Source organism: Pseudomonas sp. 37 R 15 (genome assembly GCF_900004865.1).
GTDB classification, from domain to species: domain Bacteria; phylum Pseudomonadota; class Gammaproteobacteria; order Pseudomonadales; family Pseudomonadaceae; genus Aquipseudomonas; species Aquipseudomonas fluorescens_AM.
Genome location: NZ_CVTV01000037.1, coordinates 56,687 through 100,349, shown reverse-complemented (window position 1 = coordinate 100,349; position 43,663 = coordinate 56,687). Strand labels below are relative to the sequence as shown.

Genomic DNA, 43,663 nt, shown 5'->3' with positions numbered 1-43,663 from the left:
CTTGCTGCGCACCATCGGCACCGGGTTCGAAACCAGATGCTCGCCAGCCTGCAACGGCGCCACCGGCACCGCCTTGACCGGCGTCGCCGCACTGCCCAGCAGCAACGGCTTTGCCGTCTCCACATGCGGCCCCAACCCAGGCCCAGGCACCTGCCTGGCCAGCAACTCCAGTAACGCCCGCGCCCGGCCGGATTTAATAGAACTCAACACCTGAGCCCCCAACCGAAGCTGCACCCCCATCCCCCGCGTAGCCCATAGCAGCAGCAGGTTGATCAAGACTTCGCCGGTGATCTCACCCAACAGTTCGTACATCTCGGGCGGCGGCAGCAGGCGTATCCAGCTGACCATCGCCGACAAATAGATAAACAACAGCGGCTCATCACTGAGCACCAGCAAGCCCTGGGCGAGTGTGTCCTTGCCCAGTTTCAGCAGTTCATCGAGTTCGGCTTGGGAGAGGTACTGCAGCAGCTTCTCGCTGTTGGACTTGAGGTTCGCCAACAGGTCGTACAGCTCGGTGATGTTGTCCCACAGGTTGTAAAACGCCTGGCCAATCCCGCTTGCAAAGGCCGCGCCCTGTTTCGCGCTGCGCTTGAAGGGTAGGGCTTTGGCAAAGTCTGCCCATTGAGGCTCGAAGCGCTCGTGCCATTGCTTGCGCAGGTCCGCTTCCAGCCCGGCAATCACCGACTGGTAGGACGCATACAGCGCCTTGACGTGATCTTTGGAGACATTGGGGTAGAAAGTGACTCGGTACTGCTGGTCGCGAGTACATTCGGGCACTTCAAGCATGCCGCTGGGGCCGATGGTGCGGTGCAGCGGCGCGCCAATGGGCGTGCCGTCCTGGGCGATGGCTTGCAGCGTCACCGGCGTGTTGCCGATGGGGACGAAGCGGGTGCTCTCGAACAGGTGCACCAGGGTCAGCCCACCCTGGGCCTTGCATTGAGCGACTGTGCGACTGGGCGTGTCGGAAGAGATCGGCGCCACCAGTGCGACGTCATCCCCGACCTTGAACACCTGCTCGACTTCCAGTGCCGAGCCACTGAAAAAGCTGTCGGCCCACGCGTCGAAGGTGTTCAGGCAATTGCGCAAATCCCCAAGCACGCGTTCAACATCCGGCGCTTCGGGGTCCATGGGCGCCAGGACGAAGCTGGCCAGCGCCGGAATCAAAACACAGCCCCGACAACCGGGGCCCTAACGAAAAGAACCATCTGCACTCCCTCGCACTGACTAATCAGGCGAGGGACTTTGCAGCGGTTCTCGGGGCAGGGGAGTAGAGCTTATCCGGCAGTTACGTAGGAAGTTTCAACAACCCTGTCGCGCAGCACCAGACTGCACAGCGCCGGCAGGAACAGCAGCGTCAACACCGTGCCCACCAGCACGCCGCCGATCAGCACATAGGCCAGGGACGACCAGAACACCGACAGCGTCAGCGGAATAAAGGCCAGCGCCGCCGCCAGGGCGGTGAGGATCACCGGCCGCGCGCGACGCACGGTGGCTTCGACAATGGCTTCGCGTATCGGCATGCCGTGGTCCTGGTTCTGGCGAATCTGGTCGGTGAAGATCAGTGTGTTGCGCATCAGAATCCCGCCGATGCCGATCAGCCCGAGAATCGCGTTGAACCCGAACGGCTGGTTGAACAGCAGTAAGGTCGGCACCGCGCCGATCAGCCCCAGCGGCGCGGTGGCGAAGACCATCAACATCACGCCGAAGGAGCGCACCTGGAACATGATCACGGTGAGGGTCAGCAGGATCATGATCGGGAACAGCGCCGCCAGGGCGACGTTGGCCTTGGCGCTTTCTTCCACCGGGCCGCCGATATCGATGTGGTAACCGGCAGGCAACTTGGCGATCAGCGGCTGCAGGTCCTTGTACACGGCCATTTCCACATCGGGCGGTTGTACGCCGTCGACGATGTCGGCGCGCACTTCCACCGTGGTGGCGCGGTTGCGGCGCTTGAGGATCGGTTCTTCCATCACCGCCTGGAAATGCCCGACCTGGGCCAGCGGTACCGAAGTGCCGGCGCTGTTGGTCAGGGTCATGTTGTTGAGGTTGCCCAGGTCCTCGCGTTGACTGCCCTGGGCGCGTGCCACCACCGACACCGTGCGGTTGCCTTCACGCACTTCGGTGATCGGGTTGCCGCTGAGCAGGGCGTTGAGCTGGGACTTGACCTCGTCGGGCGTGAAGCCGAGCAGGCGCAGGCGATCCTGATCCAGCACCAGGCGGTAGCCGCTGGCGCGCTCGCCCCACTCGAGGAAGGCGTCGCGGGTCAGCCTGTTGGCGGCCACCACTTGACGCACTTGCTCGGACAGCCCGCGCAGCACGTCCAGGTCCGGTCCGGACACACGGAACACCACCGGGAACGGCACCGGGGGGCCGAACACCAATTGTGTGACGCGCACCCGTGCCGCTGGAAACTCACCGGCGGCGATGCGCTCGCGCATGCGCACTTTCAACGCATCGCGTGCGTGGGAGTCCGGGGTTTGCACGATCAACTTGGCGAACGCCGGGTCCGGCATCTCAGGGTTCAACGACAGGAAAAAACGCGGAGCGCCGCCGCCCACATAGGTGTCGACCATGCTCGTCTGCGGTTCCTGCAGCAAGGCTTTCTCTACTTGCGCCGCCACCGCTTCAGTGCTTTTGAAGGCGCTGCCAGGGGGCATGTACACCTCCAGGATCAGCTCCGAACGGTCGGAGTCGGGGAAGAACTGTTTCTTCACCACTGCCATGCCCAGGCCGCACAGCACAAACGCCGCCACCACCATCCCGGTCACCAGCCAGCGCCCGCGCACACAGGTTTCCACCAGGCTGCGCAGTTTCTGGTAATAGCGCCCGGCGTAAATCGCATCGTGCCCGCCGGGCACCGGCTTGATCTGCGGCAACAGCTTCACGCCCAGATAGGGCGTAAACACCACCGCCACCAACCAGGATGAAATCAACGCAAAGCCGACGATCCAGAAGATATTCCCGGCGTACTCGCCGGCACCGGAGCGCGCGAACCCCACGGGTAGAAAACCGATGATCGTTACCAGCGTGCCGGTCAGCATGGGCGCCGCCGTGGAGCTCCAGGCGTAGGTGGCCGCATGGATGCGGTCGAAGCCTTCTTCGAGTTTCACCACCATCATTTCAATGGCGATGATCGCGTCGTCCACCAGCAGGCCCAGGGAAATGATCAGGGCGCCGAGGGTCACGCGGTCGAATTCACGCCCGGTGACCAGCATGATCACGAACACGATCGACAGTGTCAGCGGCACTGCCGCCGCCACCACCAGCCCTACACGAAAGCCCAGGGCCAGCAGGCTGATCAGCATCACCACGGCCAGGGCGACGAAGAACTTGAGCATGAACTCGTTCACCGCCAGGCTGATGTTTTTTGCCTGATCGGAGACCTTGGCGAAATTTACGCCCAGGGGCAGGTCGGCCTGGATCCGGGCTTCCTGGGCCTGCAGGCGCTTGTCCAGTTCCAGGCCGTTCCAGTGCTTCTGCATGATCACCCCGAGCATCAGCGCCGGGTCGCCCTGGTGGCGGATGCGGTAGCTGGGCGGGTCTTCATAGCCACGCCGGACCGTCGCCACATCGGCGATGCGCAGCACGCGGCCATTGACTTGCAAGGGCACGTTCTCGATCAGCGCCAGGCTGTCGAAGGCGCCATCGATACGGATATAGGCGCGGGCGCCGGCGGTTTCGACGAAGCCTGAGGGCGCCACGGCGTTTTGCGCGGCGAGGGCGGCGAAGATCTGTTCGGGTTTGATGCCCAGGGTCGCCAGGCGCTCATAGGAGAACTCGACAAATACACGCTGGGCCTGTTCGCCGAGGATATTGACCTTCTTCACCCCCGGCAGGTTGAGCAGGCCCTGACGCAGCGCTTCGGCCATTTGCACTTGCTGGCGATGGGGCAGGTGTTCGGCCTCCAGGGCGTACAGCGCAAAGTACACATCCGAATACTCATCGTTGAAAAACGGCCCGATCACGCCCTTGGGCAGGTTCGCGGCTTCGTCGCTGAGTTTTTTACGGGTCTGGTAGAACAGGTCCTGTATCTCGCTCGGCCGGGTGGATTCGAGGAAGGTCATGCGCATCGAAACGAAACCCGGCTGGGCGATGGTCTCGACGCGGTCGTAGTAATCGAGTTCCTGCAGGCGCTTTTCCAGGCGGTCGGCCACCTGTTCCTGCATTTCCTCGGCGGTGGCGCCGGGCCAGGCGGCGGTGATGGTCATGACCTTGACCGTAAACGACGGGTCTTCGGCGCGCCCCAGCTTGCCGAACGCGAAGATCCCGGCGGCGATGATCGCGATGATCAGGAACAGCGTGACGGCGCGGTGCTTGACCGCCAGTTCCGAGAGGTTGATTCCACGCATGCTCATTGGTCCTGTTTACGGTTGAGGGCCAGCGCCTGGGCGGGCAGCAGGCGTACCCGGTCACCGCTGTGCAGCAGGTGCGCACCGAGGGCGACGATGGTTTGGCCAGGCGTGACGCCGCTGTCGAGCAGGGCTTCTTCCTGGCCGAGACTGGCGACTTTCACCGGGGCGAAGCTGATCGTGTTGTCGTCACCGATCAGCCACACGCCGGTGCCTTGTCCCGCGTCCTGCAACGCACCGATGGGCACACGGGTTTGCCGGGCCTGGCCGTCACCTTGCAAGCGCACGGTGATGGTGGAGCCGAGGGCGAAACGCTCGACCGCGCCGTGCAGCACGTAGCGCGCGCGGTAGGTGCGGGTGGTGGGGTCGGCGCTGGCGGACAGCTCGCGCAGAGACGCGGTAACGGCCTGGTCCGGCGCACCGAACGGGAAGGCCAGGGCGTTTTGCGCGGCCCGGGCGCGTTGCTGTTCCGGCAGGTTGACGATGGCTTCGCGGGCGCCGTCATGGGCCAGGCGCGCCACGATCTGCCCTTCGGCGACCACCTGGCCGCGATCGGCCAGCACGTCGGTGATGATGCCGTCGCCATCGGCCTTGAGCACCGAATAGGTGCGACGGTTCTCGATCTGGCTGGCATCCGATTGCGCCGCCGCCAGTTCCGCTTCGGCGACGCGCAGGTTGGTCGCCGACTGGTCGAATATCTGCCGCGATACCGCGCCGGTACTGGCCAGGCGCTGGTAGCGGTTTTCGTCGTCACGGCGCTGGCGCAATTGTGCCTGGGCCGCGTTGACGCGGTTTTTCGCCGAGCGCAACGCCAGTTCGAAGTCGCCGATATCCAGCACCAGTAGCGTGTCGCCACGAGAGACATGCTGGCCGGGATCGACCTTGCGTTCGATCACTTTGCCGCTGACCCGAAAGCCCAGGTTGCTTTCAGTGCGGGCCGCCACCACGCCGGTATACGCGCTTTGCTGGGTGCCGCCAGCCTCGACCTTGGCGGCCAGCACCGGACGCGGCGGCGAGACCTGGGTGGCGTTGTCGGCCTGGCTGTTGCAGCCACTGAGGATCATCAACACAGCCAGGGGCGTGAAAAGGCGCAGGTGCAGAGGGGGCATGACGAACTCCTGGGGGACCATGGGAAAAAATTATGGACATAATTTTTTACTCATATTATGGTCGAAATATAAATTAATCCAGCCCCCGGATATTCCCCATGGCAAACGCCCCGGCACCTTCACGCAGCTTGTTGTTCTTGCTGGTCGCCCTCACCGCATTGGGTGAAGTGTCAACGCAATTGATCATCCCCGGTCTGGGTGCCATCGAGCAGGCGCTGGCGGCGCCGCAAGGTTCGGCACTGATGGCGCTGTCGGCGTTTGTTGCTGCGTTTGGCCTGGGGCAACTTGTGTTCGGGCCGCTGTCGGACCGTATCGGCCGCCGTCCGGTATTGATCGCCGGCCTGACGCTGTACGTGCTGGCGACGCTGTCGATGCTGCTGGTCACTGACATCCAGCAATTTATCGCTGCCCGCGTGCTGCAAGGCCTGGGCGCGTGCGCCGCGCTGGTGCTGGCGCGCACCGTGGTGCGTGACGTATGGAATGCCGAGGCGGGCCCGGCCCTGGCGCTGACCATGATCGGCATGCTCTATGCCATCGTCGTGGCGCCGATGGCGGGCGGCTTGCTGATCAAGCTGTTCGGCTGGCATGCGCCGATCATTCTCGCCCTGCTGATCGGCAGCGTTGTGTGGCTGCTGGCGGTGCTGTTCTTTCGCGAGAGCAACCATTACCTCGATCCCGGGGCCGCGCATTGGCGCACCCTTGGCGGGCAGTACCTGGATTTGCTCAAGGGCCGCCCATACCGCGCCTATGCTGTGGCCCTGGCCTGTACCTACGGCGCCATGTTTGCGGTGATTGCCGGTTCGTCGGCGGTGTTTATCAACCTGCTGGGCCTGAGTAGCCTGGAGTACGGCATCAATTTCGGCCTGATCGTGTCGATGCTGATCGTCGGTTCCACCTATACCCGGCGCAACATCCTGCGCCTCGGGCCGCAGCGGATTGTGACCATGGGCGTGACGCTGGTGGCCGCAGGTGGGGTGTTGGCACTGCTGATTTATGCGCTGTTCGGGCTTTCCGTGGTGGGCCTGGATATTCCCATAGCCCTGGCCACGCTCGGCGGCGGGCTGGTATTGCCCGGCGCGGTCACGGGCGGGGTGATGCCCAACGCCCATCGTGCGGGACTGGCGGCCGGGTTGATGGGCTTCGCGCAGATGTTCGGCGCCACCTGCAGCGGCGTGCTGTTGAGCCAACTACGCGATGGCAGCGCGACGCCGATGATCGTCATCCAGGCCGCCTTTGCCGTCACGGCCTTCGTCGCGTTTCACCTGTTGCGTCAGCGCGCGCCCAAGGAACTGTCCTATACATAGGACGATCAAGGCCGCTTTTGCCGGCTAGTGCTCTGCGGCCTGGGGACTTATGGTGTAGGCACTTTGGAGGTACACCATGAAAAAACTGATCGGTCTCTACACCAGCCCTCGCGCTCACTGGGTCGGCGACGGCTTTCCGGTGCGCACGCTGTTTTCCTACGACACCATGGGCAAACACATCAGCCCATTCCTGTTGCTGGACCACGCCGGCCCGGCCGATTTCACCCCCACCGAAACCCGTCGCGGCGTGGGCCAGCACCCGCATTGCGGCTTCGAAACGGTGACCATCGTCTATGACGGCGAAGTCGAGCACCGCGATTCCACCGGTGCCGGCGGAAAAATCGGCCCGGGCGATGTGCAATGGATGACGGCGGCCAAGGGCATTCTCCATGAAGAATTCCACTCTGAGGCTTTCGCCCGCACAGGCGGGGCACTGGAGATGGTGCAATTGTGGGTCAACCTGCCGGCCAAGGACAAAATGGCCGACGCCGGTTACCAGACCCTCGTCGATGGCGACATCCCGGTGCTGCCGCTGGCGGGCGACGCGGGGCAACTGCGCCTGATCGCCGGTGAATTCGCCGGTACTCAAGGGCCTGCCCGCACCTTCACGCCGATTGACGTGTGGGACTTGCGCCTCAATCCCGGTAAGGCGGTGACGTTGGACTTGCACGCCGGGCGCAACACCGCGCTGGTGATCCTGAGCGCAACTGTGCAGGTCAATGGCGAGGACTTCGCGCGCCAGGGGCAGTTGGCGTTGTTCGAGCGTGACGGTGACCGCCTCACCCTGGAGTCCAACGACCACGCCAAGGTGCTGCTGCTCAGCGGCGAGCCGATCGACGAGCCCATCGTCGGCCACGGCCCGTTCGTGATGAACACCGAGCAGGAGATCCACCAGGCGTTTGCCGATTTCCAATCGGGCAAATTCGGGCGGATGCAGGCCTGAAGGCCGGTGGTTGAATAACCCCTTGTGGGAGGGGGCTTGCCCCCGATAGCGGTGGGTCAACCAACATCAGTGTTTGCTGGGCTGACGCCATCGGGGGCAAGCCCCTCCCACATTTTGCTCTGCGCTATACCCGCCATCTTCATTTCATGCGATCTTTCTCGGCATTCGCCCTGGAGTCGCCTGGATGCCCTCATTTATCGCTGAAAACCCGATGGTGTGCGCCCTGGCGCTGATCCTTATCGACATTGCCGTATGGCGCCTTATCACCCCCGCGCTGGCCAACTGGAAACTCGCGGCGCGGCTGGTGATCTTTGCAGTGTTCAGCGCGGTGTTGTTCAACGACGGCATGAACCCCATGCAAGCGGCGCCCTATGTCGACGACACCGCCCGGCACCTGGCGGCCACGGCTTTGCAGATCGGCTGGTGGCTGTTCGCGGCGCGCACCCTCACGGTGTTGCTCGGCGCGGTGATGATGCAGCGGGTCGGTCACACCGGGCGCTTGTTGCAGGACCTGATGGGCGCGGTGATTTTCCTGATCGCCATCATCGCCGCCATGGCCTACGTGCTCGACCTGCCGGTCAAGGGCGTGCTCGCCACTTCCGGCGCCGTGGCGATCATCGTCGGCCTGGCGCTGCAAAGCACCCTGAGCGACGTGTTTTCCGGGATCGTGCTCAACACCACCAAGCCTTACCAGATCGACGACTGGATCTCCATCGACGGCACCGAAGGCCGCGTCACCGATATCGACTGGCGCGCCACGCGCCTGCAGACCTCCCAGGGCAGCCTGGCGGTGATCCCCAACTCCCTGGCGGCCAAGGCCAAGATCATCAACTTTTCGCGCCCGGCGGACATGTTCGGCCTGGCGGTCAGCCTGCAAGTCAGCCCCCATGCGCGCCCGCAAACGGTGATCGAGGCCCTTGAGCGGGCGATGCAGGGCTGCCGCGCGCTGTTGGCCAAGCCGGCGCCCAGCGTCGCGTTCAAGGCTTCGGCCAGTGGCGGCGTGGAATATGAAATCAGCGGTTTCGTGCCGGCCATGGGCCTCAAGCGCGAAGTGCGCAACCAGCTTTACGACCTGGCCTTCCGGCATTTGCAGGCGGCGGGCGTGGGGCTGTTGTCCGCCACCGAAGGCAGTACGCCCGCCACGGTCTCCGGCGCGCGGGCACTGCTTGAGCGGTCGTCGATCTTCTCCACCCTGCGTCAGGAAGAAAAAGACACCTTCAGCCAGAACATGACCCTGCACACCTACCGCGCCGGCGACATGATCCTGCCGGCGGGGGAGGTCAGCGATCACCTGTTCATCATCGAGTCCGGCGTGGTCTCGGTGATGCTGGTCAAGGGCGGCCACACGTTCGAGGCCGGGCGCATGGGGCCGGGTGAGGTGATCGGCGAATCGGGCATCCTGACCGATCAGGCCACGCTGGCGGATTTCACCGCCAAGACCTACTGCACGCTGTACCGCATCGAAAACGAATACCTCAAGCCCTGCCTGGACGCGCGCCATGACATCGGCGAAGCCATGAAGGCGCTGCTGGACTTCCGTGTGCACGCCGCCCAGGCGCTGACCGAAGACGCGCCGGTGGTGCCGGTGAAGAAAGGTTTCCTGCAGTGGTTGAGGAGCCGTGGCCTGTAGATTGGTCACCTGTTCTTCGCCCGGATTGGCTATTTCTCCAGACCGCCCAGGTGACTAATCTGCGCACCAATCCCCACCGTTCTGGAGTTCCACCATGCAAACCCGTACCGATTTCTACAGCGCTTCCCCGGACGCCATGAAGGCCATGCTGGCCCTGGAGGCGGCAGTCGGCAAGCTGTCCATCGAACTGCCACTGCTGGAACTGGTGCGCCTGCGCGTCTCGCAAATCAACGGCTGCGCATTCTGCCTGGACATGCACACCGCCGATGCGCGCAAGGGCGGTGAAACCGAGCGCCGCCTCTACACCCTGTCGGCCTGGCGTGAAACGCCGTTCTTCACCCCGCGTGAACGCGCCGCCCTGGCCTGGGCCGAAAGCCTGACCCTGCTCAGCCAGACCCACGCCCCCGATGAAGACTTCAACGCCCTGGCGGCCGAGTTCAGCGCGCAGGAACAGGTCGACCTGAGTGTGGCGATTGCCACCATCAACAGCTGGAACCGCCTGGCGGTGGGTTTTCGCAAGATGCCCCAGTAAGCGCTCAGCCGGATTTGAAATAGCCACGCGGCGTGGTCCCGGTCATGCCTTTGAAGAAGGCGATCAACGCACTGTCGCTGGCAAAGCCCAGTTCAAAGGCGCAGTAGCCCAGGCTGCGCCCGGTGGCGAGCAGTTCGATCACCCGCATCAGACGCCACTGTTGGCGCCACTGCTGATACCCCAGGCCGGTTTCCTTGAGGAAAATCCGGCCTATGGTCTTGGTGCTGGCGCCAATGTGCTTTTCCAGCGCCTGCAATGTGGGGGGCAGGCGGTCGAGCCGGGCCAGCAGCGGGGCCAGGCGCTTGTCCCTTGGCAACGGCAGGAGCAGCGGCTGTTCGGCGGCGTGGCGGATTTCATCAAGGCACAGGCCGAGCAAATGCGCGTAGCGGCCCGCGTGCCAATCGGTCTCGAACGGGGCCAGAGCCATCGGCTCCAGCACTGCCCTGAGCAGGGCACTCACTTCGATCACCCGCACCTGGGCCGGCAACTGCTCGGCCAGGGCTGCGCTCACATACACCGAGCGGTAATCCACGGCCTGCTGCATCACCGCGCGATGGGGCAAGCCGCCGGGTATCCAGGCCGCGCGCGTGGGTGGCAGCAGGCACAGTTGATTGTCCAGGGTGATCCGCGTGCAGCCTTGCTGGGTGAACAGCAGTTGCCCGCGCTGGTGCCGGTGCAGCCCGGAGTCGTGGTTGCCCAGCACCGCGGCGATGCCGATCACGGGCGCCGCGAATGCGTCGGGGTTGAACGATGCGGCGGCCTCAAGCCAAGCCATGGGATGTCCGATTTCAGGGATAAAGTGTCGAAGTCCGGATAATACCCCAGGCAGGGCGCTCTAGAATCCCTGCGGTGTATTTACGGATGGATCTGGTGATGAAGTCGAACAATCTGCTGATGCTGACCATGGCCCTGCTGATGTTCCCGCAATTGGCGCAGACCCTGTACAGCCCGGCCCTGGGTGATATCGCACGGGCTTTTGCGGTCGCGCCTGAACGGGCGGGGCAGACCCTGTCGGTGTACTTCCTGGCCTTCGCTGTGGGCGTGGTGGTATGGGGCCGTTTGAGTGATCGTTGGGGGCGGCGGCCCGTCATGTTGGCCGGGCTTGCGATCTATGTGGGGGCCATGGCGCTGGCGTTGAACGTGGCAGCGTTCAACGCCTTGCTGCTGGCCCAGGCCGCTGCCGCCTTTGGAGCAGCCGTGGGGTCGGTGGTCACGCAGACGGTGCTGCGTGACCGTTTCCACGGTGCCGAGCTGGCCCAGGTATTTTCCGCGATGGGGATTGCGCTGGCGGCAAGCCCTGCCATCGGGTTGTTCAGCGGGGCGAGTCTGGTCGAGTATTTCGGTTATCGCGGGGTGCTCGGTGGGCTGTTGCTGCTCGCGCTGCTGCTGTGGGGCTGGAGCCTGTGGGCCCTGCCGGAAACGCGTCCGGCCTCGCTGCCCACGGCCGCCCTTGGTCAAACACTCGGCATGATGCTCAAGGACGCCGGGATCTGGCGCTCGGTCGGGTTGGTCGCGGCGTTCAATATCGCGTTGTTCAGCTATTACAGCGTGGGGCCGTTTATCTTCGCACAACAAGGGCGCTCCACCGCCGAGTTCGGCTACAGCGGCGTGCTGCTGGCCCTGGGTTCCGGGTTGGGAGCGTGGCTGAACAGAAGCCTGCTTAGACGCGGGATGGACAGCGCTCAGTTGGTATTCGTCGCTGCGGTGGTGGCGGTGCTCGGCAGCTTGTTGGTGTTGGGCCTGCAACACAATGGGCTGCTGGTAGGGCCGATGCTGCTGGTGGTACTGGCATTCGGCATGGCAATTCCCAACGTGCTCGGGGCGGCGCTGGTCGATTATCGCGATCGCCTCGGCACCGCCGGCGCACTGTTTGGTTTGTTGTACTACCTGGTGATTGGCAGCGGCCTGAGCCTGGTGGCATGGGTTCAGGACCTGGGCTGGAGCCTGCTGGTGTGCGGTCTGGCGGCGCTGGGGCTGGCAACGCCGCGGCTCTTCAGAAGTTGACCGATGCACTCAAGCGCGCTGTCAGCGGCGCACCCTGGAACAGGTAGTCATCGCCCATGTATTCGCCCGCGTCGCGCCAGTAGCGCGTGTCGAACAGGTTGTCGACGCTCAGGCGAAACACCGTTTCATAGCCATCGACTTTGGTGGTGTAGCGGCTGCCGATATTGACCACGGCGTAATCCCCCACTTGCACATTGCCGGTGCGGTTGGCGTACTTTTTGGCGCTGTATTGCACGCCGCCGAGTACCGCCAGGCCATTGACCCATGGCAGCGCATAGTCGGCGTACAGGCTGGCGCGCAGTTTGGGCACGTTGATCGCCTGGTGGTCTTCGTAGCTCGGCGTGCCGCTGCCGCTCACCCGTGCCCGAATGGCGGCCACGCTGGTGGCGATCTGCAGGCGGTCGGTGGCCCAGCCGTTGGCGGACAGCTCCAGGCCGGTGTTCTTCTGCTGACCTTGCTGCACGTAGGTGAAGCCGCCACTGTCGGGCTTGGCGTACTGATAAGCCTGGCGTGTCTGGAACACGGCGGCGGCGAAGCTGATACGGCGCCAGTCGTATTTCACCCCGGCTTCGAGCTGGCGCGAGACCGTTGGCGCCAGTGTTTCGTCTGCGTTCTCAGCGAACCACGGCGCGGTGCCGCCCAGGGACAGGCCCTTGCTGTAACGGGTGTACAGCGACACGTTGTCCACCGGCTTGTAGATCAATGAGGCCTGGGGCAGGAACACGTACTGTTGGGTGTGGCGTGTCGGGTTGCCGGTGACGCCGTCGAAGGCTTTTTCATCCAGGCGCACTTCGCGGCCGCCGAGGAGGGTTTGCCATTGCTCGTTGAAGCGGATGCGGTCGGTGACGAACAGCCCGTACTGGCGGCTGTCGAGGTTGCGGTGGCTGTCATTCAACCGTTTGTCGGTAGGGGTAAAACTCGGCACTTGTTCGTCGATATTGGCGGTGCCGATGAATTCGTTGACCGACTTGCGCTTGTCGATCACTCGGCGAAAGGCGCTGGTGCCGAATGTCAGTTCATGGCCTAAGCCTGCGGTGTCGAACAGGCCGGTCATGGCCGCCTGGATTTCATCGTCGCGGCGCGTATCGTCGGGGCTGCGGTAGTCGTAGACGTCGTAATTGCCTTCGGGGCTGAAGTAGTTCGGCACGCTTGCCGAGCTGCAGCTGGTCGACCCGTAGCAGCCCCACGCAAATGAGCTGTAATCGTCAATCACCACTTTGCTGCGCGCCGCGCTGACACTGCCTTTCCACTGGTCGCTGAAACGGTAGTCAAATGTGCCGTTGAGGTTCAGCGAATCAATGCCCACCTGCTTGCCTCCGGTCTGATGCCCCAGCAGTTTTTTCGGCGAAGCGTCGTGAGGCACTTCAGTGCCGCCCAGCAATTGATAACCCGGCACCGAGCGCTGTTGTTTGTTCTGGTATTCGGCATCCAGTTGCAGCACCGCGTCGGGGCTGATGTTCCAGTCAAAGGCCAGGGACATAAAATCGCGCTGGCCGTCGGCATGCTCCACATAGGCATTGAGGTCTTCATGGGCGACGTTGGCGCGCAGGCCAAATTGTTGCTCGCTGCCGAACCAGCCGCCGACATCGGTGGCGATATAACGGCTGCCGCGATCATCGGTGGACACCGTCACCGAACGCACATCCTCGGGGCGCTTGGTCACGTAGTTGATCACGCCGCTGGGCTCGGAAATGCCGCTCTGCAACCCGGCCAGGCCCTTGAGCACTTCGACCTGTTGCTTGTTTTCCAGGGCGACGTTCTGCTCGCCGGTGATGGTGCGCCCATTGATCTTGTAGCTGCTCGCCGCATTCAGCGAAAACCCGCGCACCACGAAGTTTTCGTAGTAGCCGATGGGCGCGTAGCTGTCGCCCACCGAGGCGTCGTTGCGCAGCACCTCGCTGAGCAGGCGGGCTTGCTGGTCCTTGATCAGTGCAGCGTTGATCACCGTTATCGAGGCCGGGGTATCGAGCAAGGGGGCTTCATTGAAGCTGCTGACGGAGGCTGTATCGGTTTGATAGCCGCCGCGCTCTTGGCCTTGAACCCTGATGGGCGTCAGTTCAATTTCGGCGGCCTGACCGACCTCCATTCCACAGCCGACAAGCAGGGTCGCGGTGAACAGCTCAAGCGCGCAGCGTGAGGCTGGCTTGCTGCGCAAGGAAGGTCGAGAACGATTAGCCATCAAGGGTTCCGTTATCAGAAAGAAGGTCGGATGCCAAAGGTGCATAAAGGGCGGGCGCGATCCTACCCTATTTGGCCAGGTCTTCATCGGCTGTCGGCTGAGGTTTCCGATTTTTTAGGTAGTCGGCCGACGATAGATTCGAGCCTTTTTCAAATCGCAAATGGAACTGCACACTATGACAGAGCAATTAATGGGTGCCGGACGCGCCTCATTGAACGAGGCCGTACAGGCCGGCGTTCCCCTGACTCCGAGCGCTCACGGCGCAAAACTGATCCGGCAGAAGTGGGGGGCGCATGTCGACCCGATGACTGCGCAGCTGGTCACCCTCGATTACGACTACCACGGTCATCCACCCATCGACGGTGTGCATCAAGGCAAAATTCGATTCCAGCAGTCGCTGGTGCAGGCCCTGCTCAGTGACTACCAGGCCGTAGCCGATGATCGATTCGGTGAGACGGCATTCGGTGTATATACCCCCCCTGCGGTCGGGCCGCGAATCAAACTTGTCGAGCATGTCGATGAGTTCGCCTATCGGGGCAGTGGCAATCACACCGACTATGAAGGCATCTATCGCCAGACCATCCCGCAGACCTACGGGCCTGAAACACAGATAGCCATTACACCGGCGGCGTTCAAGAAGTGGGTGTGGGCGCTCGAGTACAAGGACTTGTACAAAGACTACCTGGACGGCGTACTGCCCTCTGATGCAACGATCAAGGGCGTAGCGCCCTATGCTTTGCGCACCACCGTAAAGACGGCTTTCGTCATGGCCGCTTTTCTTCAAAAACGTGAAGGCAGTCTGTCGCTCCAAGGCTTGCAGCTCGCGCTGTCGTCGGCCGGGTTGGGGGAGGGGCAGATCGAGTTTGGTTTCGTCAACAACGCGCAACTGGAACACAGCACGCATCCCATGGCCCATGTCGAAGCCTCTCTACTGATGATTTATCGCTACACCGCAACGGATATCTGGGTGTTTCGTCATCGAACCGGCGGGCTGATAGTGCTGTATGTGCCGGGTAACTCGTCACCGTTGCATGAGTTTTCCAGTCTGGATGCAATGAGGGCATGGGTGGTGCAACAGGGCCAGGATTCAGTAAAGAGGAAAGCCCTCGCCCTGCATTTCGCCAAAGACGACCGCTTCGATACAACGTGGCACGCAGGCGTCATGACAGCCCTGACGGGAATGACCGAGTATCCGCGCATGCATCGCCTGAACCGTGATGCCGGCTTCTTCAATAACGACGGCTATTGGAACCCGGCCGATTACATCAGCCTGGATACTGTAGCTGGCAGCACCGACCCGTTCGTGGCGTTGGTCAAGGCGACCAAACAAGCTAACCTGCACGCCGCTGAAGAGGCGATCCGTGACGATGCGGATGTCAATCGTGCCAACTTGAGTGCGGTGATAGAGCCCGTGGTGGGTTGGATTAACCGCTGGGGGGCCTTGGCGATATTTTTCCCCGGTGGCGAAGGCTTGCTGGGTCTGGCCGGGCTTATCGAGGCGGGATACGGACTCAACGAAATAGACAGCGCCGACAACCATGCTCAGGTGTCAGAGGGCATCACACGTACGGTCTTCGGTTTGCTCAATGCCTTGCCTTTGGTAGTCAAGGCCGGCCTCGGTGGGGCAGTGATCAAAGGCGAAATCGAGGTGACGACCAGCGCCGTAGATCCAGCACTGACTGTGGCTGAGGGCGCTCCCGATCCCGTTCCTTTACCGCGTGTGCCGGTCACTCGCCCCGCTGGCATCCTGCATCCGCCGCCCGGCACCGAGGGGCTTGCATTGACTGAGTGGACCCGTGCGCAATTGATGCGTGGTTTCGGCCCGCAGGTCGAAGCGTTGACCGATGAAACCCTGGAGCAAGTGCGTCAGGTCAGCGATGTGTCTGACGATCACTTGCGATATTTGCATGCCGAAGGCCTCCCTCCCCAAGGGGTGTTGGCGGACACGCTGACCCGCTTCAAGATTGATCGTCAGATTCAGACGTATATCACGCAGTTGGCTACCGATGAGTCGATCCATGCCGACTTGCATCTGGTGCAGTGGTTGACCTCGGATACCGACTGGCCGGCGAGCGTGCGCATGGAATGGGTGGAGGGCGATCAGGCGATCTGGTCGTCTCAGGCAGCCACTGAGCCGGGTAAGGTGTTGCGGGTCGACGAGGACACCACGCTGTTCCCGGAGCTGGCCAGGGGCCTGGATGAGCAGCAGACGCGTGCGTTCCTGGGAAGCCAACTGCCCGTCGACCAGCCTTACCCGGACGTTTATACCCGTGCCCGGTTATTGCGCCAAAAAGCGCTCGGGATTGCCAAGCAACGGCGCACCGATCTGTTCGAGGACCATTATCAGGCGGCGGTAAAAACCGATAATGAGCTGCTGCTGGCGTTAAAACAGCAACACCCGACATTGCCTTACGTGGTACTTGAGGAGATGTTGAGTCGCCAGGAAATTGATCCGAACATCCCCCTGACACTGGCACAGACCAAGGAGGTTTTTCAGCGGCTGGAGCCTCTGGCTGAAGGTTACGAACAGGAAGTACGCCTCGCCAGGGCCTACGAAGGGGTATTCACAGATTCGGTGCGCAATCCCGATAGCGATGCCTTGTTGTTGCACAGCGTCCAACAGATGCCCGGATGGCCCACGGACGTTGCGATCGTCGTACGTGAAGGCAACATCAGCGGGCCGGTGCTGGATCGGATCGGATCCGCCAACTTATCCAACCAGCGCGTGCTGATTAAGACCGGTGAGCATTTCCAGGTCTACGCTGCGCTGCAGCCGCCTGGCTACACCCACGGTGACCTTGCCGACATGATTCTGCACAGTTTGACCGATGATGAGCGTGGCGCGATGAATGTGCGTGTCGATCAGGGACTGGAACATTTCAAATTCAAAATCCGTCGTAACTTGCTGCGTCGACCACAACTCTCAAGCGTATTGCATCGGCAATCATTGAGAACGCCGTTTTATGAGCCTGAGGAGGGCGGGCTGGCGGGTGGCAGCGCATCCTCGACGATAACCGAGCAGGGAACGCTGCTCCCGCGCATCACCCGAGGGCATGTCAAAGCCTATTTCCCTGACTCCACCGATCAACAGGTGGATGATTTCATTGCACGCTTTGACCATCTGGATGACCTGCAACGGGAGCTTGAACGTATCAGGCAGGCGTTCGTCGAGTTTGACCGCACCTTGAGCACGTGGGAGATGGTCAATGAGCAAGACGTGATGGAAGCTTTCGATCTGGTTGATATCGATTTGGCTGCTGACGGCGTGGATCCGGAGATCAGCAAGTGGGTGGAAGAAGAGCGCAGTCGGCGTACTGAGGTCGGGGCCACGTTACGCCGGTTGTTTAAATGGCAGGGTGAAGGCTCGGAAAATATTTACCGTGACGGCAAGTTGGTCGGCTTGCATCTGCAACTGGACGGGTCGCCGCAGACACCTTTCCCCTATGTCCACCCTCCCATGGACTCGGTGATTTCTCTCACCCTGTCAGGTGGTGCGCAAAGTGTTGACGGTATCCTGTCGGATTTCAGGCATGTTGAATCGCTACAGATGCAGATGCCTGAAGTGCGTGAACTACCCCGTGCCCTCGAGGGGATGACGAAGCTCACACACCTTAATCTGAGCGAGTGCCAAATCACATTGACCACTCATAATTCGGTCGAACGCCTTGCCCGGCTCACCCAGTTGGAGGAGTTGGACCTGGATTACAATCCACTGATCGTTGCGCCGGACGTGAGCCGTATGACGCGGTTGCGCTGGCTGAGTCTATCCGATACGCAACTCAGTGAGTTCCCTCGCGGTGTGACAGGCGAGATCCCACTAGGGCGGTTGGATCTCACGGGCAATCGAATCCAGTCAATCCCGACATCCGTCAGACTGCGCGCCGATATTGAACTGTCTGGGAATCCTATTTCCGATCCTGATTCCCTGAGTCGCCTGATCAGTTACCGCCGGCGCACCGGCAACGATCTCTGGCTCAATCCTCAAACCCAGCATTTGCCTCAACCAAGTGTTTGGCTGGCTGATTTACCGCCTGCTCAAATTGCCGGCAAAACGGGGCTGTGGAATCGATTGCTGAGCGATTCCGACACCAGCCTCTTCGCCAGGCGCTTCAGCGATTTGCCCCGCGCTCCCGAATATGCGTTAAACCGCCAGAGTCTGCAGGCGCGGGTGTGGAAGATACTGGAAAAAATCACAAATGCCGATGGAGTGCATCGCGCCCACCTGTGCAAATTAGCCGCTCTGGACCCTAACGGGAGCGCGCCTGGGTTGCTGGAGACGCTGGAACATGAAACGTTGATGTATGAGGCCTGGCGCAAGGGACAGCCGGTGTATCAACTGCCCAAGCGTGCGCGACTGGAGTAGGGCGTTGCTTGAATATTTCGCTGGGCAGTTCGTGCAACAACGCCCGACAGCTATGCAGTGCGCTCGCCGCTGCTGGCGTTGGAGATGTTGTGGTATCGGTTGCGGGAGATGCTCTGATTCTTGATCCAAACGTGGGAGCATCCGTTAGATAGCGTCAGGATCAGTCAGTACCTTGCGAAACGTCTCCACCAGCGGCCGCAAGTTGATCCGATGCCATGCCGCCCACAGCGGTGTGGTGTAACTCAGCCACGGCAGTTCGCGCAGTACCACGCCGGGCGGTGCGTTGCGGCTCAGGCCTTTTTGCACCATTGCCACGCCCAGCCCGGAGGCCACCAGGCCCAATGCAGTGAAGGGCTCGCTGGCTTCCATGGGGATCTGGGGAGTGAAACCTGCGCGGATGCACGCGGCCACGAAGTCGTCAGCCGGGTTGGCGCCGGGTTTGCGTTGCACGCCGATCCATTGCTGGTCGGCCAGGTGCTCGGGCAGCAACTCGCGCTGGCGTGTCAGCGGGTGGTGTTCCGGCAAGGCCAGCAGCATCGGGTCATCGAGCACTTGCCGGGCGGTCAGGTCCGGGTCGTCGGCCGCGGGCGGTTCGCCCACCAGGGCAATATCCAGGCTGCGCTGGCGCAGGCCTTCCAGTTGTTCGAGGGAGGGCAGGTTATACAACTTGATATGCACGTTGGGCCGGTCATCGCGCAGAACGCGCAAGGCGTTGGGCAATACACCGGCGTGCATGGCGTTCTCGATATAGCCGATGCACAAACCGCCTTCTTCACCCCGGCCCAGGCGCTTGCCCAGGGACTCCAGGCGGTTGGCGTGGGTCAGCAACGCCCTGGTTTCGGCGAGGAAGGTCTGGCCGTCGCGGGTCAGGCGGATACGTTGCTGGCTGCGTTCGAACAGCGTCAGGCCCAGGCGTTCTTCAAGCTGGGCGATCTGCCGGCTCAAGGGCGACTGGGAAATGTGCAGGCGCTCGGCGGCGCGGCCGACGTGTTCCTCTTCGGCGACCACTTCAAAGTAGCGCAGTTGGCGTAGATCAATCATGTCAGACCTGCTGGGACTCAAGTTGGTCCCAGTATGTCTTGGACGGTCCGACCTAGGCAATCTAGGATCTGCTCAACGGTCGACGCGACCTTGAACCGATTGAGGAACCATCATGAGCTTGAAAGACAAACTACCCGGCGTATTGGGCTTTGGTACCGCACCGCTGGGCAATATGTTCCGCGCCATTGCCGAAGACGAAGCCCGGGCCACTGTCGAGGCCGCCTGGAATCATGGCGTGCGTTATTTCGATACCGCGCCGTTCTACGGTTCGGGGTTGTCGGAAATCCGCCTGGGCCAGGCGCTGTCGCACTACAACCGTGACGACTACGTGCTCAGCACCAAGGTCGGCCGGGTGATTCTGGACGAAGTCGAAGACAGCGCCCGTGACCTGGGCGAGAAAAGCGGTGTGTTCGAACATGGTCGTCCGAACAAAATGCTCAATGACTACAGTGCCGACGCCACCCTGCGTTCGATTGAAGACAGCCTGCAGCGCCTGCAAACCGATCGTCTGGACATCGTGTGGGTTCACGATATCGCCCAGGACTTCTACGGCGACCAATGGCTGGAATACTTCAACCAGGCCCGTACCGGTGCCTTCAAGGTGCTGACCCGCTTGCGCGAAGAAGGCGTGATCAAGGCCTGGGGCCTGGGGGTGAACCGCGTCGAACCGTGCGAACTGACCCTGGACCTGGCCGAAGCCCAGCCCGACGGCTTCCTGCTGGCCGGCCGCTACACATTGCTGGACCACGACCGCGCCTTGCAGCGCCTGATGGAGGCGGCACTCGCGCAGCACGTTGAAATCGTCGTCGGTGGTCCCTACAGCTCCGGCATCCTCGCCGGCGGCGCGCACTTCGAATACCAGCAGGCGAGCCCGGCGATCATCGCCAACGTCGAGCGGATCAAAGCGATTGCCCTGGCGTTTGGCGTCAGCATCAAAGCCGCTGCGCTACAGTTTTCCCTGGCGCACCCGGCCGTGGCGGCAGTGATTCCCGGTGCCAGTCGTCCGGGGCGTATTGCCGAAGACGTGGCGGCGTTGTCAGAGCAGATACCAGCAGCCTTCTGGCAGGCGCTGCGCGATGCGCAGCTGATTTCGCTTCGCGCGCCTCTGCCACTTTGACTTCAGGAGTTCAACCATGAAAATCGATGTAAGCGGCAAAGTGGCGATCGTCAGCGGCAGCACGGCGGGGATCGGCCTGGGCATCAGCCAGGCCCTGGCGCAGTCCGGCGCCACCGTGGTGGTGATCGGGCGTGATACCGGGAAAGTTGACGATGCGGTGGCGAGCATTCGCCAGGCGGTGCCGGGCGCCCACCTGCGTGGGCTGGTGGCCGACCTGGGTACGGCCGAAGGCGCCGAGACACTGTTCGCCGCCGAACCTCGCGCCGACATCCTGGTCAACAACCTGGGCATCTTCAATGATGTGGATTTCTTCGAGGCCCCGGACAGTGAATGGACGCGCTTCTATGAGGTCAATGTGATCTCGGGCGTGCGCTTGGCGCGGCATTATGTGCCGGGCATGGTCGAGCAGGGCTGGGGGCGGGTGATCTTCGTGTCATCCGAATCCGGCGTGGCGACTCCGGCGGACATGATCAACTATGGCGTGACCAAAAGCGCCAACCTGGCGGTGTCCCACGGCCTGGCCAAGCGCCTGGCAGGTACCGGTGTAACGGTGAATGCGATCCTGCCGGGGCCGACCTTTACCGACGGGCTGGAACACATGCTCAGGGACGCCACGCAAAAATCCGGGCGCACCGCGCGGGACGAAGCTGACGTGTTCGTGCGCAGTGCACGGCCGACGTCGATCATCCAGCGTGCGGCGAATGTGGATGAAGTGGCCAACCTGGTGGCGTACATTGCTTCACCGCTGTCATCTGCCACCACCGGTGCCGCGTTGCGGGTCGACGGTGGTGTGGTCGACAGCATGGCGATCTGAATTTTTTTAATGCTCTGGAGTATTTACCGTGGCAACAGCCTCTTCTGTGATTGAAATCCCTGCGTCCGCGGACCAGGTCTGGAACCTGATCGGCGGCTTCAACAGCCTGCCCGACTGGCTGCCCTTTATCGCCAAGAGCGAGCCGGGCGAAGGCGGCCGCGTGCGCCACCTGCATACCGCCGATGGCGGTGAGATCGTCGAGCGGTTGCAGACTTTCGACAATGTGGCGCGCACCTACAGCTACACCATTGAACAGTCGCCGTTTCCGGTGAGTGCCTATCTGGCGACCGTGCAGGTTGAAGCCTTGACTGACGCGTCGGCGAAAGTGACCTGGTCCGGGGTGTTCACGCCGGCTGCGGGCACTACGGATGCGGCGGTGGAGGAACTGTTTGCCGGCGTGTACAGCGGTGGCCTGGAGGCCCTGCGCGGCAATTTTCCCGGCTGATATCTATCGGGGGCGGGGGCTGCGCCAACGCTCAACAGCTCCCATACTCGACAGATAGGCATGGGCTGCGGTGCCGGCCTGTTCGGGCGTCAACGCTGCCGTATCGAGCGTGAATGGCGGCGTGTCCCAGGCTTCATACTCGTGCGCCAGCACCGATGGCCACGTCGGCGGCAGCAGGCCTGGAATATCGCCCTCACGGCTCTCCACTCGGCGCCGATGCGCCTGCTGATCAGAACACACCACCTGAATATCGATCAGTTCGACGCCCCCCGCCAGCGCCACGGCCCGCCAAGCCTCGCGGCTTTCCCTTACCGGGTTCACACAGTCAGCGATTACCCGCTGGCCCACGCGCAAATTACTCAATGCCAGCGCATTCGCCACGCCATAGCCGCTGGCACCCACATCGCCCGCCAGTACGCCAGACTCGCGCAGCGCGTGTTCGATCACATCGATGCGCAGGTATACCGCGCCCATCCGGCGTGCCAATTCCCTGGAAATCGTGGTTTTGCCGGTACCGGGCAGGCCGCTGAATACGATAAGCATGGTCCACCAACCTTCTGCAGGAGCGAGCTTGCTCGCGAAAAACGTCAACGATAACGCGTAGCGCCAGGTAAAAACCTGTTGTCCTTGCGCTTTTCGCGAGCAAGCTCGCTCCTACAGGGGTGTTAGAGTAGGGCTGCCGAGTTGACCACAGGACTGCCCATGACTTTACCTTTCGTGAAGATGCACGCCCACGGCGACGACTTCATCATCATCGACCGCCGTGGCCAGGATAACCCCATTACCCCCGAGATTGCCCGGCGCCTGGGTGATCGACCCACCGGTATCGGTTTCAATCAGCTGGCCGTGATCCTCGACTGCGAAGACGCCGCCGCCCGCGTGCAGTTCTGGAACACGGACGGCACGCCCCTGCAAACCTGCGGCAGCGCGACACGGGGTGTGGCGGATCGCCTGATGCATGAGGCCGGTACCCACGCCATCGTGCTGCGTACCGACCGAGGTTTGCTGACGTGCGTGCGCGTCAGTGGCCAGCGCGTCTCGATAGACATGGGCGCGCCTTCGTTGGAATGGGCCGGCGTGCCGCTGGCCAAGGCAATTGACACCCGCGTGCTGCCTATCGACGGTGAGCCGGCCGCCTGCGGCATGGGCAATCCGCACTGCACGTTTTTCGTGGACGACATCGCCGCCGTCGATGTCGAAGCCGTGGGCCCGGCCCTGGAACGCCATCCGCTGTTCCCGGCCAGGACCAATGTGCATTTTGTGCAGGTGCTCGACCGCAACCGTATTCGTCTGCGCATCTGGGAGCGTGGTGGTGGCGTGCCTTTGGGCTCCGGGTCGTGTTGCTGCGCGGCGGTGGTCAATGGCGTTCGACGCGGGCTGCTCGATGACAAGGTAGAGGTCGAATGCGACGGCGGCACCCTGACAGTGCAGTGGGACGGGCAGGGCGGGGTGGTACTCACGGGCAGCGTCGAGCCGATCATGCAAGGTGCGGCGTACCTGCCTGGAACGTCACGCTGAAAGTGGTGCCGCGCGTCGCGCAGGAGTTCACCGCCACATCGCCGCCGTGCACCCTGGCCAGTTCGCGCACGATATACAGGCCCAGGCCCACGCTGCGCACATCGCTGCCCTGGTGGGTGCCGCGGGTCATGGGCTCGAACAGCCCGGCCTGCAACGCCTCGGGAATCGCCGCGCCGTAGTTGTGCACCGAGACCTCGGCGCCCCTGGCACCCAGGCGTGAAGTGATGGTGATCGGCCGTTGCAGGTCGCCATAGGCCACGCTATTGGCGACGAGGTTGCCGATCACCTGCTGCACACGGTCGGCATCCAGGCATGCATCGCCCCGGCCCTCGGCTTGATGCACCAGCGTGGCCTTGGGGAAGGCCACCCGCAGTTCGTCCACGGCGCGATGAATCACACTGTGCAAATCCAGCGGCTGGGCCCTGATGGTGATGCCCTGGCCGACCCGGGCCTGGGTGAAGTCCAGCAGATCGGCGATCATGCGCTGGGCGCGTTCGGACGACTGGTCGATATGCCCGAGCAACTGGTGCTCCTTGGCCGTGCGCTCGCCGCGTCGAAGAAAGTCCGACGCCATGCGGATCGCGGTCAGAGGGTTCTTCAAGTCGTGGCTGACGATCGCCACCATTTGTTCGGCGAACAACGCGCGTTGCTGGGCAATGGCATAGGCCTCGCTCAATTCGACCTGGGCTTGGTGCAGCGCCCGTTCGGTGGCGGTTTTTTCCTCAAGCAGCGCTTCGGCCAGCTTGCGCGCATTGAGCAGCTCGCGCTCGTACTTGTCGCGGTCGGTGGTGCCGAACAGCGCCAGGTCATACACCACGCCGTCGGCCTGCTGGCGCTGGCTGGCATTGAGCAGCACCGTGACTTTGTGCCCGTCGCGATGGCGAATGTCGAGCTTCACCTCGTTGACGCTGCCATGCATACGCAGCATCGGCGCCAGATGGGTCTGGTAGAAAATCCGCCCGCCCATGGTCAACAGGTCTTGAAAGCGTTGCCCGATCAGTTGTACCGCGCTGAGGCCGAGCCAGTCGCTCAAGCGCTGGTTGGCGTGCACAATCGTACCGTCTTGGCGGGTCACCGCCAGGGCACAGGCGGCGTTGTCGAACAGCGACTCAGCCGGCACTGACGCCTGCCCACGGCGCCAGGAACTGATCCATCGCCGCCGCGCACGCCTGGGGCGCACTCATATGCGGGCAGTGGCCGATGTTGTCCACCAGGTGATAGGTGCTGTTGGGCAGCACGCTGTGCAGGTATTCGCCCACGGCCACGGGCGCGATCAAGTCGTCGCTCGACTGCAGGATCAATACGGGCGTGGTCAGGCCGATCACATCCTGGCGGTTGTCCGAAAGAAAGGTCACCCGGGCAAATTGCCTGGCGATGTCGGGTTCGGTGCGGCAGAAACTCGCGGTCAGTTCGGCACTGAGTTCAGGTTGCTCCGGGGCGCCCATGATCACCGGGGCCATGCTGCTGGACCAGCCAAGGTAGTTGCTGTCGAGGGTGTCGAGCAGGTCGTCGATATCGTCGCGCTTGAAGCCGCCGACGTAACCGTCGGTGTCGATATAGCACGGCGATGGGCCAATCATCACCTGCGCCGCAACACGCCCCGGGGCGAGGCGGTCGGCGAGGGTGCCGATCATTGCGCTGACCGAGTGCCCCACCAGAATCACCGGGCCTTGGGCGTAGGCGTCGATAATTTCGTTGAGATCGCGGGCATAGCCGCCCAACGTGCCGTATTTGTCTTTATCGAACGCGCTGAGGTCCGACAGCCCGGCGCCCACCAGGTCATACAGAACCACGCGAAAGCGTTCGCGAAAATGCGGCGCCAGGGCATTCCACATCGCTTGGTTGCAGCCAAAGCCATGGGAAAACACCAAGGTCGAAGCGCCTTGGCCCATCACACTGACGTTGTTGCGGTGACGTAGGTCCATGGCGTTCTCGTAGATGGCTTATTGCTATGCAGCGCAGCCGCAGTTTAGAGAGTCGCGGGCCCTGGGTCACGCGTTTGCGCGCAGATAAGGTAAAGTCGGCGCCTTCAGGAAGAAACTTCAGGTAACAATACATGATGGCGATTCTACGGCAATCGGTCTTGAGCGTGCTGGTTCTGGTACTGGCCAGTCTGTCGATCACCGCCAGGGCCGACATCTCGCCCATCGGCGTTGCGCTTGACCAGCGGGTCATTGACCTGACGAACACCCTCGACTCCGACAGCGTCCAGCGCCTCAAGCAGCAACTGGCCGACCTTGAACAGCGCAAAGGCGCGCAGGTGGCCGTATTGCTGGTGCCCAGCACCGGTGACACCGGTATCGAAGACTATGCCAACCACCTGTTCCGCGCCTGGAAGCTGGGGCGCAAGGACGTCGACGACGGCATCCTGCTGGTGGTGGCCAAGAACGATCACACGTTGCGCATCGAGGTGGGCTACGGGTTGGAAGGCACGGTCACCGACCTGCTGGCCCATCGCATCATCGAAGAGCGCATCACCCCGGCGTTTCGCCAGGGCGACTTTGCCGGCGGTGTTCAACAGGGCGTGGACGCGCTGACGGTGCTGGTGGACGGCGGCGACCTGCCCGAGGTGGCCGCGCCCCGGATCAATCCGCAATTTTTTGCGCTGCTGGCGGCGTTTGTTCTGGGTGGCCTGCTGGGTGTACTGCTCGCTGGCGGCAAGTTGCATTGGCGCAAAGCCTTGATCGCCGCGGTGGCGGCGACGCTGTTGCTGACATTGCTGGGCGGGGGGCGGGAGTGGCCGATGTTTCTGTTTGTCATGCCGCTGACCTTGTTGATCGGCGGTGCCCTGTTTGGCGCATTGTGGCAGGTGCGAGCGCTGTTCTACGGTGTGATCGGGCTGTTGATCTATATCGCCGCTCTGGTGGTGGCGGACCGGTACGTGGACGTCAATTTTATCCATTGGCTGCTGTGGCCAGTGTGTGTGTTGGTGGTACTGGGGTTGTACCTGGTGCTGCTGCTGATCATGCGGCAAACCTGGCGAACCAGCCGCACCGGTTTTGTCGTGCGACTGGTGGCGGCGGTCGTAGTGTATGGGGTGGCCGGGCTGGTGATCGATCACGGCCGCGACGGCTGGCTGCTGGCGTTCCCTATCGCGTCGTTCGTCGCGTTGATTCTTTTCGGCAAGGTTGGCGAAGGGTCGGGCTCGGGCTCGGGCGGTGGCTCGGGTTCAAGTTCCAGCGGGTCCGGTTCCAGCAGCAGCTCGTCCGGTGGTGGTGGTTCCAGTGGCGGCGGCGGGGCGTCGGGGAGTTGGTAACGACGTAGAAGCTGCCACTGAAACCCAAATGTGGGAGGGGGCTTGCCCCCGATAGCAGTGGTTCAGTCAATTCATACAGTGACTGACACACCGCCATCGGGGGCAAGCCCCCTCCCACAGTTTTGACCGCGTTGGGCATGCCAGGTTGGTCGGCTGCAGTTCTTGCAAAAACAGAAAACCCACTGAGACTCTGTATCAAACCCCACTCAACAACTTCCCGCCGTCCATCCGGCGCTTATACGCGCTGTCCCGACTCGCCAGCCAGAAGTACAACGGCGACGTCACCACCAACCCCACCACCCACGACAGGTCCGCGCCGTTGATGTGTTCGGAAATCGGCCCGACGTACAGCGGCGTGTTCATGAACGGAATCTGCACCGCAATCCCCACCGCATATGCCAGCAACGCCTGGGGGTTGTACTTGCCATAGATGCCGCCATCTACGCGGAAGATCGAGGCGATGTCGTATTGGCCCTTGTGGATCGCATAGAAGTCGATCAGGTTGATCGCGGTCCAGGGCACCAGCACCACGAGCAGCACCAGCACCATGTCGACGAAGTGGCCGATGAAGTCTTTGGAGGCAAACACTGCCGCAATTGCGCAGGCCACCAGCACCACAATCGAGATCACCGCGCGGCTTTTCGCCGTGGGGATCCAGCGGTAGGCGAAGGTCTGCACCAGGGTGATGATCGACAGCACCGCGCCGTACAGGTTGAGGGCGTTGTGGCTGATCACGCTGAGCAGGAACAGCACCAGCATCAATGGGCCGATGGAACCGGTGGCGAGCTTGACTGCTTCCATGGTGTCCATGCCGACGGGCGTGGCGAGCACGGCGACGGCGCCGAAGATGAACGCCAGGCTCGAACCCAGGGCCGAACCCAGGTAGGTGGTCCAGAAGGTGGAGGCGACGGGTACATCGGCGGGCAGGTAGCGCGAGTAGTCCGAGACGTACGGCGCAAAGGCGATCTGCCACAACGCGGCCAGGGACACGGTGGCCAGCCAACCGGAAATGTTGAAGCTGCCGCGGGTCAAAAAGTCGCTGGTCTGCACATGGGTAAAGATGTAGCCGAAGCCCAGCACGATGCCGGCGCCGAGTACCCAGGTGCCGATACGGTTGAGCACATGAATGAAGCGATAGCCGATGATGCCGATGATCCCCGAGCCGATGGCGCCGATCACGATGCCGACCGGCACCGGTACCGCATCGACTACACCGTGCAGGGACTTACCGGCCAGCACAATGTTGGAGGCGAAGAAGCCGATGTACATCACGCCGGCAATCACCACCACCAACAACGCGCCAAGGGAGCCGAACTGGGCGCGGCTCTGGATCATCTGCGGAATGCCCATCTGCGGGCCCTGGGCCGAGTGCAACGCCATCAACACACCGCCGACCAAGTGGCCGACGAGGATGGCGACGATGCCCCACACCAGGTTGAGGTGGAACAGCTGCACGCCCAAGGCGCCGGTGACAATCGGCAACGGCGCGATGTTGCCGCCGAACCACAGGGTGAACAGGTCTCTTACCTTTCCATGGCGATCTTCCGGAGGCACGTATCCAATCGTGTGTTTTTCGATAAGCGGGGCGGAGGATGTTGCAGTGGTAACCATGACGAGCTCCAAGGCAAGGTGAGTACGTGGACGTACTTCGCTGTGCGCAGCAACGGCGGCGCTTTGTTGTTGGAGTGATCATCTGCAATGGACATGGGGAGGTAAATTAGTAAGTTTGTTGCTACAGACCTTAAAAAAAGTATCTCGCGGTGATTTTTGCTCCGGTATGTTGCATGGGCTTCATTCGTTAAAAAAAGCCGGTTCTTCCTGCACTAGTCTGGGGCAAAACACCCTGTTTTCCGGAGGCCTGATGGCTGCCTACAACCTGCGCCAACTCAGATATTTCGTCACCACGGCCGAATGCGGCAGCGTCGCCGAGGCGTCGCGCAAGCTGTATATCGCCCAGCCGTCGGTGTCCACGGCGATCAAGCAGTTGGAAGACAGTTTTGGTGTGCAACTGTTTATCCGGCATCACGCCCAGGGCGTGTCCCTGACCCCCAGCGGCGCGCGGTTCTATCGCAAGGCGCTGGAGCTGTTGCGGGTGGCCCACGAGTTCGAACAGAACGCCTTGGCGGACAATGATGTGGTGGCCGGGCAGATCGATATCGGCTGCTTCGAAACCGTGGCGCCGCTGTACCTGCCGCGCCTGATTGCCGGTTTCAAGGCGCGCTGGCCGGGGGTGGAGATCCGTATTCGCGACGGTGAGCAACAGGAGCTGGTGCAGGCGTTGACCGCAGGCACCATCGATGTGGCGATGCTGTTCGAACACGACCTGGGCGGCTCCATCGAGACCACGCCGCTGATGCCGCCGCAGCAGCCGTACGCGCTGTTGCCGGCCGGCCATCGCTTTGCACAGCAGGCCAAAGTGTCGTTGGCGGACCTGGTATTGGAACCGATGATCCTGCTGGACGTGCTGCCCAGCCGGACCTACTTCGTGAGCATTTTTGAAGAGCGCGGGTTAACGCCGAATATCGTGTTCAGCTCGCCATCGATCGAAATGGTGCGCGGGATGGTGGGACGTGGGTTCGGCTTTTCGATATTGGTGACCAAACCGTTCAGCGAGTACACCTATGATGGGCAGCAGGTGGTGTGTATTCCGTTGGTGGAAACCGTGACCGGCTCCGGATTGTCGGCGGTGTGGCTCAAGCGCGCACCGCTGACCAAGCCGGTGCAGTTGTTCGTCGATTACTGCCGTGAAGAACTGGCGCGATTACTCGGATAAAAACACAAGGTCCAATGTGGGAGGGGGCTTGCCCCCGATTACGGTGGATCAGCTACAGATAAGTTGACTGATACACCGCTATCGGGGGCAAGCCCCCTCCCACATTGGATGGCTGGTGTATTTAGATGCGGAGCGAGTCCAGCATCCGCTGCAACATCGCATCGCAGCCCTTGAGCTGTTCCAGGCTGACAAACTCATCCGGCTTGTGCCCCTGGTCCATGCTCCCCGGCCCGCACACCACGGTGGGGATGCCCACTGCGTCAAACAGCCCGCCCTCGGTGCCAAACGCCACGGTGCCAAACTCCCTGGAACCGGAAAACGCCGCAATCAGCTCGGCGGCCTGGCTGCGCTCATCGGTGACCAAACCCGGGTAGGCCGACAACTCGGTGAACCGGATCGAACTCTGCCGGCTCACGGCCTGCATGCGCGGCAGTACCTCTTGCATGGCGTAGGCTTGCAATGCCTCGGCCACTTCGCCTGGATCCGTCGAAGGCAGGGCGCGGACTTCAAAATCAAACCGGCAATCGGCTGGCACGATATTCAGGGCCTTGCCGCCGCTGATCACTCCGGTCTGCACGGTGCTGAATGGCGGATCGAAGCGCGGGTCCTGGCGCGCGCGCAAGCGTTGGCCGATGCGCCCCAGCTCACCGATCAACTCGGCGGCGTGCTCAATCGCATTCACGCCGGACGGTGCATACGCCGAGTGACACGCCTCGCCATGCACCTCGCAGCGCATCGCCAGCTTGCCCTTGTGGCCGAGCACGGGTTTGAGCTCGGTCGGCTCGCCGATAATGCACAGCAACGGTTTCACCGGCCGTTGCTCCAGCACGCCGAGCAGCGAGCGTACACCGAGGCAGCCGACTTCTTCGTCGTAGGACAGGGCGATGTGCACCGGCAGGCGCAACGGCGCCTTGACCAATTCCGGCACCAGCGCCAGCACGCAGGCGATATAGCCCTTCATGTCGGCAGTGCCACGGCCATACAGTCTGCCGTCACGTTCGGTCAGTTGAAACGCTGGCAGCGTCCAGGGCTGGCCATCCACCGGCACCACATCGGTGTGCCCCGACAGCACAATGCCGGGCAGTTCCACCGGGCCGACGCTGGCGAACAGGTTGGCCTTGCTGCGCGACGCGTTGTAGATCAGCTCGCTGGCCACGCCGAAGCCGGCCAGGTAATCGCGCACGAATTCGATCAACTGCAGGTTGGATTCGCGGCTGGTGGTATCGAACCCCACCAGCGTCTGCAGCAGTTCGCGGCTGCGGCTCATCGCTCGTCCCCGGCCACGCCGTAGCCAGGCGAGCGGTCGGGGGCGAGGGCGCGATCGATGTAGTCCTGCACTTGCGGGCGGTAAGCGTCCCAGAGCTTTTGCAGTTCACCAATGGGCGCGTCATCGGCCCAGTCCACGCGCAAGTTGATGATCGGCCAGGTCAGCTCGCCCACCACCACCAGCGCAGCCGAATGCACCGGGCCGGCTTCGCCACCGGCGGCGATCGCGGCATGCATGGCCGCCAGTAAGCGGTCCGCCAGTTGGCCTTCGCCGTGTTCGAAGCCCTGGACCATCGCTTCGATCACCCCTCGGTCAGCGAGCATATTGCCCGCCGCTACGCACTGTTCGCCCGACACGGCGTTGTGGGTACCCAGGGTTTCGCTGCCGCTGAAATGCACGCTGCGGCCCAGGTGATCGATCGCGGTGAGTTGCCGGTATTGGCTGTAGCCGTTGCGCGTCAAGGCGCTGTCGATGGCATCGGCAGGCGTGAGGCCTTGCTCGAGCAAATCGAGCACGTCCGGTCCAAGGGCCGGCAACGTGATGTTCTGGGTGGCGACCGCGCCCACACCGGGGCGCAGCCATGGGCAGCGGGCCCCGACGGCGATGCTCGATGAGCTGATGGCGATGCCCAACTGGCCGGTTTCCGCGCAGCGGCCGACGATTGAAAAGGTCATGGATGGCTCCTTATTCGGGAATAACCGCGATCACATCGATTTCCATCAGCCACTGCGGCTGGCCCAGGGCCGAGACCACCAGCCCGGTGGAGATCGGAAACACGCCCTTGAGCCACTTGCCGACCTCCTGGTACACCGGTTCGCGGTAGCGCGGGTCGATCAGGTAGGTAGTGGTCTTGACGATATGGCTGAGGTCGCTGCCGGCTTCTTCCAGCAGTTGTTTGACGTTGCGCATGGCCTGTTCGGCCTGGGCCCGCGGGTCGCCAAGGCCCACCAGTTGGCCATCGAAATCGGTGCCCACCTGGCCGCGCACATACACGGTGTTGCCGGCGCGCACGGCCTGGCACAGGTCGTTGTCCAGGCTCTGGTTGGGGTAGGTTTGCTGGGTGTTGAACATGCGAATACGGGTGTGAGTAGGCATCGTGAAAAACTCCGGCAAGGGGATCAGGCGTTGACAGGGGACGGGCGAGCCACCGGGGCGGCTTCGCGGTACGCAAGGTATTGACGCTGAATGGCGATGTGGTCAGCCACGTACTTGGCGTCATGCCACACGCCCCAGATAAACGACGAGCCACGGCGTGATTGCCAGGGCAGTCCCAGGAAATAAATCCCGGCCTCGCTGGAGACGCCGCGCTGGTGGCGGGGCTTGCCGGCCGCATCGAACGTATCCACCTGGAGCCAGCTGTAGTCCACGGCAAAGCCGGTGGCCCAGATGATCGAGGTGATGCCGGCCTGGGCCAGGTCCAGTTCCAGGATCGGATCCTTGATGCAGTCGGCGTCCGGGAATACGCGGCGGGCGTCGGGCTCCAGGGGCAGGTCGAGGCCGTTGCGCTCGATGTAGGCATCCGCCGCATCCAGCAGGGCCAGGTAGTTCTCGTCGCCACGGGCCAGGTTGTCCACCAGGTTGGGTTGGAAGCTTGCCACGTTGCCACTGAAGGAGTGAGTGAGGCCGACCAGGATCATGCCTTGCTGGGCCAGCTCACGAAAATCGATGGTCTTGCCGCCGTGGGCGCCACTGACTGCGATGGTCACGTGCTCACGGCCAGGTTTCATCGCCGCCTGGTCCCATTCGCCCAGCACCCCCAGCCACCAGCAGAAATCCCGGTTGCGATAAGCGCGAGGGGGGCGGTCATGGGCGCCGACCGACAGGTATACCTGGCGACCGGCGCGCTGCAATTCGTCGGCGATCTGCACCCCGGAAGAACCGGCACCCACCACCAGCACGGCACCTGCCGGCAATTGCGCAGGGTTGCGATAATCGGCGGAATGAATCTGGTGCAGCGCGGTGTCTTTCGGCGCGATGGCCGGGATCACCGGCTTCTGGAACGGCCCGGTGGCGGCCACCACGCGGTTGGCTTCGATCACGCCTTCGCTGGTGTGTACGGTAAAGCCTGGGCGACCTTCGTTGCGCACCACCGAAGTGACTTCCACACCCGTGCGAATCGGCGCATTGAACGTGCGTGCATACGCTTCAAAGTAATCCGCTACGCGCTCTTTGGGCGCGAAGCCATCGGGCGCCACATCATCGAATTCCAGTCCGGGAAAGCGGTCGTGCCAGGCCGGCCCATTGGCGACCAACGAGTCCCAGCGCCCGGTGCGCCAGCGCTCGGCGATGCGGCTGCGTTCCAGCACCAGGTGCGGCACGCCGTGCTTGCTCAAGTGCTCGCTCATGGCCACGCCGGCCTGGCCGGCGCCCACCACCAGGGTGTCTGTTTTTGTTATTGCTTGGGTCATGTGTCTGTCCTTGCGTAATGCAGTTGGATTCAGCCTGGGCGTGACTTCAAGGCTAGGGGGAGGGTGGGGTTTAATAAAATATTATTAAGCTTGGGAGTGAGCATAAATATCGGATGCAGAGACGTGGACGCCACAATGGGATAGAGCTTGCTCGTAAATGCAGCGTGACAGCGAGAAGAAGTCGATGAGCATAAGCCGGTATATTTTATGCGTTAACCGCCAAACTCGAGTCAAGTGAGACCGAGTCGCAAATAAAAATAGATTGCAAATACTATCTAAATTTTAAAGATGATATGGATATCAGCAGAGTTGAAGAGCTGGTGGCCCGGCTTATCAAATGGATTCGCTAACAAAAAGCGCTTAAATTACAGTCCTTGCAACTCCTTGAGCTTATGCAGTTTTTTCTAAGAGTTGTCGGTGAAGAAAGCAATTTGCCATCTCGAAAAGTGTGCTCTCTCCCATCGTCTGAAACAACAAAACTCGTACCGGAAGACAAGACGTGCCCTTGATCAACAGCATTTGACACTCATAGCGGTAGGGTCTATTACTTTCCATGCCATTTCGGCACATACACACTCAAGGAGTTAACTATGGACAGTCAACAAGCAACTCAACTTGAACTGGATGAACAGTTGGTCGAAGTAGATCTTCACGCAGAAGTTGACGATGAACTGGTGTTCGCTATCTCAGCTCCAACGTCAAACAAAGAATGGCAAGAGTAATATAGCTTTTGCTTAATCCCAAAGCTAGGGCGCCCTAGCTTTGGGTACAAGGATGAAGTATGAAAAGCACACATGAAATTTTTGAGAAGCTTACACTCGTCGATCAATTAGAAGTACGCCCGGCATCAATAGTCGAGTATTACACTCGCAACAAAGTTCATCTTGCACCCTCCATGCCGCTGCGTGGCGGCGAGTTTTATACTGAAGCGTTCTGGCAAAAACAAATGCTGAATTATAAGTTGTCATTGGACGCTGACAGAGAGTTGCGCTTTATGATGTTGGATGGCGACGCTGTCATTGGCAGTATCCATTACGATCAGATCATTAAGGGGCCCTTTCAGGCCTGCTATCTGGGTTATAGCATCGATAGAGACTATCAGGGCAAAGGACTGATGCGAGAGGCATTGTTACACACCATCAGTCAGACACTATCAACGTTCGGGTTGAATCGGATCATGGCAAATTATGAGCCGTCTAACCAACGAAGCGGTAGATTACTCAAGTCATTGGGTTTTGAGCGAGAGGGCTATGCGAGAAAGTACCTTAAGCTAAATGGCACTTGGAAAGATCATATATTGACAAGCTATATTTCAGACTAGATTTCACGTGAGGTCTTACATGGACGTTATGCGTGCGCAGGAAATAAAGAAAAGGCTAGAACGTCGAGTCAAGGAAGTTGATGCATCTACTGTGTTGGCCCTGCTGGCGCCTGATAGCAATGTCATTGATATACGTGAGGACGAAGAAGTTATTCATGGCATGATACCGGGCGCTAAACACGTTAAGCGTGGAGCCCTGGAATCCTGGCTGGAAGATCATGTGCGCGATGTGGAAGATATTATAGTTTTATACTGCGAGTCAGGGAAGCGCTCAGTATATGCTGTTAACGCGCTGATGAGTTTGGGCTATAAAGATGTATCTTCGCTGCGCGGCGGTATAAATAACTGGAAGGCCCTTGGGCTACCGATTGAACAGCCTTCGAGTTTAAATAAATGCGATTTCACCCGATACGCTCGGCAAATGATGCTGCCCGAAGTCGGAATTCGAGGTCAGGAAAATCTGGCGGCTGCAAAGGTATTAGTCGTCGGAGCGGGGGGGCTTGGGTCGCCTTGCTTATATTACTTAGTCGCTGCAGGGGTTGGGACGGTAGGCATTGCAGACCACGACATTGTCGATCAGAGCAATCTTCACCGACAGATATTATACGATCAATATGATGTCGGCACACGTAAGGCCATTGCGGCAGAACGAAAAATCAAAAATCTGAATACTCATGTTAAGACTAATCTCTATATAGACGCCGTCACCGAAAATAACGCCGCCGACATAATTGCTTCTTATGATCTAATTATAGACTGCACTGACAATTTTGCAGTTCGGTATGCATTAAGTGATGCCGCAGTTAAAGTAAATATCCCTATAGTGCATGGCGCGGTGCATCGCTTTCAAGGCACGGTTGGAGTCTTTAATTTGCCAGGTGGGCCGTGTTACCGCTGTGTTTATCCTGAACCTCCTCCCAAAGCCCTATCTCCGAGCTGTACTGACGCCGGCGTATTAGGTGTAACTCCGGGCGTTATAGGCGTACTCCAGGCAGCCGAGGCAATTAAGTTAATTCTGTCGCCAGGCGCCGGCCGACATCACGCCTTGTTGAGATATAGCGGTACGAGCATGTCTTTAACGTCGGTGGAAATCGCAGCCCGTCCAGACTGTCCTTGTCAGTTGAGTAAGAAGAGTGAGGCACCGCAATGTCAAACACTTTTGTAGAAATACTCGATAATTTCTATCCTGACCCCTTAACTATCAGGAATCTAGCACTTTCGTTGGATTATTCCCCTAAGCTGGGTGCTAATTATCCTGGTGGCGAGGCTTATAGTGATACCGTTGATTGGGCGCCAGTCAAACAGCGGGTCTTCTCATGTGTGCAGAGTAAAAACGAAGAAAAGCCAATCCCCGGTAAAAATTTTCTACAAGGAAAATTCCGGCTTGCGAACAGTGCAGATAATGAAACCCGACCTGACGGGGTCCATCAAGACCAACAAAGATACTCGGCGGTTATCTACCTTTCTCGTAATCAAGACTTGTCCGGCGGAATAGGGCTGTATAAGTGTAAAGGCAGCGGGGAGTTGGCGATGACGACCAAGTGGGTTCAGATGATATCGATCAGGTCAAATGCCGTACCCGGCGATGAAGCGTTCACGGCTTATCTGAAATCCTACATGCGTGATTGGGACAACTGGCAGCAGATCGGAGAACTCCCTATGCAATTCAACAGGGCGATCATATTGATGTCCAGGTGTTTTCATGCGTCTACAGGCCTATTTGGCTCATCAAAAATTGACGGCCGCTTAACCCAGCATTTTGAATATTACATTTAGTTATAGGAGGGTGAATGGTCCATATCACACTGAGGTTGCCTGATACTGTCTCATCTGAACCTGAACTGGAAATGAACGCAGAACACTATCAGGATATACCCGCGCAACTAAAAAGAATTGATCGCGACACTTACGAAAATCTGTATATGGAAAGAGCTGGAAAAACCACGCTGAAGCCATTTGCAAGTGTGTTTATAAATAATAAATTATATTTTGAGTGCGCTGAGCAACTGAACGACGGGGACGTCGTTGAGATAACCATAGCCATCGCAGGAGGCTAAAGTGGATACAAAAAGACTGCAGGCGCAATATGTCAGGCTTCTGTATTCCGGAAATACAGCGGTTCTGGATGCCTCAGAAGAGGCGAATTATCTTCTCGCTCACCTTGATCACGCAAGGTTGGAAGTCGAATATAAAGCCAGAATCAGAAATTTGCGAACGACACTTCATGCAGATATGAAATTTCTGAATCGCTTCATAGATAAAGTTTCGTTATTAGAAGCGGTGGAATCCTATTGCGGTTCTGATGACTTCTGGAAACACCAGGGCCGGACGTTGCTTGAGGATTTTTGTTTGTTCTACTGCAACAATCATAGCCACGAGCCCAGATTGAGAATGCTGGCCGAGATAGAAGGCACCGTCTCCGGCATGTCGATTGGAAATGTTACGACGTCTCCTTGGGTTGGCCATCAACAAAAGATGCAAAACACCGTCGAGGTGTTGGCCGCACATTACATAAAAAATATAAAACAGTTGCAAACCGCAACCAGCATAGATGACTTTTCACCCACGCCTGATGGCGGGTTTTTTGAGCTCACCAAGGATGCGAACTCTATACGGATAAAAATGATGGGGGGGCTTAAATGAGCAATGTCGGCCTGGGCTTGGATTTTCAGCACTTGGGAAGCTACGGCGTTTCTTTTGAGAACTTGATTTCAGCCTGCGAAAGTTCGTTGTCCCATTACTCGATCGTAGCCATCACTAATTCAGAAGAAGCCAAACGATTTAAAAAGATGTCAAACGGTACTCCCTTGATACATCATTTTACCGGCGTGGCGCCTGGAGGAATAGAGGGTGTGAACCGACGGCAATTGGCCGTTCAATCAAACATTTCAAGCATTCTCGAGGCCAAGTGGTGCCTGGAAGACTTGGGTATATGGAACATTGGCCCTTACAGCATACCTTATTTCGCACCACCGGTTTTATGCGCTGCCACACTAGAACGTACCATCCAGGAAATTAAGGTTCTACAAGCAGAATCAGCGCTTGAGTTTCTGCCAGAAGTCCCATCCTGCAGTTTTGTAGTCGGTGACATTGGCTTGGGCGTCTTTTTTACAAAAATAGTAGACGCATGCGAGTGCAATATAGTCTTGGATATCAGTCACGTGTTTTCTTATGCGATTTATTATGATATTTCATTGAAAGAAGCATTGATGAGTTTTCCGTTGAATGCCGTCAAGGAATTCCACGTGGCTGGTGGTTCTGTACATCCGGAACATAAATGGAGATACAGAGATACACACAGTGAACATATTGTTCCGGCTGTCCTGGAGCTTATGGAGTTCGCCATTCCCTTGTGCTGCAATTTAAAAGCGATTACTTATGAGATCGGTATTGGCCTGCCCCTGGAGTTGCTGTCCGTGGAAATCGGAGCACTTAACGCGATATGTGAAAAAGTGGGGTTTGTTAAGGGTATTTAACTGACGTGCAGTTATACATTTGAAGGGATATCAACGATGAGTGAAGATAGCGGATGTCTTGAATATGACGCAAAGTGTTTGGTTGCAATCTATGATGATGGTGTCGCGGGCGTGGTTTCACCTGTAAACGCATCGGCCACGAGCGCCGACCACTCGGTAAAAGTTGCCAATGTCAAACTCCGTGACTCCAAAATAACGCTGTCCCTTGTGGCGAACGTTTTGTCGGTGAGTTACACCGATTGTATGCGATCAGGCTATGACAAAATAAAAGAACGGCTCGTAAGTGAGTATGGCCAAGTTACCATCGAGGCACATGCCTACTCAGCGCCTGAAAGTGCTAAATTGGAAAAATTTCATAAGCAAATTAGAACGTATAGCCGCGATGAGAAACTTCGGAGTTTAATAATTTGTTCGCCTGGGCATACCCAGGGACACATGCGCTTTCCTGCGACGGTCGTCGGCGTTCATTCTGTTGGTTTGATCACAAGCGATAATCAAATTATTGGAGAGGCGGCTAACGGGGAGCTAAAACCAACCTTTCTCGTACGTGATGAGCCTTTCGAGACTAATGACAAAAATGGCCATCCCCAAGTGTTTCGAGGCACGTCGGCTGCAGTGGGCTATGTAGCCGCCCTGGCGGCGGTTGCTTTTCAGAACCTGAACAATCGGGATGATGCAGTGAATTCGCTGTTTGCGGCGTTGATCTTAATCTCGAGAAAGTATCACGGAAGTTATCTGATCGATAGCGAACGTTTGCTTCATGATTCGCTAAGTGTTATCGAGGTTCCTAAAAAAACTACAAAACGAAGAGTGCTTGATTTGATTTTCGTCAAAGGGAAGGGGCGCGATGGGCGCTTGGCGGTAGTTGCACAGCATTCTAATACACATCATGGTTGGGCCCCTCGTGACATAGCGATATCGGCGACGTTGAACGGTGGATATTCTAAAACAGAAAATAACGCTACGAATGTGTTCATTGATGGCAGCTTGGAAGGCCAGGAAATTAAAATTGAAATCACGCTTGAGGGCGTGTGTGATACTGTAAGTATAGTCGCAAGTGGCGGCACCGCTGTGCTCAAAAGCGAAACCAGCCATTTGGTAAAAGCGCCAGATGATTTGGTCATTGTTGGGCTTTCCGCAAGTCATGATGCATCAGCTTGCGTCATGATAAATGAAAAAATAGCGACGGCGGTACAATTGGAGCGGCTCTCGAGAGTTAAACGTGATGGTGCGGTGTTTCTTCAAGGTGATGATGCGATAGACTATTGTTTAAGTGCTAATGGATTGACATTGGAAGACGTAGATTATTTTGCGTATAACATACAATCATTAACACCCGAATATGTGGGCTTGGGCCAGCCTGTTTCCAAGGGATTGAATGCTTTCGATCCACTCGGTGCAAATGCCATTTACACCAGCCATCACCTTTGCCATGCATTTGCTGCGCTATCTGGATCCAGGTTTTCATACCCGACAGTCGTAGTCGCCGATGGCTCTGGCGGAGTGACTGTGGGTGAACATGACCTGATTATGAACGGTCCGGCGATGGCAGCGTATCTTCACAGGGGGCTGGGCGTAGATAACATCCGCCCGATGCTTCACACCTTTTCCGTGTACGAGTTTTCCCCGACAGGATATAAAATTACGCACAGAGAGTGTTCACCGTCGTTTAATACACGCAGCGGTAGCAGGAGTATGGGGGAAACGTACGCTGCCGTCAGTCAATATATATTTGGGTCCTGGCAAGCGTCTGGAAAACTAATGGGGTTGGCGCCTTATGGTAATCCGGAGGTTCATGGCAATTTGGTGTCAAAAAATGAACAGGGTATATATAACTTCGATTATCAGTGGAAACTGAACCATTCAAAAGTAATTGACCCTGATGCTTATAGGGAATGTGCTGACTTGGCCGCTTTGGTTCAAAAGGGTTTGGAGTGGTCACTTCAAAGTCGTTTTTCCTTATATGTTAAGGGCGATGCTCCAATCGTATTCACTGGCGGCATCGCACTAAATTCTGTTGCCAACCATAAAATAAGAAAACAATTTCCAGCTCAAGATTTTTATTTCTTTCCAGCTCAGCATGATGCGGGAGTCTCAATAGGTGCTGCTGTATCGGCTCACTTTCATATCACAGGAAAGATAATTAATGATGCATTTGACAATGACCATCTCGGATACCTGTACGGCCGAGGAGATGTCAGCAGGGCATTGAATAGGTATTCAAATCTAATAAAATACAGACCTATACACACGGATGAAATCGCCAGAAAGTTGGCGGGCGGGGACGTGCTTGGTTTTTTTTCCTTGGAAAAAGGTAGTGAGTTTGGCCCCAGGGCACTGGGCGCGCGTTCAATTTTGGCTGATCCAAGGCATTTGAAGACGTGGGCTTTTATAAATCGCTGGGTAAAATTCAGGGAAGATTTCCGTCCTTTTGCGCCCATGATTGCGAAGGAGCATGTGGGCCAGTATTTTGAGGAAGAGGGCGATTATCCATATATGTTGGAAGTCATTCATGTTCGACACGCCTACCGAGATCAACTATCAGCCATTACGCATGTGGATGGCACCGCCAGAGTACAAACAGTAGATAAAAGCGACAACGCGTCTTTACACCGCTTATTGATAAGCTTCATGAACGTTGCTGAGTTCCCTATTTTACTCAATACCTCGTTCAACGTGAGAGGGCAGCCGATAGTTGAAACTCCTTGCCAGGCAATTGAAATGCTTTTAAGTACCCATCTTTCTGGTGTTGTCATGGGTGACTATTTATTGGAATTAAAAAATAGTGTTGAAACGCTGACAGGAGAGGATGTTCTAAATTTATCACCTGGGACAAAAATTATTTCGGAGCGGACTTCGACCTCCCTCAAAAGAAAGATGATAGTCGGTCACCAGGGTAAAACTGTTGGAATACCAAATTCTCTATACAGGATACTCGAAAGCATAGACGGAGAGAGAAATATTGCTTCGCTTAGCGGCGGCGACGTATCAGCTTTGGAGCCTGAGGTGTTGGAAAAATTGAGCAGATTCGTAAGGCTTAAATATCTAAATGCGTCTGGAAGGTAGCACATCATGGAGGATTCGAACGTAGGCTTGATACCCTCTCGCTTGCTTGGCGCGAAGGAAGTGGTGGCAAAAGTAATGCCGCTTACCGGCTTATTGGGTATTTCTCGTATAACTGAGACAAACAGTTACGTAGATATTGGGGTCTCAATCGTCTCGGCCGTAAGACCGGGTATTAAATTTGAGCAAGTTTCTTCAACACAAGGCAAAGGGTTTACGCTCAGTCAAGCTATCGCAGGTGCAATCGTAGAAGCACTCGAAAGGTATTGTGCGGCAAACATTGACCAGCGTTCACTATTTTCGGGTACAGGCAATTTAAGCCCGGAAGGCGATACGTTGGGCCTGGAATTTGGATATGGACAGGATTTCTACCCCTCCAGATGGATCCGAGGGGTGGATTTATACAGCAATCTACCTGCATGGGTTCCCGCGCTGGAGGTGGCTTTTCCTTATAAACGGTGTGGCTCCGATCCTCCCTATATACGGCCGAACACATCGGGCCTAGCGGCGGGCGGAGATATCGTCGAAGCCAGTCTATTTGCCATGCTGGAGGTTTATGAACGTCATGTAACGTCTCTTTTTTATCGTCATGTGCGATCCGCGAACATGGGGGCTGTCATTGACCCTTGTAGCGTTGATGATGTCAAGTCCAGTGCCTTGTTAAACGACCTTCGCTCGAAAGGTTATGAACTGCTCATTTTCAGAGTTACGGCTATTTTTCCCACTTATTATGTGGCGGTATTAGACACGTTGGGTTTAGCGCCTAAATTCATGATTGCGGGGACAAGCACTGCGCTTTCAGAAGAAGACGCGTTAAATGGTGCGTTGTTGGAGTGTATACAAGGTCTGGTGACCGGCCTGTCAGGAGGTCGTGAAGATCTTGTCCGTTCCGCCCCCAAGTATGAAAAACAAGTGTATTCAAAAACTAATAATTTTTACAAAATCAGAGACCTATTAATTACCCAAAATGGATTAGATAAATTTCCCCGGCAGCCATCGAAACCGGTAAGTAGCGAGTGGGCCCTGAAAAGAATCTTGAATTCGCTACAGGACATAATCAAGGGCCCGTGCGTCATGTGTGATCTTAGTCATGACACGCTACCACTGAAAGTTGTAAAAATTGTCGTGCCGGACTTAAATGACTTTCTGGTTAATCCTGGAAGAAAAACACATGCTGATTTCACCAAGGTATAAGCCCATTGTATTCGGCGGTCCATCGCTTGAGCTTGCAATGGAAAAATATGGAAAATATTTCGATTTTAGACCCCCTATACGGCGCGGAGACCTTGAGGCGTTGGCAGGTGATAAACGGCGCTCCGGCTGTGTTCTAATTACAGATGGTGTATTTGGAAGTACGTTGAGTGTTAGTCCGGTTGAGTGTCTTCGCGTACTACAAAAAGGCTGGCTTTTGCTTGGGTCGTCCAGCATGGGCGCACTGAGGGCCGCCGACTGTAATAGCGCAGGCATGGTAGGCGTTGGACATGTCTACATGGGGTATCAACTGGGTTACTATAAGTCTGATGCGGATGTTTCAGTCGTCTATGCGGGTGTGCCGAGTAAAGAGATAACGATATCCTATGTTCACGCAGACTACATAGGACGCATTCTTCAACGCTCGCAATCGCTGTCATCGGTCAATCACCGGAAATTTTTAAGCTTTCTCAGGCGAACGCCCTGGTATGACCGGAACAGGAAAAGTGTAGCGTCAGAATTTTCTATCGCGCATGGGAAAGGGGAGCTCGCTGAAGTTTTTTTGGATATGAGTCATGACGCGAGTTGCCACCCAAAAAAGCTGGATGCTTTATTAGCGTGTGATTATATATGGGGTTTATATAAAAAAAGGGGGCTGCATGAGTGATTTAACACGTACGGTGGGATACCTGCAGAATATTTCCAAGGGGAATGAGTCTGCCGCCGCTCAAATGGCTCATTTGATTATAGGCGTTTTTGGAGGGTTGCCCGCTTATGCCGTTTCTCTTAGAGTCACGATTGCGTTTTATGTATCCTGCATACTGGAAGTTCCAAGTGGTGTGGTGGCTGACATCATAGGGCACGCGCGATCCATGGTGTATGCGTGCATATTTTATTCTATGGCTTGCGTTTTTATCGTCGTGGCTGTCGTGGCATCAAGTGATGATTTCAGTTTAATAATGGTGGTCATAAGTAGTGTGCTTTCCGCGTTGGGTGGGGCGCTTTCTTCCGGGTCATTTCAAGCTTTATTACAAGATTTAATTGATAGGGAAGCTCTTTCCATACCTGCCGTAGAACGCACGAGTTTCAAAATTAGGACACTTTCTCTTTCTCAAGGTCATGGCGCATATTTTGCATCTTTTTTTCCAGTGGTCGTAATGGCGATTCTGTTTTTCTGGGCCAGGTATTGGGAGGGAGAAGAATATATATTGTTTTTGCCAGCCGTAGCATTTGTCGGTTTTGCTATGTATTTTCAGAGCTTGGTGCCGGATCAGGGATACGTTCTTCAAAAGAATAGAGTCAGGGTGGCATGCGCGTCTTACATTGCAGAGTTAAAGCATCTTAAGTCATGGCTTATTAGCGGAGCACTTGATAAGCGTATCTATTTTTATGGGTTTTCATTATTGATGGTTTTTTCAACACTGCTAATGATTCACGTACACACCTATCTTATGATTTCACAATTGCGCGAGGTCGATATTAGGGCGGTTGATGTCAAAGGCGGCGCAATAATTTTTCTGATGCTGGCCTCTTTTGATTTGGCGCATTTGGTAAAGGGCT

General features: G+C 58.6%; 36 protein-coding genes and 1 pseudogene (1 of these 37 only partly in view). 23 read left to right on the top strand and 14 right to left on the bottom strand.

The window, feature by feature from the left end:
- From BFQ04_RS12070 to BFQ04_RS12060, 3 genes and pseudogenes are all read right to left on the bottom strand, one after another.
- Window positions 1-1,164: pseudogene (locus BFQ04_RS12070) on the bottom strand (type IV secretion protein Rhs); the annotation flags it as partial.
- A 110-nt stretch (window positions 1,165-1,274) separates the two neighbouring features.
- Window positions 1,275-4,349: an efflux RND transporter permease subunit gene (locus BFQ04_RS12065; RefSeq protein WP_065951027.1), complete on the bottom strand. Its 3,075-nt coding sequence runs from the start codon at window positions 4,347-4,349 to the stop codon at window positions 1,275-1,277.
- Between the two features lie 2 nt (window positions 4,350-4,351).
- Window positions 4,352-5,458: an efflux RND transporter periplasmic adaptor subunit gene (locus tag BFQ04_RS12060; protein ID WP_065951026.1), complete on the bottom strand. Its 1,107-nt coding sequence runs from the start codon at window positions 5,456-5,458 to the stop codon at window positions 4,352-4,354.
- 98 nt (window positions 5,459-5,556) lie between these two features.
- Between BFQ04_RS12060 and BFQ04_RS12055 the strand changes: the two genes are divergently transcribed.
- The 4 genes from BFQ04_RS12055 to BFQ04_RS12040 all read left to right on the top strand — a co-directional run bounded on the left by BFQ04_RS12055 (window position 5,557) and on the right by BFQ04_RS12040 (window position 9,867).
- On the top strand, window positions 5,557-6,762 hold the full coding sequence (locus BFQ04_RS12055) for a multidrug effflux MFS transporter (RefSeq protein WP_065951025.1): 1,206 nt from the start codon (window positions 5,557-5,559) through the stop codon (window positions 6,760-6,762).
- 76 nt (window positions 6,763-6,838) lie between these two features.
- Window positions 6,839-7,705: a pirin family protein gene (locus BFQ04_RS12050; protein ID WP_065951024.1), complete on the top strand. Its 867-nt coding sequence runs from the start codon at window positions 6,839-6,841 to the stop codon at window positions 7,703-7,705.
- Between the two features lie 184 nt (window positions 7,706-7,889).
- A complete protein-coding gene (locus tag BFQ04_RS12045; RefSeq protein WP_065951023.1) occupies window positions 7,890-9,335 on the top strand; it encodes a mechanosensitive ion channel family protein in 1,446 nt (481 codons plus the stop codon).
- Between the two features lie 94 nt (window positions 9,336-9,429).
- The gene (locus BFQ04_RS12040; protein WP_065951022.1) at window positions 9,430-9,867 is read left to right on the top strand and encodes a carboxymuconolactone decarboxylase family protein; all 438 of its coding nucleotides are present in this window, start codon (window positions 9,430-9,432) and stop codon (window positions 9,865-9,867) included.
- A gap of 4 nt (window positions 9,868-9,871) precedes the next feature.
- Here BFQ04_RS12040 and BFQ04_RS12035 read toward each other — a convergent pair whose 3' ends face one another.
- Window positions 9,872-10,642 (bottom strand): AraC family transcriptional regulator, encoded by a 771-nt coding sequence (locus BFQ04_RS12035; protein ID WP_065951021.1) that lies wholly within the window; start codon window positions 10,640-10,642, stop codon window positions 9,872-9,874.
- Between the two features lie 98 nt (window positions 10,643-10,740).
- On the opposite strand from BFQ04_RS12035, the gene BFQ04_RS12030 reads away from it, so the two are divergent.
- Window positions 10,741-11,871, top strand: a complete 1,131-nt coding sequence (locus BFQ04_RS12030; protein ID WP_065951032.1) for an MFS transporter — start codon at window positions 10,741-10,743, stop codon at window positions 11,869-11,871.
- On the opposite strand, the gene BFQ04_RS12025 is transcribed toward BFQ04_RS12030, so the two are convergent.
- A complete protein-coding gene (locus BFQ04_RS12025; RefSeq protein WP_083217972.1) occupies window positions 11,861-14,050 on the bottom strand; it encodes a TonB-dependent siderophore receptor in 2,190 nt (729 codons plus the stop codon). The two genes, BFQ04_RS12030 and BFQ04_RS12025, sit on opposite strands and share 11 nt — an antisense overlap.
- 175 nt (window positions 14,051-14,225) lie before the next feature.
- On the opposite strand from BFQ04_RS12025, the gene BFQ04_RS12020 reads away from it, so the two are divergent.
- Window positions 14,226-18,413, top strand: coding sequence for a leucine-rich repeat domain-containing protein (locus BFQ04_RS12020; RefSeq protein WP_139111925.1), 4,188 nt, complete (start codon window positions 14,226-14,228; stop codon window positions 18,411-18,413).
- Between the two features lie 144 nt (window positions 18,414-18,557).
- Here BFQ04_RS12020 and BFQ04_RS12015 read toward each other — a convergent pair whose 3' ends face one another.
- Complete coding sequence (locus BFQ04_RS12015; RefSeq protein WP_065951019.1) at window positions 18,558-19,454, bottom strand: LysR substrate-binding domain-containing protein; 897 nt, start codon at window positions 19,452-19,454, stop codon at window positions 18,558-18,560.
- Between the two features lie 112 nt (window positions 19,455-19,566).
- Here BFQ04_RS12015 and BFQ04_RS12010 point away from each other — a divergent pair, with 112 nt between their 5' ends.
- From BFQ04_RS12010 to BFQ04_RS12000, 3 genes are read left to right on the top strand one after another with little or no spacing between them, the layout of a single operon-like run.
- On the top strand, window positions 19,567-20,571 hold the full coding sequence (locus tag BFQ04_RS12010; protein WP_065951018.1) for an aldo/keto reductase: 1,005 nt from the start codon (window positions 19,567-19,569) through the stop codon (window positions 20,569-20,571).
- A 16-nt stretch (window positions 20,572-20,587) separates the two neighbouring features.
- Window positions 20,588-21,385 (top strand): SDR family NAD(P)-dependent oxidoreductase, encoded by a 798-nt coding sequence (locus BFQ04_RS12005; RefSeq protein WP_065951017.1) that lies wholly within the window; start codon window positions 20,588-20,590, stop codon window positions 21,383-21,385.
- A gap of 28 nt (window positions 21,386-21,413) precedes the next feature.
- Window positions 21,414-21,830: an SRPBCC family protein gene (locus tag BFQ04_RS12000; protein ID WP_065951016.1), complete on the top strand. Its 417-nt coding sequence runs from the start codon at window positions 21,414-21,416 to the stop codon at window positions 21,828-21,830.
- A 3-nt stretch (window positions 21,831-21,833) separates the two neighbouring features.
- Here the strand turns inward: BFQ04_RS12000 and BFQ04_RS11995 are convergent, their stop codons facing one another.
- Window positions 21,834-22,373 (bottom strand): AAA family ATPase, encoded by a 540-nt coding sequence (locus tag BFQ04_RS11995; protein ID WP_065951015.1) that lies wholly within the window; start codon window positions 22,371-22,373, stop codon window positions 21,834-21,836.
- A 159-nt stretch (window positions 22,374-22,532) separates the two neighbouring features.
- Between BFQ04_RS11995 and dapF the strand changes: the two genes are divergently transcribed.
- Window positions 22,533-23,348: a diaminopimelate epimerase gene (gene dapF, locus BFQ04_RS11990; RefSeq protein ID WP_065951014.1), complete on the top strand. Its 816-nt coding sequence runs from the start codon at window positions 22,533-22,535 to the stop codon at window positions 23,346-23,348.
- On the opposite strand, the gene BFQ04_RS11985 is transcribed toward dapF, so the two are convergent.
- Together BFQ04_RS11985 and BFQ04_RS11980 are read right to left on the bottom strand one after the other, a co-directional pair.
- The gene (locus tag BFQ04_RS11985) at window positions 23,308-24,468 is read right to left on the bottom strand and encodes a PAS domain-containing sensor histidine kinase (RefSeq protein ID WP_065951013.1); all 1,161 of its coding nucleotides are present in this window, start codon (window positions 24,466-24,468) and stop codon (window positions 23,308-23,310) included. The genes dapF and BFQ04_RS11985 overlap by 41 nt on opposite strands.
- Window positions 24,458-25,273, bottom strand: a complete 816-nt coding sequence (locus BFQ04_RS11980; protein ID WP_065951012.1) for an alpha/beta fold hydrolase — start codon at window positions 25,271-25,273, stop codon at window positions 24,458-24,460. The genes BFQ04_RS11985 and BFQ04_RS11980 overlap by 11 nt, the downstream gene beginning before the upstream one ends.
- A gap of 131 nt (window positions 25,274-25,404) precedes the next feature.
- Between BFQ04_RS11980 and BFQ04_RS11975 the strand changes: the two genes are divergently transcribed.
- Window positions 25,405-26,604, top strand: coding sequence for a TPM domain-containing protein (locus BFQ04_RS11975; RefSeq protein ID WP_065951011.1), 1,200 nt, complete (start codon window positions 25,405-25,407; stop codon window positions 26,602-26,604).
- Window positions 26,605-26,799: 195 nt separating this feature from the next.
- Here the strand turns inward: BFQ04_RS11975 and BFQ04_RS11970 are convergent, their stop codons facing one another.
- Entirely contained in the window at window positions 26,800-28,215 is a 1,416-nt protein-coding gene (locus tag BFQ04_RS11970) for a purine-cytosine permease family protein (RefSeq protein ID WP_065951010.1), read from the bottom strand.
- A gap of 250 nt (window positions 28,216-28,465) precedes the next feature.
- On the opposite strand from BFQ04_RS11970, the gene BFQ04_RS11965 reads away from it, so the two are divergent.
- On the top strand, window positions 28,466-29,377 hold the full coding sequence (locus BFQ04_RS11965) for a LysR substrate-binding domain-containing protein (RefSeq protein WP_065951009.1): 912 nt from the start codon (window positions 28,466-28,468) through the stop codon (window positions 29,375-29,377).
- A gap of 121 nt (window positions 29,378-29,498) precedes the next feature.
- Here BFQ04_RS11965 and argE read toward each other — a convergent pair whose 3' ends face one another.
- The 4 genes from argE to BFQ04_RS11945 are packed head-to-tail and all read right to left on the bottom strand — an operon-like array spanning window position 29,499 to window position 33,052.
- Entirely contained in the window at window positions 29,499-30,644 is a 1,146-nt protein-coding gene (argE, locus tag BFQ04_RS11960) for an acetylornithine deacetylase (protein WP_065951008.1), read from the bottom strand.
- Complete coding sequence (locus tag BFQ04_RS11955) at window positions 30,641-31,318, bottom strand: DUF1028 domain-containing protein (protein ID WP_065951007.1); 678 nt, start codon at window positions 31,316-31,318, stop codon at window positions 30,641-30,643. Before BFQ04_RS11955 ends, argE begins: the two co-directional genes overlap by 4 nt.
- Window positions 31,319-31,328: 10 nt before the next feature.
- Complete coding sequence (locus BFQ04_RS11950; RefSeq protein WP_065951006.1) at window positions 31,329-31,739, bottom strand: RidA family protein; 411 nt, start codon at window positions 31,737-31,739, stop codon at window positions 31,329-31,331.
- Between the two features lie 23 nt (window positions 31,740-31,762).
- Window positions 31,763-33,052: a flavin-containing monooxygenase gene (locus BFQ04_RS11945; RefSeq protein ID WP_065951005.1), complete on the bottom strand. Its 1,290-nt coding sequence runs from the start codon at window positions 33,050-33,052 to the stop codon at window positions 31,763-31,765.
- 590 nt (window positions 33,053-33,642) lie between these two features.
- On the opposite strand from BFQ04_RS11945, the gene BFQ04_RS29985 reads away from it, so the two are divergent.
- The 11 genes in view from BFQ04_RS29985 to BFQ04_RS28545 are tightly spaced (at most 59 nt apart) and all read left to right on the top strand, a layout consistent with a single transcriptional unit that may run on beyond the window.
- Window positions 33,643-33,774: a hypothetical protein gene (locus BFQ04_RS29985; RefSeq protein WP_256544580.1), complete on the top strand. Its 132-nt coding sequence runs from the start codon at window positions 33,643-33,645 to the stop codon at window positions 33,772-33,774.
- A gap of 59 nt (window positions 33,775-33,833) precedes the next feature.
- On the top strand, window positions 33,834-34,373 hold the full coding sequence (locus BFQ04_RS11940) for a GNAT family N-acetyltransferase (protein WP_065951004.1): 540 nt from the start codon (window positions 33,834-33,836) through the stop codon (window positions 34,371-34,373).
- 19 nt (window positions 34,374-34,392) lie between these two features.
- On the top strand, window positions 34,393-35,538 hold the full coding sequence (locus tag BFQ04_RS28555; protein ID WP_083217971.1) for a ThiF family adenylyltransferase: 1,146 nt from the start codon (window positions 34,393-34,395) through the stop codon (window positions 35,536-35,538).
- Window positions 35,520-36,149 carry a DUF6445 family protein gene (locus BFQ04_RS11935; RefSeq protein ID WP_065951003.1) on the top strand — a complete coding sequence of 210 codons (630 nt, stop codon included), beginning with the start codon at window positions 35,520-35,522 and terminating at the stop codon, window positions 36,147-36,149. Before BFQ04_RS28555 ends, BFQ04_RS11935 begins: the two co-directional genes overlap by 19 nt.
- Window positions 36,150-36,163: 14 nt before the next feature.
- The gene (locus BFQ04_RS11930) at window positions 36,164-36,430 is read left to right on the top strand and encodes a MoaD/ThiS family protein (protein WP_065951002.1); all 267 of its coding nucleotides are present in this window, start codon (window positions 36,164-36,166) and stop codon (window positions 36,428-36,430) included.
- A 1-nt stretch (window position 36,431) separates the two neighbouring features.
- Complete coding sequence (locus tag BFQ04_RS11925) at window positions 36,432-37,016, top strand: hypothetical protein (RefSeq protein WP_065951001.1); 585 nt, start codon at window positions 36,432-36,434, stop codon at window positions 37,014-37,016.
- The gene (locus BFQ04_RS11920; protein ID WP_065951000.1) at window positions 37,013-37,849 is read left to right on the top strand and encodes a multinuclear nonheme iron-dependent oxidase; all 837 of its coding nucleotides are present in this window, start codon (window positions 37,013-37,015) and stop codon (window positions 37,847-37,849) included. The genes BFQ04_RS11925 and BFQ04_RS11920 overlap by 4 nt, the downstream gene beginning before the upstream one ends.
- 36 nt (window positions 37,850-37,885) lie before the next feature.
- Window positions 37,886-40,915: a carbamoyltransferase C-terminal domain-containing protein gene (locus BFQ04_RS11915; RefSeq protein ID WP_065950999.1), complete on the top strand. Its 3,030-nt coding sequence runs from the start codon at window positions 37,886-37,888 to the stop codon at window positions 40,913-40,915.
- Between the two features lie 6 nt (window positions 40,916-40,921).
- Window positions 40,922-42,106 (top strand): YcaO-like family protein, encoded by a 1,185-nt coding sequence (locus BFQ04_RS11910; protein WP_065950998.1) that lies wholly within the window; start codon window positions 40,922-40,924, stop codon window positions 42,104-42,106.
- Window positions 42,051-42,770 carry a TfuA-like protein gene (locus BFQ04_RS28550; protein WP_083217970.1) on the top strand — a complete coding sequence of 240 codons (720 nt, stop codon included), beginning with the start codon at window positions 42,051-42,053 and terminating at the stop codon, window positions 42,768-42,770. Before BFQ04_RS11910 ends, BFQ04_RS28550 begins: the two co-directional genes overlap by 56 nt.
- Window positions 42,763-43,663, top strand: the 5' portion of a protein-coding gene (locus BFQ04_RS28545; protein WP_083217969.1) for an MFS transporter. 428 nt of this gene lie beyond the right edge of the window; only the first 901 of its 1,329 coding nucleotides appear in the window; it begins with the start codon at window positions 42,763-42,765; its stop codon lies beyond the right edge, outside the window. Before BFQ04_RS28550 ends, BFQ04_RS28545 begins: the two co-directional genes overlap by 8 nt.

Excerpts from the sequence above, each read along its gene's own strand:
- BFQ04_RS12065 (WP_065951027.1), bottom strand. The coding sequence starts at position 4,349 with ATGCGTGGAATCAACCTCTCGGAACTGGCGGTCAAGCACCGCGCCGTC.
- BFQ04_RS12060 (WP_065951026.1), bottom strand. The coding sequence starts at position 5,458 with ATGCCCCCTCTGCACCTGCGCCTTTTCACGCCCCTGGCTGTGTTGATG.
- BFQ04_RS12055 (WP_065951025.1), top strand. The coding sequence starts at position 5,557 with ATGGCAAACGCCCCGGCACCTTCACGCAGCTTGTTGTTCTTGCTGGTC.
- BFQ04_RS12050 (WP_065951024.1), top strand. The coding sequence starts at position 6,839 with ATGAAAAAACTGATCGGTCTCTACACCAGCCCTCGCGCTCACTGGGTC.
- BFQ04_RS12045 (WP_065951023.1), top strand. The coding sequence starts at position 7,890 with ATGCCCTCATTTATCGCTGAAAACCCGATGGTGTGCGCCCTGGCGCTG.
- BFQ04_RS12040 (WP_065951022.1), top strand. The coding sequence starts at position 9,430 with ATGCAAACCCGTACCGATTTCTACAGCGCTTCCCCGGACGCCATGAAG.
- BFQ04_RS12035 (WP_065951021.1), bottom strand. The coding sequence starts at position 10,642 with ATGGCTTGGCTTGAGGCCGCCGCATCGTTCAACCCCGACGCATTCGCG.
- BFQ04_RS12030 (WP_065951032.1), top strand. The coding sequence starts at position 10,741 with ATGAAGTCGAACAATCTGCTGATGCTGACCATGGCCCTGCTGATGTTC.
- BFQ04_RS12025 (WP_083217972.1), bottom strand. The coding sequence starts at position 14,050 with ATGGCTAATCGTTCTCGACCTTCCTTGCGCAGCAAGCCAGCCTCACGC.
- BFQ04_RS12020 (WP_139111925.1), top strand. The coding sequence starts at position 14,226 with ATGACAGAGCAATTAATGGGTGCCGGACGCGCCTCATTGAACGAGGCC.
- BFQ04_RS12015 (WP_065951019.1), bottom strand. The coding sequence starts at position 19,454 with ATGATTGATCTACGCCAACTGCGCTACTTTGAAGTGGTCGCCGAAGAG.
- BFQ04_RS12010 (WP_065951018.1), top strand. The coding sequence starts at position 19,567 with ATGAGCTTGAAAGACAAACTACCCGGCGTATTGGGCTTTGGTACCGCA.
- BFQ04_RS12005 (WP_065951017.1), top strand. The coding sequence starts at position 20,588 with ATGAAAATCGATGTAAGCGGCAAAGTGGCGATCGTCAGCGGCAGCACG.
- BFQ04_RS11995 (WP_065951015.1), bottom strand. The coding sequence starts at position 22,373 with ATGCTTATCGTATTCAGCGGCCTGCCCGGTACCGGCAAAACCACGATT.
- dapF (WP_065951014.1), top strand. The coding sequence starts at position 22,533 with ATGACTTTACCTTTCGTGAAGATGCACGCCCACGGCGACGACTTCATC.
- BFQ04_RS11980 (WP_065951012.1), bottom strand. The coding sequence starts at position 25,273 with ATGGACCTACGTCACCGCAACAACGTCAGTGTGATGGGCCAAGGCGCT.
- BFQ04_RS11975 (WP_065951011.1), top strand. The coding sequence starts at position 25,405 with ATGATGGCGATTCTACGGCAATCGGTCTTGAGCGTGCTGGTTCTGGTA.
- BFQ04_RS11970 (WP_065951010.1), bottom strand. The coding sequence starts at position 28,215 with ATGGTTACCACTGCAACATCCTCCGCCCCGCTTATCGAAAAACACACG.
- BFQ04_RS11965 (WP_065951009.1), top strand. The coding sequence starts at position 28,466 with ATGGCTGCCTACAACCTGCGCCAACTCAGATATTTCGTCACCACGGCC.
- argE (WP_065951008.1), bottom strand. The coding sequence starts at position 30,644 with ATGAGCCGCAGCCGCGAACTGCTGCAGACGCTGGTGGGGTTCGATACC.
- BFQ04_RS11955 (WP_065951007.1), bottom strand. The coding sequence starts at position 31,318 with ATGACCTTTTCAATCGTCGGCCGCTGCGCGGAAACCGGCCAGTTGGGC.
- BFQ04_RS11950 (WP_065951006.1), bottom strand. The coding sequence starts at position 31,739 with ATGCCTACTCACACCCGTATTCGCATGTTCAACACCCAGCAAACCTAC.
- BFQ04_RS11945 (WP_065951005.1), bottom strand. The coding sequence starts at position 33,052 with ATGACCCAAGCAATAACAAAAACAGACACCCTGGTGGTGGGCGCCGGC.
- BFQ04_RS29985 (WP_256544580.1), top strand. The coding sequence starts at position 33,643 with ATGGACAGTCAACAAGCAACTCAACTTGAACTGGATGAACAGTTGGTC.
- BFQ04_RS11940 (WP_065951004.1), top strand. The coding sequence starts at position 33,834 with ATGAAAAGCACACATGAAATTTTTGAGAAGCTTACACTCGTCGATCAA.
- BFQ04_RS28555 (WP_083217971.1), top strand. The coding sequence starts at position 34,393 with ATGGACGTTATGCGTGCGCAGGAAATAAAGAAAAGGCTAGAACGTCGA.
- BFQ04_RS11935 (WP_065951003.1), top strand. The coding sequence starts at position 35,520 with ATGTCAAACACTTTTGTAGAAATACTCGATAATTTCTATCCTGACCCC.
- BFQ04_RS11930 (WP_065951002.1), top strand. The coding sequence starts at position 36,164 with ATGGTCCATATCACACTGAGGTTGCCTGATACTGTCTCATCTGAACCT.
- BFQ04_RS11920 (WP_065951000.1), top strand. The coding sequence starts at position 37,013 with ATGAGCAATGTCGGCCTGGGCTTGGATTTTCAGCACTTGGGAAGCTAC.
- BFQ04_RS11915 (WP_065950999.1), top strand. The coding sequence starts at position 37,886 with ATGAGTGAAGATAGCGGATGTCTTGAATATGACGCAAAGTGTTTGGTT.
- BFQ04_RS11910 (WP_065950998.1), top strand. The coding sequence starts at position 40,922 with ATGGAGGATTCGAACGTAGGCTTGATACCCTCTCGCTTGCTTGGCGCG.
- BFQ04_RS28550 (WP_083217970.1), top strand. The coding sequence starts at position 42,051 with ATGACTTTCTGGTTAATCCTGGAAGAAAAACACATGCTGATTTCACCA.